Raw genomic sequence first — 57,671 nt, 5'->3', positions numbered from 1 at the left:
GGCCCTTGAAGCGGTTGTCAGTAACGGGCTGTGCTTTGGTTCGTGAATAATGCGGTTATATTCTGCGCAGTGTATTGATATAATTAAGCAAACTGGCGGAGAGGGTGGGATTCGAACCCACGGTGGAGTTACCCCCACGCCGCATTTCGAGTGCGGTACTTTCAACCACTCAGCCACCTCTCCGCATTTGTTGCATCATAAACGATTCAAAAAAGAACCGATAGCTACGAGCATCAAAAGCAAGTGCCAAGCGTGCAGCGGTTCAATAGCGGGCAAAACACAATTAGACAAGAGGTAATTGATTTTGAGTAGGAAAAATCTTGACTTTTCTCCCCACTCATCTCTATAAACACCGGACTTTAAGCGCGGGTTCGTCCGCGCCTATTGTTTTGATTGGAGATTCTGGCAAACGGAGATCTTCGGTTAAGGGGCGTTAAGCCTCAAAATTCATCCGACTGATAAAAAGACGGCCCAATGATCTGACATCTATGTCGCAAAGTTGAGAGCCGGACCGAACACCGAAAGGAAAATAAATGTTCGCAGTCATTAAAACTGGTGGCAAGCAGTATCGCGTTGCCGCAAATGACGTAATCAAAGTTGAAAAAGTTGCTGGCGAAGCTGGTGACATTGTTGAGTTCAAAGAAGTTTTGATGGTCGATACGACCATTGGCGCTCCGCTGGTTGAAGGCGCTGTTGTGACTGCTGAAGTCGTAGAGCAGGGTCGTGCACGCAAGGTAATTGCGTTCAAAAAGCGTCGCCGCCAGAACTCCAAGCGCACCCGCGGGCATCGTCAGGAACTGACGACGATTCGCATTTCGGAAATCCTTACCGGCGGTGCAAAGCCAGCCAAGAAGGCAGCCGCAAAGAAGGCTCCGGCAGCAGCCGCTGAAGCTGAAGCCGCAAAGCCGAAGAAGGCAGCGCCCAAGAAGGCCGCAGCCAAGACTGAAACGGCTGAGTAAGTAGTAGAGATTTAAGGAGAACTCCAATGGCACACAAAAAAGCTGGTGGTTCCTCGCGTAACGGTCGCGATTCAGAATCCAAACGCCTTGGCGTGAAAAAGTTTGGTGGCGAAGCTGTGCTCGCTGGCAACATCATCGTGCGTCAACGCGGTACAAAATGGCACCCAGGTGCCAATGTAGGCATGGGCAAGGATCACACCTTGTTTGCGCTCACTCATGGTTCGGTGTCTTTCCGCGCGAAAGCCAACGGCCGCACTTACGTGTCGGTCGACCCGATTGCGGAAGCAGCAGAGTAAGCCGGGCACTCTCATAGTACCGGCGTCCCATTGGAATCGGTACATATGGCAGCCAAGCCAAAAGATCGAAGGGAAGGTGGGACTACCATCTTCCCTTTTTGCATCTGGAGGAATAAAAATGGTTGTCGAAGTTTTAGAAGAAGATTGTTACGAAAGTAGCAGGCTTGATGAAGCTACAGCTCCTGAACGGGTTCATGAGCTGGATTGTCCGATCCTTGTCACTGAAAGGCTGGTGTTACGCCCGCCGCATTCGGAAGACGTGGATGCCATTGCCTATCTTGCCAATAATCCACGTGTGGCCAACATGCTCGCTCGCATGCCGCATCCCTACACGCGGGAAAATGCTGTCGACTTTGTGGAGCGCAGCCGAAAAGGCAAGATGGGCAATTGCATCTATGCGATTACCCAAGCGGATAGTGGCCTATTTATGGGGTGTTGCGGGATCCATCCTTGGGGAGAGGATTTGGAAATCGGCTATTGGCTCGGTGAGCCATATTGGGGTAACGGCTATGCGACCGAAGCTTCTGATGCTTTGATCGATCTGGCATTTCGTGCCACCGCGATCGATCGGCTGCAAATTTCCTGCAGGGTGATCAATGCGAGCTCGCGTCGAGTGATAGATAAGTCTGGCTTCCAGTTCAGCTCTGAGGGAGTGGGAGACATACTCTCGGTAGGCAAAGTTCCGGTTGAGCGCTATGTGCTTGATCGGAGCACATGGATTGGCCTGCGAAGCTGACAGTCACAAACTTGTGGCGTTGATCATTGCAGGGCCGAGAAAGATCGTTCCCTGCAATGGTTTGCAGGAAGCTGGTTTTGCTGTAATTGCAATCGGGACTGCGTTCGGCTGAACGCAGTTTCATATATGTTTTCGGAATGCAGTTGTGCTGCAAGAGGTAGAATTCGATGAAATTTCTCGATCAGGCCAAAATCTATATCCGCTCGGGCAGTGGCGGAGCAGGAGCGGTGTCGTTCCGCCGCGAGAAGTTTCTTGAATTCGGTGGACCCGATGGTGGCGATGGCGGGCGCGGGGGTGATGTCTGGGTGGAAGGGGTCGAAGGACTCAATACGCTGATTGATTACCGCTATCAGCAGCATTTTCGGGCCAAAACCGGCATGCACGGCATGGGCCGTAATATGACAGGGGGCAAAGGAGATGACGTTATCCTTAAAGTTCCCGTCGGTACCCAGGTTTTTGAAGAAGATAACGAAACCCTGATTTGTGACATTACCGAAGTCGGTCAGCGTTATCGTTTGGCTAAAGGTGGCAATGGTGGTTTTGGCAATCTGCACTTTACCACATCCACCAATCGCGCACCGCGGCGTGCCAATCCTGGACAGGAAGGGATTGAGCGCACTATTTGGTTGCGCCTCAAATTGATTGCTGATGCGGGATTGGTGGGATTGCCGAATGCGGGCAAGTCAACTTTCCTTGCGAGCGTGACAGCAGCCAAGCCTAAAATCGCCGATTATCCATTCACGACGCTGCATCCCAATCTGGGAGTGGCGCGGATTGATGGAAGAGAATTTGTGATCGCGGATATTCCCGGCTTGATCGAAGGCGCGCATCAGGGGGTGGGCATTGGCGACCGTTTTCTTGGCCATGTTGAGCGCACGCGGGTTTTGCTTCATCTGGTTTCGGCGCAGGAAGAAGATGTGGCGAAGGCCTATAATGTCATTCGTGGCGAACTAGAAGCCTATGGGCATGGTCTGGCGGAGAAGCGCGAGATTGTTGCCTTATCGCAAGTCGATACGCTCGACGCTGATACGCGCAAGGAAAAGCTGAAAGCGCTGAAAAAGGCGTGCGGACGCGATCCTTTGCTCCTATCTGCTGTCAGTCATGAAGGCCTGAAGGATGCGCAGCGCCAGCTTGCCGCCATTATTGATCTTAGCCGTGCTGAGGAAGCTGGCACAGCGGAAGCAGAAGACGTTTCGGGCAATTTCGAAGACTGATCGCGTAGCGGCGAGGACAAAAATCATGCTGAAGCAATTGAAAGAATATCGCCGCATTGTTGTTAAGATCGGATCTGCTTTATTGGTGGATCGGGCAAGCGGTCTGAAACGTCAATGGCTTGAAGGATTGGGGCAGGATATTGCCGCTCTGCATCATGCAGGCGCTGAGGTGCTTGTTGTCTCATCAGGTGCCATTGCGCTTGGGCGTACTGTGTTGGGCTTGCCGAAAAAGGCATTGAAGCTGGAAGAAAGTCAGGCAGCGGCTGCGGCGGGGCAAATTGCGCTCGCCAAAGCCTATGCAGATGTTCTGGGTGGGCATGGTATCAAGTCAGGTCAGATTCTTGTTACCTTGTCGGATACGGAAGAGCGCCGACGTTATCTTAATGCGCGAGCGACAATCGACACGCTTTTGAAGCTCAAGGCGGTTCCGATTATCAATGAAAATGACACGGTGGCCACAACAGAAATTCGTTATGGTGATAATGATCGTTTGGCTGCGCGTGTGGCAACGATGATGGGAGCCGATCTGTTGATCCTGCTTTCGGATATTGACGGGCTTTATACTGCGCCCCCGCACAATAATCCTGATGCGCAATTCTTACCACTTGTCACATCGATTACGCCGCAGATCGAGGCTATGGCTGGAGCGGCTGCATCGGAATTATCGCGCGGTGGCATGAAAACTAAGCTTGACGCCGGCAAGATTGCCAACGCGGCGGGTACAGCGATGATTATCACTTCCGGCACCCGTATGGCGCCGCTTTCTGCAATTGACAGGGGTGAGCGGGCCACTTTGTTTGAGCCATCACGGGCTCCGGTGAATGCATGGAAAACATGGATTTCCGGTAATCTTGAGCCAGCGGGTCGTTTGAGTGTTGATGCGGGTGCGCTAAAAGCACTCAAATCGGGAAAGTCACTTTTGCCTGCCGGAGTGTGCCGTGTTGAGGGGCGATTTGAACGCGGCGATACAGTTGCTGTGGTCGATGAAGACGGGCGGGAAGTTGCCCGAGGTCTGGTGGCCTATGATGCGGATGATGCACGCAAAATCGCTGGGCATAAAAGCGATGAGATCAGTGCCATTCTCGGCTATGATGCGCGTGCGGCAATGATACATCGTAATGATCTTGTGTTGCGTGGGTCCGCAGGACCAGTCACTCTTGAAAAGGCTTGAGGATCTATGCTGACGAAAGTAGATACCGCAAATAATATAGCAGCTATAATGGCAGAGGTCGGCCGCAAGGCTAAGGCTGCAAGTACGCCCTTAGCGATTGCGAGTAGCGAGCAAAAAAATCAAGCGCTATTGGCGGCTGCTGATGCGCTGATTGCGAGTACTGATTTAATTCTGGCAGCGAATAAGCTTGATCTTAGCCATGCTCGTGAGCAGAACATGGCGGCATCCTTTATTGATCGTCTGATGCTGGATGAAACCCGTATCAAAGCTATTGCAGACGGTATCCGTTCCATTGCGGCCTTGCCTGATCCGGTGGGTGAAGTGATTGCGCAGTGGGATCGGCCCAATGGGTTGCATATTGAACGCGTACGCACCCCGCTTGGTGTTGTTGGGGTAATCTATGAAAGCCGTCCCAATGTTACAGCAGATGCCGGGGCGCTTTGTCTTAAAGCTGGTAATGCTGTCATTTTGCGCGGCGGATCAGATTCTGTTCATTCATCCACTGCAATCCATGAAGCGCTGGTCAAAGGGCTGAAAGCGGCGGATTTACCGGTTGATGCAATACAGATTGTTCCGGTTACAGATCGCGCTGCGGTGGGCGAGATGCTCAAAGGCCTGAATGGTGCAATTGATGTGATTGTGCCGCGCGGTGGCAAAAGCCTTGTCGCGCGGGTTCAGGCGGAAGCGCGCGTGCCTGTATTTGCCCATCTTGAAGGTATTTGCCATCTCTATATAGATCGTTCTGCCGATCTGGATATGGCCCGGAAAATTGCAATCAATGCCAAGTTGCGCCGAACGGGAATTTGCGGAGCAACCGAAACGCTATTGGTTGATCGTGGTGTGGATTTTGTCCCAATTCTTGATGATCTGGTAGCAAAGGGTTGCGAAATCCGAGGCTCCGAAGAAGTCTGCGCGATCTTTCCTGCCGCTCTTCCAGCAAAGGAAGAGGATTGGGCGACCGAATATCTCGACGCAATCATTTCTGTGAAATTGGTTGATGGTGTTGGCGGGGCGATTGAACATATTAATCGCTATTCCTCGCACCACACCGAGGCGATTGTTGCTGAAGACAGCCAGGCCGTGGACCGGTTTTTCAACGAGATTGATTCTGCTATCCTGCTGCATAATGCATCGACGCAATTTGCTGATGGTGGCGAGTTCGGTATGGGGGCGGAAATCGGTATTGCAACGGGTAAAATGCATGCGCGCGGACCGGTAGGTGTGGAACAGCTCACCTCGTTTAAATATCGCGTACGTGGCAATGGTCAGATCCGTAGCTAATGCGCTTCGGTTTACGATTAACTGAGCAAAAAAAACGCTATCCCGATGTGAAAGCGCAATATTTGCGTATGCCACATCTGGAAAAAGGCATGGCTGTTGGGCTTTTCGGGGGGTCGTTCAATCCGGCCCATGAGGGGCATTTACTGGTAGCCGAAATAGCGCTGCGGCGTCTGAAACTCGACCAATTATGGTGGATGGTGACGCCAGGCAACCCGCTTAAAGATAAGCGCGAGCTTGCGCCCTTGGCAGAACGTATCCAATCAAGCGAAATGATTGCGCGGGATCCACGCATCAAAGTCACTGCGCTGGAAGCGGCGTTTGATGTACGTTTTACAGCGGATACGCTTGCGCTTATTCGCAAGGCAAATCCGGGCGTGGATTTTGTTTGGGTCATGGGTGCCGATAATCTGGCTACGTTCCATCATTGGCAGCGCTGGCGCGAAATTTCCCAAACCTTTCCGATTGCGGTTATTGATAGGCCGGGGTCCACGCTTACAAGCATTTCTTCGAAAATGGCGCAAAGATTTGCGAAAAATCGAATCGATGAGCGTTACGCTCCAATGCTTGCAAGGCTGCAGCCACCGGTATGGACCTTCATTTATGGGCCGCGCTCGACCCTGTCATCCAGTGCAATTCGCATGCAAAACTTAAAAAGTGATGGATTGTAACGCAAGTCAGATCTTGAAAGAGATAGGCTAGCAGGCATATTTTAAGACATATGGTTTTAGAACCATATCGGCTTGTTCTGGTTAGAAAGGATATATCACTGAGAACAGCAATTCAAAAGAAGGCCCAGCAAACGCCTTCAACGGGCGGGATGAACGAAACAGCTTTCGTGTCCCAGACCCTAGACACGGCCTTGGCCAGTCTCGAAAACTCCAAGGCAGAATCAATTCTCTCTATCGACATTCGCGGAAGAAGCTCGATCGGTGATTATATGATCATCGCGTCCGGGCGCTCGCATCGTCATGTAAACTCTGTCGCAGATTACCTTTTGCAGGCATTGAAGGAACTCGGTTGCAAGAACCTTCGTGTCGAAGGGCTTGAAAGTAGCGACTGGGTGCTGATCGATACCGGCGATGTCATCGTGCATATTTTCCATCCGGAAACGCGCGAATTTTATAATATCGAGAAAATCTGGATGGATGAACGAACTGAGGCAGGTCGGCCAGCGGGCACAGTCCATTGATTTTTCCGCTAGCCGATTGAGGCCGCCATGCGTGTGAGTGTTTTTGCCGTGGGCCGGATGAAAGCCGGCCCCGAACGGGAGCTGGTTGAACGATATTTCGACCGTTTTTCAAAAGCTGGTCCCTCGCTTGGCTTGGACTTTGCCGGTGTAAGCGAAGTAGCAGAAAGCAGGGCTCAAACGGCCGAGCTGCGAAAAGTTGAAGAAGCCCAACGCCTCCATGAAGCGCTGGATAATGGCGCGGCGCTGATCCTTTTAGATGAACGTGGGAAGGGCTTGATCTCGGAAGCATTTGCCGAGCGGATCGGGCGAATGCGCGACGATGGCAGGCGCCACATGGTTATCGCCATTGGCGGTCCGGATGGTCACGATGCGTCACTTCGTGCACGGGCAGATCTGGTTCTCTCGCTGGGACCCATGACATGGCCCCATCAGATTGCCCGGATTTTAATTGCTGAGCAGCTTTATCGGGCGGCAACGATCCTTGCTGGACATCCATATCATCGTGTCTGATTGATGTAGATGCTTAATTGAGACCCATTGAGACGCATGAGCGCAAATCTCTCAGAGTGGCGGAGTTTGTGCCTATAGCTAACAAATCCTTAATAATGAAATGGTAGTGTTGGTGCTCATTCATCTGATATAGCGCGAACATGAATTTCAAACGCTCTAGGAATAACACGACCTTGCCTGCTCTTTTGCGGGCTGGCCTTGTTGTGGGAGCTTTTCTTTATGGCGTGTCGGGCGGTATTGCTGAAGAAACTTTGCAGCAGCAGCGCGAGCAGGCTTCACGAGAGTTTGAACAGCTTAGCAGCGAAATTTCGGTCACGGACGAGAAGCTGACGCAGCTTGAGACCGAAGTAGCAAATCTAAAAAAAGATCAGGCAACAATCACTGCAGCTTTAATTCAGTCGGCCAAGACTGACAGAAAATTGCAGCAGGATATTGCCGATATTGGCGAAAGATTAATTTCACTGCGCGAACAAGAGGACGGCATACGTCTGTCGCTTCGCGCGCGTCGCGGGGTGCTTGCGGAAGTGCTGGCCGCTTTGCAGCGTATGGGGCTTAATCCTCCTCCGGCCATTTTGGTGCGCCCGGATGATGCGCTCGCATCGGTACGAAGTGCTGTTCTTCTGGGTGCAGTTGTGCCTGAAATGCGCCAGCAAGTAGAAGAATTGGCGGACGATTTAAAGGATATGCAGCGTATTACCGCGTCCATAAGTCAGGAACAGGCAACGCTTACGGCAACGCGTCAGTCTCAGGCAGAAGAGCAGAAGCGTCAGTCACTTTTGCTGGAAGAAAAGAAAAAACTGCAGGCTCAATCTGAGCAGGAAATTGAAGCTCAGCGTAAACGCTCTGAAGAGCTGGCTGCCAAGGCAGGAAGTCTGAAAGAGTTGATTGAGACGCTCGATCAGCAAATGGCGAGTGTTCGCGAAACGGCAGAAGCTGCGCGAAAAGCTGAAGAAGATCGGCTGGCCAAGGCCAAGGATAGGGTTGAGCAGACCACACCGGATGAGGCCCGGCTTAATCTCTTGGTGGATTTTGCTTCGCTTCGCGGCAAACTTATATTGCCAGCTGCGGGCAAAATCTTGCGAAATTTCGGCGATACTGACGGTATAGGCGGACATATGATGGGGCAGGTGGTTGAAACCGTTCCAGTTGCCACGATTATGTCACCTTCCGATGGCGTGGTATTATATGCGGGTGCTTTCAGATCCTATGGACAACTCTTGATCCTGGACGCCGGCGGTGGATATCATATCGTCATGGCAGGAATGGGCCGAATCGATGTGGCTCAAGGTCAGTTCGTCTTGGCAGGAGAACCTGTTGGCACTATGGGAGAAACATTGCTGGCAAGTGTGGCTCCAATAGAAATAGGCAACGGGGCTCCGTTGCTTTACATTGAGTTTCGAAAGGATGGAAAACCCGTTGATCCCGCTCCTTGGTGGATAAAACGGCTTTCCGGAAGGGCACAAAATGATACGTAAACTGTCGCTGCTTTTTGCCGGTGCTCTTCTCGGGGCGTCGGCCATGGTGATGGTCCAGGGCTCGCCAGCAACCTCCGCATTTGCTGCGGGCAAGGACGCTGACGTCTACAGGGAACTAGCACTGTTTGGTGATATTTTTGAAAGGGTGCGCGCGCAATATGTGTCGCCGCCTGATGATAAAAAACTCATCGAAAATGCGATCAACGGAATGCTCACTTCGCTGGACCCGCATTCATCCTATCTCAACCCGGAAGCTGCGCAGGATATGCGCGTGCAAACCAAGGGTGAGTTTGGGGGGCTAGGTATAGAAGTGACGATGGAAAATGACCTGGTTAAGGTTATTGCTCCTATTGACGATACACCAGCTTCGAAGGCAGGAGTTTTAGCGGGTGACCTAATCATCAAAATTGATGGGCAGGAAGTTCGCGGACTGACCCTTACCGACGCAGTTGACAAGATGCGCGGTGAAGTCGGTAAGCCTATTGAGCTAACTATTCTGCGTGAAGGCGCTGATAAGCCGATAACGATTTCCATCACCCGTGCGATCATTAAAGTGCGGGCGGTCCGTCACCGTATCGATAATGATGTTGGCTATCTCCGTGTCATTTCGTTCACCGAGCAAACTTCGGAAGATCTCAAAAAAGCGATTGAGGACGTTAAAAAGAACGTACCCGCCGACAAGCTGAAGGGTTATGTTCTCGATCTACGTCTCAATCCAGGCGGATTGCTGGATCAGGCCGTGGCTGTGTCGGATACATTCTTGGATAAGGGTGAGATCGTCTCGACCAGAGGCCGTGACCCGCAGGATGTTACGCGTTTTGATGCGCGCAAAGGGGATCTTACGGACGGTAAGCCGATTATTGTGCTTGTTAATGGCGGCTCAGCCAGTGCATCGGAAATCGTAGCGGGTGCTCTGCAGGATCATCGCCGCGCAACGGTGCTTGGCACCCAGTCTTTCGGCAAAGGGTCGGTGCAGACTATCATTCCGATGGGCGAAAACGGATCGCTGCGTCTGACAACGGCTCTTTACTATACGCCATCGGGTACATCTATTCAGGGCAAGGGTATCACTCCGGATATAACGGTGGATCAGCCATTGCCGCCTGAACTGCGCGGCGAAGATGTGGTGCGTGGTGAGTCCGAGTTAAAAGGCCATATTAAAGGCAGTGAAGAAAACGATAAGGGATCGGGATCTGCTGCTTATGTGCCTGCTGAGCCAAAGGATGATGTGCAGCTCAATGAAGCATTGAAGCTTCTGCGCGGTGAAGTGGCCAATGCCGCTTTCCCGCCGGATCCCAAAAAGGGCATTCTGAACTGAGGCACTTTAAAGTGAATAAATAACAACGCGGGAGTATAAGCTCCCGCGTTTTTTATCTTAATATGACAACAGGCATATTGATGGTCGGAAAAAACTTGCAGAATAATCAATTCGTCGATTCAGAAACCTTACCCTATCGCCGCTGTGTCGGGTTAATGGTTCTCAACAAGGAAGGCTTGGTCTGGGCGGGTCGGCGCATCTCAATTAGCGGTGGTGAGCTTGATGGCTCAAGCCAGCTTTGGCAGATGCCGCAAGGTGGGATTGATAAGGGGGAAGATCCGGCTCAGGCTGCATTGCGGGAACTCTATGAAGAGACCGGGATGAAAAGCGTAACTCTGCTTGAGGAAGCGCCAAATTGGATCAATTATGATCTGCCACCACATCTGGTTGGCCGGGCATTGAAAGGCAAATATCGCGGTCAAACCCAAAAATGGTTTGCCTATCGCTTTGAAGGCGATGAAAGCGAAATTGCCATCAACCCTCCACCCGTTGGCCATATTGCAGAATTTGATTGCTGGGAATGGAAACGCATGGAGGAATTGCCTGAGTTGATCGTTCCGTTCAAGCGCAAGGTTTATGAGGAAGTGGTCGCAGTTTTCAGACATCTTGCTCCATAAATCATACGAAATTGAATAGTCGGCTCGATCGCTCTTGTGAAAGGTGGCGGGTTGTTGTCAACTTATGCTCCGCGTTGGATAATGACGCGGCAGAGGGGAAATAAATATGGAACCCGGAAGTCTTCCGATTTTTTTATTTGTTGGACTTATTGCTGGCTGGTTGGCCGGAAAACTGGTGCAAGGAGGGGGCTTTGGGCTGATTGGCAATATTATCGTCGGGGTGATCGGCGCATTTTTTGCTGGCTGGCTGTTGCCTCAGTTGGGCCTTTCTGTTGGGGGCGGCATGATTGCCTCCATCGTTAATGCGTTTATTGGAGCGGCAATATTGTTATTTATTATCAAGATCATCAAACGTGTTTAGCGGTTAATTTTCATAAAGACGGCTGAGGTAATTTTAAGAGCAATATGACTCCGAATTCGAAGCTTGCGCTGGGTTTGGTACTGACTGCATCGGCAGGATTTGTCGATGCTGTCGCTTTTTTACAATTGGGTGGTTTTTTCGCATCATTTATGAGCGGGAATACGACCCAGTTGGGTATTGGCCTTGCTGGCCAGCCTGGAATTTTGGGAAAAGTATTAATCTGGTTTCCGGCTGCTTTAATCGGATTGTTTTTCACCGGTGCCTTTATTGGTACATGGCTGGTGCTAACCTATGGTCGGCGCGGTAGTCTGATGGTTCTGACTTCGGTCGTCATAATGTTGTTTCTTATTGCGGTTTTGCGGCGGGATGGTGCGTTGATCGCGCAACCGGTGCTGCTTCTGGCGGCGGCCATGGGCGCTCAAAATGCTGCTGTTTTACCCACAGGATCTGCCCGTCTTGGCGTCACTTATGTAACAGGCACCTTGTTTAACGCCGCTGCTGATTTGGCTGCATCATTTCGTAAGAAGGCACCAAAATGGCGCTGGATACAGTTTTTAGCCGTATGGGCCGCGCTGATGTTGGGTGCGTTAATTGGTGGTCTGTGTCATGCCTGGCTCGGGCTTGATGCCTTGTTTGTGCCGTGCATAATAAAGACGGCGGTTATCCTCATATATGCTTTCGAGGAATATCGTTTCAGTTAAAGAGAGTTTTCTCGTTCTCGACAAGATTAGAAATCATAGACGAAACTGCTGTAACACGGCGAAGTGTACGGGCAGACTCATGATAAGATAACCAATATGCGCGGCGTATAACCCGATCAGGAATGACGGCAATGAGATCAGGGTCAGCGCGGGCAATAAAGGAATGAAGAATACCAATTCCAGCTCCGGCGCGCACCGCCTCTACCTGACCAAGAGCACTGGAAACCTCAAAATCAGGCTTCCATTCGCGGCTGATCTCAGATGCGTAGGCCAAAGATGAATTGATGACCAGATCTTCCACATAGCCGATGAGCCGGTGCTTGCTCAGCTGCTCGACTGTTTCAGGCATTCCGTATTCTTCGAGATAGGATCGATGCCCAAATAGGCCGAGCGTATAATCAACAAGCCTGCGTGCAATAAGCCGACCCTGTCCCGGGCGTTCCACAGTGATCGCAATATCAGCTTCGCGGCGTGAGAGCGAAAATGAGCGCGGTACAGGAACAAGCTGGATCGTCAGATCAGGATATTCTCTTGTTAATTTTGCCAGTCTTGGTGCCAGAAAATTAACGCCAAACCCATCAGGCGCACCAATTCGGACGGTTCCGGAAACAGCAATATCGGCATTGCCGATCTGTGAACGCGCTGCAAGCATTTCTGCTTCCATGCGTTCCGCTGCGTTTAGAAACTCTTCTCCTGCCTGTGTCAGCGTCGATCCATTGGTGCGACGTATGAGCAGGGTTGTTGAGAGAGCAGTTTCAAGCGCCGTCAAGCGTCTGGCAACGGTGGTGTGGTTAATACCGAGCCTTTTTGCAGCTCCAAGTATTTGGCCGGAGCGAGCGACGGCCAGAAAAATGCGAACATCATCCCAATTCATAATTCTTTCTTACTATGAAAAATGCACAACGGATACGCTTTTCAGTGGATTGCATTCAAAAAATTGCAGAGTGATGATGGGGAAAACAAAGGGCATTTTCTCTAACAGGTAATTGCGGAGGTTATCGATGCGTAATATCGGGCATTTTATCGGCGGACAGAACGTTGCCGGCAAAAGCGGTCGCACAGCCGATGTTTTTCAGCCGCTCGACGGGACAGTTCAAGCCAAAGTGGCGCTGGCGACTAAGGACGAAGTTCGCGCAGCCGTGGAAAATGCAAAGGCTGCCCAGCCTGCATGGGCTGCGACGAATCCACAGCGCCGTGTTCGGGTGCTTCGCAGATTCCTTGAATTGGTCGAAGCTGAATATGACAGCCTTGCCGAACTTCTTGCCCGTGAGCACGGCAAAACCATTGCGGATGCTAAGGGTGATATTCAGCGTGGTTTGGAAGTGGTTGAGGTCTGCCTTGGTTCGCCCCATATGCTCAAAGGCGAATTCACCGACAATGCGGGCACAGGTATCGACACTTATTCAATGCGTCAGCCATTGGGCGTTGTTGCTGGCATTACGCCGTTTAACTTCCCTGCAATGATCCCGCTCTGGAAGGCTGGGCCCGCGATCGCCTGCGGTAATGCGTTTGTTCTAAAGCCATCGGAACGCGATCCGGGTGTACCGATGCGGTTGGCGGAACTTTTCATGGAAGCTGGTCTTCCCGCAGGTATTTTCAACGTCGTCAATGGCGACAAAGATGCGGTGGACGCATTGCTAGATGATCCTGATGTTCAGGCAATCGGCTTTGTTGGTTCTACCCCGATTGCGCAATATATTTATAGTCGCGGCTGTGCCAACGGTAAGCGCGTGCAATGTTTTGGTGGCGCCAAGAACCATATGTTGATCATGCCAGATGCGGATATGGATCAAACCGTGGATGCGCTGATTGGCGCTGGTTACGGTTCGGCTGGCGAGCGTTGCATGGCGATATCAGTGGCTGTGCCGGTGGGTGAAGACACGGCAAATCGGCTTATGGAAAAGCTGATCCCGCGGGTTGAAGCATTGAAGATCGGCCCTTCAACCGACAATTCGGCGGATTTTGGCCCGGTGGTAACGCGCGAAGCGCTGGAGCGTATTCGCGGTTATGTTGATCTTGGTGTTGAAGAAGGCGCAAAGCTCGTCGTCGATGGGCGCGGCTTCAAGATGCAGGGATATGAAAACGGTTTCTATATGGGTGGCTGTTTGTTTGACCATGTGACGCCGGATATGCGCATCTACAAAGAAGAAATTTTTGGCCCGGTTCTTTCGGTGGTTCGTGCCAAAAATTACGAAGAAGCATTGGCGCTGCCAAACGAGCATGAATATGGCAATGGAGTTGCGATTTTCACCCGGGACGGTGATGCAGCGCGCGATTTCGCCAGCCGGGTGCAGGCAGGAATGGTTGGTATCAATGTGCCAATCCCAGTACCAATTGCTTATTACACCTTCGGTGGATGGAAGGCTTCAGCATTTGGTGATCTCAATCAGCACGGGCCTGATGCATTCCGTTTTTACACCAAAACCAAGACTGTGACCTCACGCTGGCCGTCGGGCGTCAAAGAAGGGGCAGAATTTGTTATTCCGACGATGAAATAATCGGACTATCGGGTTGTGTTCTGTAAACCGCGCTTTCTTTGAATGCGCGGTTTTATTTTTGATTTAAGTAGGATTATGCCGCTGAAACCTTTGTGACACTTGTCGATTCTACTTGCGAAACCTCAACTTGCGCGTGATGCTAAGAATCAGCAGAGTGAACCCACCATATCTGGCCACTAATAATTAGGGCCATGACAGGCAGGTATGAGATGGCCGATAAGCGGCATTCGCACAGGGCTGGTAAGCAAGAGCATATATCGAGTGAGCAGGCTGAGGCTCATCGTATATTGGAACGGGTGCAGCGTGAAGCGACTGCATCCATTGTGCAACGAAGCTTGGCGCGAACTGCGAGACATCTTTCTGCTGAAGATATCGACGGAACGGATGCGATTGAAGTGTGGTCCACTCGGATCGGCCGTTGGCTCGGAACTATCATAACGCTGGCGATTATTGTCTGGCTCATCTTTTATCTTCTCCAGGGCTAGCTTAGTCATGCCATTTTTTGCTCCTCCTGATGCAGCAAGCGTCATAGTTTTATCGAGTCACGTGGTGCGAGGAAGCGTTGGCAACCGCGCTGCGGTGTTTGCGCTTGAATCGCTGGGCTTTCCTGTCTGGGCCGTGCCGACCGTGGTTTTGCCGTGGCATCCGGGGCATGGTCCGGCTGGGCGCATTGTGCCACCTCCACAGGAGTTTGCGCTCTTGATCAAGGATATTGAGCGGGCGCCTTGGTTGGGGGAAGTTGGAGCGATTTTAACCGGATTTCTGGGGCATCCGGAGCAGGCAGAGGCCATTGCTGTGCTTATCCGTGCGCTGAAAGAAAAAAATCCGGAAATTATCTATTTATGTGATCCGGTTATTGGAGATGAGGGCGGGCTCTATGTTCCGGAAGCAACGGCTTGTGCGATTCGGGATAAGTTATTGCCGCTTGCAGATATTGCTACCCCCAATCGGTTCGAGCTGGAGTGGCTGGCAGATGTCTCGCTGAGCGATAACAACACATTGATGGAAGCGGCGCTTGATATTGGTCCTGCGACGGTGGTGGTGACTTCGGCATTCCCAATGTTGAAGGGAAGTATCGGAAATATTCTTGTAACGCCAAATTCTGCATTTATGGCTGAACATCGCTGTGTGAAAGGACCAACCAATGGGCTGGGGGATTTGACAGCGGCGCTGATTCTTGCGCGCAAAATGACAGGATTATCTGAAGAGAAAACTTTGCAAAGTTCTACCGCTGCGGTGTTTGAAGTTATGGCGCGGGCAGCCAAGCGTGGTGCCGATGAATTGATGTTGGAAGCGGATGCGGCCAGCCTTGCCACCCCGATGGCAATGGTGCAAACGCGCAGATTAGTTCATCCAACCACAGGATTACGCATTTAAACCTGAAATTGCTTGTGTGATTTTTATTGCTCTGCTATTTCGATCAGGATAATGGAAAAACATGATAGACCTTCCAGATTCCTTGCTCGCCGGTTATCGGACGTTCATGAAAGAGCACTTTTGCCACGAGACCACGCGTTATCGGGAATTGGCCGATAAGGGGCAGGCGCCGCAAACGCTGGTGATTGCCTGTTGCGACTCTCGTGCAGCACCGGAAACCATTTTCAACACAGCGCCGGGCGAAATTTTCGTTTTGCGCAATGTGGCCAATCTCATTCCGCCCTATGAGCCTGATGGCGAATTTCATGCGGCGTCTGCCGCGCTGGAATTTGCTGTGCAAAGCCTCAAGGTCAAAAATATTGTGGTGATGGGGCATGGCCGGTGTGGTGGGATCAAGGCAGCACTTGCGCCAGAAAGCGCGCCGCTTTCCCCAGGCGATTTTATCGGGAAATGGATGAGCCTGATTGCACCGGCGGCAGAAGCAGTAAGCAATAATGATTTGATGACCCAAACGGAGCGGCAGACAGCGTTGGAGCGCATATCGATCCGCTACTCCATTAAAAACCTTCGTACCTTTCCCTGTGTGGATATATTGGAGAAGAAGGGTAAGCTTACCCTTTATGGCGCCTGGTTTGACATATTAACTGGCGAATTATGGGTCATGGATTCGCAGACGGGTGATTTCAAACGCCCAGATATTGAGCAAGTATAATAAAGATGAAAAAGCCCGGAAATTCCGGGCTTTTGCTTAGTTCGATAGGGCAGGCATTGATACAGCCTGCCTCAATATAGAAGTATTATTTAGCGTCGATGGCTTTGCCCATTTCAGCAATAGCGCGCTGGTAAACAGAGGCCGCATTCCAGCCTTGAATGGCTTTAAAGTTAGGCTCTCCGGGCTGATAGCCTGCACCACGCTGCCAGCCATGTCCAACAAGGAAATTGGCGGTTGAGTATAGTGCATCAGCCTTTGAACGGGTCATATCAATATGGCCGCTCCCGTCGCCATCAACGCCATATTTCAAAACATTGAGGGGAAGAAACTGCGTCTGGCCGATTTCGCCATGCATTGCGCCGATCGCATTTGGATCAAGATCTTGGCGATCAATCAAATTGAGCGCCGCATAGAGCTGCTCGGTAAAGAAGGCGCTGCGGCGGCAATCATAAGCGAGAGTGGCGACGGCTGAAAGCGTGTGCTGTTTGCCAAGATAGGCGCCAAAGGCAGTTTCCATGCCCCAGATTGCAACGAGCGGGCCGGGTGGAACGCCATAACGCTTTTCAATTGCAGCAAAAAGAGCTGCATTTTGCTGTTTGAAATTGCGACCACGTTTAATGATCGTTGGCGCTCCACGAACCCGGAGAAACTCTTCATAGGAAAGCTTAAAGCTTTTCTGATTGCGATCTGCTTTGATTGTAGCGGATGCATATTTTGTGTTTGCCAATGCTTTAAGCGCTGCAGGGCCAACACCGCGTGCTTTTGCTTCATTCAGAGTAGCTTGAAGCCAAGCGTTGTAGCCCGCTGCATCGTTGCCACACTTGGCCGCATAGGCGGATCCCGCGGTCGTGAAAAGGCCTATAGCGATGATTGCTGCTGCCGACAGTAAACGCCCTTTGGCAAAAAATGCCATTCCTATCTCCTTTGGAGCTGATTCGATCTTGCGGCGAATTTGCCACTAATTGGGGTAAATGTCATGTTAGACTAGTCATAAAGTAGTTGGCCATGTCGCGGTTTTGCTTGACTCAAGAGGCTAAAGCCCATAAATGCACATCAATCTATCCGCGATCCACAGAACGCGAGCCGCCGACCGGGACCCTTTATGGTATAAAACGATCCCGGAGGTCCACATCCGACAGCGCGATGCGCCCTCGGGTGCGTTACCTCTTTGGCAAGCTGCTTGAACTGGCATGTGGCGGGGCGATATCCTGATGAAGCTATATGCTCCTCACGGATTAAAAGGAAATTAGATGTTTGAATCACTTCAGGAGCGTCTTGGCTCCATCCTGAACGGTCTTACTGGACGCGGCGCTCTTTCCGAAAGCGACGTGGCAGCTGCATTGCGCGAAGTGCGTCGCGCATTGATCGAAGCTGACGTTTCATTGGAAGTGGTTCGCTCCTTTACCGACCGTGTTCGCGAAAAAGCGGTGGGTGCGGAAGTTCTCAAAAGCATTAAACCCGGTCAGATGGTCGTTAAGATCGTCCATGATGAGTTGGTTGAAATGCTTGGCACCGAAGGTGTCACGATTGATCTGAACGCGCCAGCACCAGTCGTCATCATGATGGTTGGTTTGCAGGGGTCTGGTAAAACCACCACAACCGGTAAAATTGCCAAACGTCTGAGCGATCGCAATCGCTCAAAAGTGCTGATGGCGTCGCTCGATACTCGCCGCCCGGCGGCTCAGGAGCAGCTGCGTCAGCTCGGCATCCAGACATCGGTTGATACTCTGCCGATTGTTGCAGGTCAGTCACCGGTGGAGATTGCGGCGCGGGCGGTGCAGGCGGCAAAGCTGGGCGGACATGACGTTGTCATTCTCGATACGGCTGGTCGAACCCATATTGATGAGCCGCTTATGGTCGAAATGGCCGATATTCGCAAAGCGGCCAATCCTCATGAAATTCTACTGGTCGTCGATAGTTTGACCGGTCAGGACGCTGTTAATCTTGCACGCAATTTTGATGAGCGTGTCGGGATTACCGGGATTGTTCTTACCCGTATGGATGGTGATGGTCGCGGTGGGGCGGCATTATCTATGCGTGCCGTTACCGGCAAACCGATCAAGCTGATTGGTACGGGTGAAAAGATGGATGCGCTTGAGGAGTTTTATCCCAAGCGGATCGCTGATCGCATTCTTGGCATGGGCGATATTGTCAGCCTTGTTGAAAAGGCTGCGGAAAATATCGATGCGGAAAAAGCCGCAGCGATGGCCAAGAAAATGCAGTCGGGCAAGTTCGATCTTAATGATCTTGCTGATCAACTCCAGCAAATGAAAAAGCTCGGCGGTATGGGCGGTATCATGGGGATGATGCCGGGCATGGGCAGAATGAAAGATCAGATTGCAGCAGCGGGCTTAGACGATAAGATTTTTGATCGCCAGCTCGCAATCATCGGCTCTATGACTAAAGCTGAGCGTGCCAATCCCGAGCTTCTCAAACATAGCCGCAAACAGCGCATTGCAAAAGGGTCTGGGACCAGCGCCGCTGATATTAATAAGCTTCTCAAGATGCATCGCCAGATGGCCGATATGATGAAGGCCATGGGTAAGGGCAAAGGCGGAATGATGAAGCAGATGATGGGCGGCCTTGCCGGCAAAATGGGGCTTGGTGGCCTTGGCGGTGGTATGGGCAGTATGGGTGGTATGCCGGACCTGTCTAAAATGGATCCCAAGCAACTTGAAGCTTTGGCTAAGCAGGCACAAGCTGCGGGCCTGGGCAAGAGTGGTGGTCTGCCCGGATTGCCCGGTAGTGGCTTGCCCGGCTTGGGCGGTCCAAAGCTGCCGGGTCTTGGCGGCGGTCTGCCCGGATTGCCGAAGAAAAAGTGAGTGTCATGAGCGACGATCAAAACACGATACCCGCCGAACTTATTGCGCTGCGCGCTTCGATCGACAATATCGATGCCGCGCTGATCCATATGCTGGCCGAACGCTTTCGCTGCACTAAGGCGGTGGGTGTTCTTAAGGCTGAACGGGGACTGGCAGCAGCCGATCCCAACCGCGAGAAATTGCAGGTCGAGCGCCTTCGTTCGCTGGCGCAAGCTGCCAATCTCGACCCAGATTTTGCCGAAAAATTCCTTAACTTCATCGTCAGAGAAGTTATCCGGCATCACGAGCATGCCGCTGCTGAACGCGGCGGAAATTAAAATATTAACAACCTTCATGTTCCGGCGAGTTCGGAGCAGAACGACCTACCAGGAGACTTAATAATGGCCCTTAAAATCCGCCTCGCCCGCGCTGGCTCGAAGAAACGTCCTTACTACCACATCGTGGTCGCTGACGTCCGCGCTCCGCGTGATGGCCGCTTCATCGAAGCTGTTGGTGCATGGAATCCAATGCTCGCAAAAGATGCAGAGCGTGTCAAAATCGATGCCGATCGCATACAGCATTGGATCGAAAAGGGCGCAAAGCCAACCGATCGCGTTCTGCGTTTCCTGGATCAGGCTGGTCTTGCCAAGCGTCCAAGCCGCAACAACCCGACCAAGGCACTGCCCGGCAAGAAGGCGCAGGAACGTATTGCTATGGCAAAACAAGCTGAAGAAGAAGCTGCTGCAAAGGCTGCTGAAGCAGCCGCCGCTGCTGCGGAAGCAACCGAAGAAGCAGCAACCGAATAATTATTCGGTTGAGTTGCACTTTCAGAAAGCGGCAGAATTTATCTGCCGCTTTTTTTGTTTTCTGTTATTGCTACATTATTCGGATCAGTTCTATTGCGCTGAAATGAAAAGACTATCTTCTGAAAGGAAAATGAGCTTATCTTATTGTTTTATGGCTCGTATCCTCGCGAGGGATTAAGGCGAGGGTAAATATCTAGGGGCGCTTTGCGCGCCTTGTGAAGGAGAATTTCATGTCGGCTGCGATCACTATGATGCCACATTCCCTCCGCCGCATTCTGATTGCTTTATGCCTTTTCATTGTGGTTCCCGCTTTGTCAGCCTGTGGATTCAATACGATTCCAACAAATGAGGAAAAGGCTAAAGCCGCTTGGAGCGAAGTGCAAAACCAGTATCAGCGGCGCGCGGATCTGGTGCCTAACCTTGTTGAAACCGTAAAGGGATATGCCGCGCATGAGCGCGAGACTTTGGAAGCGGTGATTGATGCGCGAGCTAAGGCAACGCAGGTTCAGATTACGCCGGAAACGCTGAATAATCCGGAGCTTTTCAAGCAATTTCAGGATAATCAGGCTAATCTTACAAGTGCTCTATCGCGGCTGATGGCGGTGGTTGAACGTTATCCAGATCTTAAGGCCAATCAGAACTTCCTTGCGCTGCAATCACAACTTGAAGGCACGGAAAACCGGATTGCTGTGGCGCGGCGCGATTATATTGAGGCAGTACGGGTTTATAATACTGGTTTGAAAACTTTGCCTACGATGTTGTGGAAAATTATCTGGTTCCGGGATGCCGAGCCGATGGCAAGTTTCACTGCAGATGCGGCAAGTCAGAGCGCGCCACAGGTCAATTTCAATAATTGACAATGGCTGAGAAGGTGCCATGACAGCATCAATATACGCTCGGAGATACGGTCTTTTGCAGCGAAAAGCCTTGTTGCTTTTTGCTGCGCTGGCGGCTTCGTTGTTTATGCTCGTCGGCGCTCTTGCGCAGCAATCCCCCAGCCTGCAATCTTCAAACTCGCCATTTTTGGGCTCGACATCCTTGGGCTCGACATTCTTGGGCTCGACATTCTCGGGCTCGCCATCTGGGGGCTCTTTACCAGCGCTGACGGGGCGCGTCGTTGATGATGCGGGCATCATAGAGCCAATGAAGCGCCAGCAATTGGCGCAGAAACTGGCTGCATTTGAAGCGAAATCCTCAGATCAGGTGGTGGTGGTTACAGTGCCGTCACTTCAAGGTGAGGATATCGAAACCTACTCCAATCGACTTTTCCGAAGCTGGGCTCTGGGTCAAAAGCAAGAGAATAATGGTATTCTTCTGGTCGTCGCCCCCAATGATCGGCAGGTGCGGATCGAAGTGGGTTACGGATTAGAAGGCACAATGACCGATGCTTTGTCGAGCTTGATCATTCACACAACGATTATTCCGGCCTTCCGGAACGGCGATTATAGCAAAGGGATTACAGAGGGGGTCGATGGTATTTTAACTGTTCTTTCCGGCGATGCCGCCGAGCTACAGGCGCGTGCTGAACGTTATGCGCAAGCAAAAGAAGATGACATAGACTGGGTTGCGGTCGTTTTTACGATATTCTGGTTTCTGATCTTTTTTGGCGGGCTGGGTATGGCAATACTGGCACCGGTTTTTGGCCGAAAGATCGGGCCTGGTCGGTATGAATGGCTAGGCATGACGATTAATACCAATTCCAGAGGGTCCTCACGGAGCATAGGTGGGGGCGGCTGGTCATCAGGCGGTGGCGGGTTTTCTGGTGGATTTTCTGGCGGTGGCGGTTCGTCAGGAGGCGGTGGCGCATCGGGAAGCTGGTAGGTAGTAGTGATGAAGAAACATAAACTTATCAGCGCCGAAGATCATACGCGTATAGGGGAGGCTATTCGTAAGGCCGAAGCTGATACAAGCGGTGAGGTCTACGCTGTTCTTGCCCGTAGCAGCGATGATTATTTCTTTGCCGCCGGATTTGTCGCCACATGCGGTATTCTTGCGGCTTCGGTGATCGCGGCGTTTTTGGCGCATTGGTACTGGTTTAATATTTCTCTTCCTATCTTTGGCCTCGCTATTCTGGCAGCCTTTATCACCACGATGGTTTTGCTGCGCTTTTTGCCATCACTGCGCATATATCTGGTCCCACGTAGAATTCGTTATAAACGTGCGCATCTTAATGCCGTGCAACAGTTTTTGGCGCGCAATGTCCATAACACCAAGAATAGGACCGGAATTTTACTATTTGTTTCGCTTGCCGAGCAATATGCGGAAGTGGTCGCGGATGCAGGCATTAATGCGAAAGTTAGCCAAGATGAATGGAATGCAATTGTGGGCACATTAATCCATCACGCCTCTCGTGCAGAGGTCGTGGAAGGATTTTTGACCGCTATCGAACAGGCAGGGCAGCTGCTTGCCCAGCATTTTCCGCCTGGCACTGTTCCAGCCAATGAGCTTGATGATCATTTGATCGAACTCTAGTTCGATGGTGCTGGAAGCATGAGATCGTCTGGAAATCGTCGGGATCTGCGAGCAAAACAGATAGATGAGCACAGATAGGCTAGCATATAAGCCAATATAGATATACCAGCAGATAAGCGGCGGCGCTCGATCATTATCGAATTGTTTCAATGTTGTGCGCAAGTTGAGAAAGCTGTTGCTATTAAACAGACTAGACTTTCTCCTCTTATCTTTCTAAGGCTTTCGGGCTTTGTCAGCGTTTATTATCGAAACGTGAGCGCAATCTGCTAGGGTGGCGCTATTGCTAATTTGACAGGAGTAACCGATGTGGCTGTAGGTGAGGATTGCGCAATCAAACCGATAGATTCCACAGCAGCCACGCGGGAAGAAACTAAAGGGAAGACCGGCGCCTTGACTGCTTTTTCACAGCTTCTTTTTGAGTGGGCCCCGCCCGAAGATCTTACGGCCTATGATGCCAAAGCTCTCGAACAATCTGCATCAATTGCTTATGCCGCGCTGGAAGGGTGGCATAAGGGAAAAACCATTATAAGTATCAATAATGAGGTGCAGCGTCAGGGTCGCGCGGTCAGCGTTGTTACGATCATTAACAGCAATAAGCCGTTTCTGGTCGATTCTATTATGAGCGAATTGTCCAATCATGCTGGACGTATTTACATGCTCGTACATCCGGTTTTGGACGTCACACTGGATCATGGAAAGCTGGATATTCTAGGTGAGGCCACGCAGCTTCCGCCAGCCGATGGTGCTGAACGCGTGAGCCTGATGCAGATCCATTTATCTTTATTAGATGAACAGGCACAGGAAGATTTGCGCGGCGCGCTGGAGGCAGTCATAGGGCAGGTTGATCTGGCCGTTGGTGATTGGAAGCCCATGCTTACCCGGCTGGATCAGGCGATAGAAGATTATAAGCGCAGCTATGAGCTAACCAAGAATGAAGCGATGCCGGAAGCGATCGCATTTCTAAAATGGTTGCGGGCTGGTCGCTTTATTTTCCTGGGTATGCGAGAGCTGACTTTTGCCGGAAATGGGCAAAGCCGCGAATTGGTGAGCAAACCAAATGCGCTCGGTATATTGGGAGATCATTGCATTCGTGTTTTGCGCAAGGATGATGGCGATAGTGTCACCCCTCGCGAAATCACGAATTTTCTCGATAGTGCCGAGCCGCTCATCGTCACCAAGGCGAATACGCTTTCACGCGTTCATCGCAGAACCTATCTTGATTATATTGGCATCAAGATTTTTGGCGACAATGGCGAAGCCATCGGAGAGCTCAGATTGGTCGGCTTGTTTACTTCCGCCGCCTATACGAGTCCTGTCACGGGAATTCCTTTTATCCGTTCAAAAGCCGATGCAGTTATCAAACGTCTGGGCTTTAATCGCGAAGACCATTCAGGCAAGGCGCTTATCGGCGTTTTGGAAGAATATCCGCGCGATGAATTGTTTCAGATCGATACGGACAGCCTTACGGCCAATGCGGAACTAATCCTTGCGCTTGGTGAACGCCCGCGTGTACGCGTTATTCCTCGCCATGACCGTTTTGGTCGGTTTGCTTCGGTATTGGTTTATATATCGCGTGACCGTTATGATTCAGTCGCTCGTGAGAAGATCGGGCGGTATCTTGTGGACGTTTATGATGGCGATAGCTTTGAATTTCACCCGGTTTTTCTCGCCAATGGCCTGACCCGGGTTCAATATGTCATTCGCCGCACAAAACATTCCATGCCTTTGATTGGGCGGGAAGAGCTGGAAATGGAAGTGCGAAAAATTATCCGAACTTGGGAAGATGCGGTGCAGGAAATAGCCGAAGGTGAAACTGCGGAAACTGTGGCTCTGGCGTCAGCACTTCCGCCATCTTATCGCGAGATATTCACCCCAGAAGATGCTCTGGAGGATGCACGGCGCATAGGTGGATTGAGCAGCCAAGAGCCGCTTTTTGTCGACTTTTATCGATATAGGACCGATGGGCCAAACGGCGTATCACTCAAGCTTTATCATTATGGTGAGCCATTGGTGCTTTCGCAGCGCGTGCCCCTGCTTGAGCATATGGGTTTTCGCGTCATTAGCGAACAGACCATCGAGCTGCCGGAAGCGGGCGGGAAAGGTGTCCCGGTCTTTTTCCACGACATGCAGTTGGTTAATGCTTTTGACACTCCGGTAGATCTTCATGATGAAGGTGAGATGCTGGAGGAAGTGTTCCGGACGGTCTGGAGCGGCCAAGCGGATAATGATGGCTATAATGCGCTGGTTCAGACCGCACGGCTTAATGCGCGTCAAATCACCATTCTTCGTGCCTATGGCCGCTATCTTCAGCAGGCGGGTATTGCTTATCCCCAAAGCTTTGTTGCAGCGGCGCTCAATCGTTATCCTGAGATCGCAACCGATCTTTATGCCTTGTTTGATCTTCGTTTCAATCCCGATGCTAAAAATCGTGATAAGACAGAAAAGAAGCTGCTTGATGCAATTGAAACGGCGCTTTTGGCCGTCCCCAGTATTGATGACGATCAGATTTTGCGTCGTTTCCGCAATTTAATTGAGGCGACCTTGCGCACCAATGCCTGGCAGCGCGATGATGCTGGCAAATTGCAATCCACTATCGCATTCAAACTCGATCCCCATCGGGTTGATGGTTTGGCTGAACCTCGGCCTTATCGTGAAATCTTCGTTTACGGTCCAGAAGTTGAAGGCGTTCATTTACGCTTTGGTGCTGTTGCGCGGGGCGGGTTGCGCTGGTCGGATCGGGCGCAGGATTATCGTACGGAAGTGCTTGGGCTGGTTAAAGCGCAGCAGGTTAAAAATGCTGTCATCGTACCGGTCGGAGCCAAGGGTGGTTTTTATCCGAAGAAGCTTCCCACCGGTGGCGATCGTAATGCTGTGTTCGAAGCGGGCCGGGATGCCTATAAGGTGTTCATCTCCACTATGTTGTCAATAACTGATAATCTGCACGATGGTAAGGTTCGCCGACCGGATAATGTGGTCTGTCACGATGGGGATGATCCATATTTTGTTGTGGCGGCTGATAAGGGCACTGCCACTTTTTCGGACACAGCCAATGCGATCAGTCAGGCGCATGATTTCTGGCTGGATGATGCTTTCGCGTCAGGCGGTTCGGCCGGATACGACCATAAAGGAATGGCTATTACCGCACGCGGTGGTTGGGAAGCTGTAAAGCGGCACTTCCGTGAGCTGGATATTGATATCCAGTCGCAAAGCTTCACCGTGGTGGGCGTCGGCGATATGTCGGGCGATGTGTTTGGCAACGCGATGTTGCTCTCACGAAAAATCCGACTGGTAGCAGCTTTTGACCATCGGGATATTTTTATTGATCCTGATCCGCAGCCGGAAAGCTCATTTGAGGAGCGCAAGCGGCTTTTTGAACTGCCACGTTCAAGCTGGCAGGATTATGATCGGTCCAAATTGTCTGCAGGCGGGGGCATATTCAGCCGCAGTCAGAAAACAATTACGCTATCGTCCGAAGCAGCTGCTGCTATTGGCTTGAATAAAACCACTGCGTCTCCGCAAGAAGTAATGAGTGCAATTCTGAAAGCACCCGTTGACTTGCTATGGTTTGGCGGAATTGGCACCTATATCCGCTCATCTGCTGAAAGCGATGCGCAGGTTGGTGATCGTGCCAATGATGCTATTCGTATCACGGGCGCTGAAGTCCGTGCCCGGGTGATCGGTGAGGGCGCCAATTTGGGCGTAACTCAGCGCGGCCGTATTGAATATGCATTGCAAGGTGGTGCCGGTGGCGGCCGTGGCAATACGGATGCTATCGATAATTCCGGCGGCGTTAATTGTTCTGACGTTGAGGTCAATATTAAGATCGCGCTTGCGGCAGCTATGCGTGCTGGCAAACTTGAACGCGACGCAAGAGACAAGCTGCTTTCCAGCATGACGGATGATGTTGCAAGGCTCGTGCTGCGCAATAATTATCAGCAAACGCTGGCCCTATCATTGATGGAGCGTCAGGGGCTTTCCGGGCTTCCTTATCAGGCACGTTTTATGGATGAGCTTGAAGGCCGCAAGTTGCTTGATCGAAAGGTAGAACATCTTCCATCGGATGCAGCGCTCAACGAACGGCAAAAGGCGGGCCAACCGCTCACGCGGCCGGAGCTTGCGGTTTTGATGGCCTATTCAAAACTTGCTCTTTGCGACGAGCTTTTGGAAAGTGATCTGCCGGATGAGCCGTATTTTCAAACGCTTCTGTTTGATTATTTCCCCACGGAAATGGCCAAATCATTCCCAGAGGAAATTTCAGGGCATCGGTTGCGCCGCGAAATCATTGCCACTCAGCTGGCAAACGATCTGGTCAATCGGGGCGGGATTACTTTCGTCAGCAATCTTGAGGATACGACGGGCCGATCTGTTGCAGATATTGTCAGAGCCTATATCGCTGTGCGTGATGGGTTTGAAATTAATGCAATATTTGATGCAATCGATGCCCTGGACAATCAAATTTCCGGCAGCGTGCAAAATCAGTTTTATGAACTGGTGTCGGAGATGCTGTTGGCGACGACATCCTGGGCGCTCATTAATGATACTAGCGGGGCTTCGCTGGAAGTTCTGGTGGAAAGAATCCTGGCGGTGCGGCGAGAATTGGAGCAGTATCTGCCTGATTTCATGCCGGATTTCCTCAGTGAGAATATAGAGCGCGATCGTGCCAATTTTATTGGCAAAGGTGCGCATGAGATGTTGGCACAATGGTTGGCACATCTTCAATTAGCCAGCATATTGCCGGATATAGCGTTGATTGCCGAGCTGGCAAAAGCGGGGATCGTTGACACAGCGAAAACCTATTTCACGGTCAATGAATTCTTCCGTATCGGTCAAATAGCGGAAGCGGCGCGAGCCATTCCCGTAACTGACTATTATGACGGTCTGGCACTATCCCGGTCTAGCGAAACAATCATGCAGGCCGCGCGCGATATTTCCATTCGTGCGCTTGCGCAATTTTCTGCTGAAAGCAATCCAGCGGAAGCTTGGCTGGCTGCGGATCGAGAACGTATTGATCTGGTGCGGGGGCGTATGGTTGCTCTCACAGAGGGTGGCGATCTGACTGTTTCACGTCTTGCGGTCGCGGCCGGTTTCCTGTCTGATCTAGCGAAACAGGCATAATAGGGCGGGGAGCCGCAATGGCTGGCTCCTCGTTTTCCGGCATTAAGCCAAAGCCGACCTGTTCGAAAGAACGAGCGAGTGACAGATGAGATTTTGAATGTGCGCCGGCCCGCTTCGCGGCGGGGAATATGGGGCTGGATATTTTTTGATTGGGCTGCGCAACCGTTTTTTACGGTGGTGACGACCTTTATATTCGGCCCCTATTTCATATCACGCATGGCGGTGACCCCGGAAGAAGGGCAAATTGCCTGGGGCTACGGAATTGCCATTGCTGGCTTTCTCGTAGCTATCATGTCGCCTTTCCTTGGGGCGGTTGCGGACAAAACCGGGGCGCGCAAGCCATGGATAGGCTTTTTTGCGATTCTCAAAATTATCAGCCTCGCTCTTTTATGGTTTGCCGCGCCGGGTTCAAGCCTGTTTTGGGTATTGCTTTGCTATATTATTGCAATGGTGGCGGCTGAATTTTCAGTGGTCTTCAACGATTCCATGATGCCGCGGCTGGTTTCTCAGCAAGATATTGGGCGCATATCGAATATCGCGTGGGGGTTGGGCTATCTCGGGGGGATGATAGTCTTAATTTTCATCGTATTTTTCCTCGCCGGATCACCGGAAACGGGGAAAACAATTTTGGGAATTGACCCATTATTTGGGCTTGATCCAGTTCAAGGCGAAGATGCACGTATTTCCGGTCCCCTAACGGCAATTTGGTATCTTATTTTTATCTTACCCATGTTTCTTTTCACCCCCGATAGTGCCAGAGGTGAGACTTTAGCAAAAGCTATGCGTTCTGGGCTGGGGGAGCTTAAAACCACGTTGAATGAGGTCAGAAAGCGTCCTGGAATTGTACGTTTTCTGCTGGCGCGGATGGTTTGCCAGGATGGCGTTAACGCACTTCTGGCGCTGGGTGCAGGTTATGCTGCTATTCTGTTTGGCTGGACAATAACCGAGATTGGTCTTTTCGGCATGATTTTAAATGTCATGGCGATTTTTAGCTGTCTTATTGCAAGCCGGCTGGATACGCGGTTTGGGTCCAAAACTGTGGTGATGTGGGCGGTATTGCTGTTGTTTTTCGCGTCCCTTGGCATTGTATCAACAGGGCATTCCCACACAGGATTTGGCATGATCTCGTTTGAGGCCAGCGATGGCGCTGGGCTTTTTGCAACGCCTGCGGAACGCGCTTTTCTTCTTTATGGCTTATTGATTGGTGCCGCATTTGGCCCGGTTCAGGCATCGTCACGTTCATGGTTTGCACGAAGCATAAGAGCCGAAGAAGCCGGGCGCTATTTTGGTATTTATGCTTTGGCGGGCAGAGCAACGAGCTTTGCCGGACCGTTTCTTGTCGCGAGTTTCACCGCGTTGAGCGGTTCAGCGGCAATTGGGATGTCGGTGCTCATTGCGTTTTTCGCAGTGGGTTTCTTGCTCATAAAAATCACGCCCTATCCGGCGGATCGCCTCTAATGTGCCTTAGGCGTCGGTCCAGCGCAGGGAACGCCGAATGGCTTTTCCCCACGAGTTGAACAGCCGCTCCCGTTCAATTTCTTCCATTTTTGGCTCCCACCGCTTTGACATTTGCCAATTTTCTGAAATGTCGTCGGTGCTTTTCCAAAATTGAACTGCAAGTCCTGCGGCATAGGCTGCCCCCAGCGCAGTGGTCTCAATAATTTTTGGGCGTACTACTGGAACATCAATAATATCGGACTGAAATTGCATCATGAGATCATTAACGGTCATGCCGCCGTCGGTGCGTAACTCTGTGATTTCTATGCCTGAATCCTGAACCATTGCCTCAAGGACCTCTCGGACTTGATAGCAACTTGCTTCCAAAGCAGCGCGGGCGATGTGACCCTTATTGGAAAAACCTGTTAGGCCGGCAATGATACCTCGGGCCGATTGTTCCCAGTGGGGCGCATAGAGACCTGAAAATGCTGGCACGAAATAGACATCTCCATTGTCTTCTACGGTTCGGGCGAGTTTTTCTATGTCTGAGCTTTTTTCGATGATGCCGAGATTGTCTCTTAGCCATTGAACCAATGCGCCGGTAATCGCAATGGAGCCTTCAAGGGCGTATATTGGTCTGGCATCTCCGAGCTGATAAGCGATGGTCGTTATCAGGCCACAAGTGGAGGGAACCAGTTTTTCGCCGGTATTCATCAGCATGAAACAGCCGGTTCCGTAAGTATTCTTTGCTTCGCCGGTTTGCAAACAGGCTTGGCCAAATAGAGCGGCCTGCTGATCTCCTAAAATGCCCGCCAGCTTAACGCCTTTAAGCATTGGAATGCTGATCTCGGTATAGACTTCGCTGGAACTTCGAATTTCGGGCAGGCAGGCAGCTGGTATCCCAAAAAGTTTGAGAATGTTCTCGTCCCATTGCAGGGTTTTAAGGTCCATCAATTGGGTACGGGACGCATTCGTCACATCCGTTATATGTATTCCGCCGTTTGGGCCGCCCGTCAGATTCCAGATCAACCATGAGTCGATCGTGCCGAATAATGCGTCACCTGCTTTGGCTTTTTCTCTGGCGCGCGGCACATTGTCCAAAAGCCAGCGTAATTTTAGTCCAGAAAAATAGGTGGAAATTGGAAGGCCGGTTGTGTTGCGCAAACGGTCAGGCCCTTCGTCCTTACTGAACTGCTCGACAAGCCTGTCGGTCCGCGTGTCCATCCAGACAAGCGCATTATGCAATGGCTCGCCAGTTTTTCTGTCCCATAAAAGCGTCGTTTCGCGCTGGTTTGTGATCCCGACCGCGGCAATATCGGAAGCATCAATATTGGCTTTTTCTAATGCTCGTGCGACGGTTTTTTGCGTATTTTGCCATATTTCCTGCGCATCATGTTCTACCCAACCAGCTTTTGGATAAATTTGCCGGTGTTCGCGCTGATCCATCGCGATAATATTGCCTTGGTGATCAAAAATGATGAAACGCGAACTTGTGGTTCCCTGATCGATAGAGCCGATGAAACGCGACATTAAGCATGCTCCTCCAATGAATCATTTTGAAACAATACGAAATGAAACATAAATGAATAAGCCCCAGACTACATGAATCTGGGGCTTATTGGTTGGGAGCAGTTTAGCTTAAGCTTAGTGGCGGAAATGACGCATTCCGGTCATGACCATAGCAATGCCATGCTCATCTGCTGCGGCGATCACTTCATCGTCACGCATGGAACCGCCCGGCTGAATAACTGCTGTCGCGCCAGCTTCGACTGCCGAGAGCAGACCATCTGCAAAGGGGAAAAAAGCGTCAGAGGCAACAACACAGCCTTTGGTCAAAGGTTCTGGCAGTCCGGCTGCTTCCGCTGCATCTTCAGCTTTGCGTGCGGCAATGCGGGCGGAATCGACACGACTCATTTGGCCAGCGCCGATACCAACCGTCGCGCCGTCTTTTACATAGACAATGGCATTGGATTTTACGTGTTTTGCCACGCGGAAAGCGAATTTCATGTCATTGAGCTCAGATTCACTCGGAGCACGCTTGGTGACTACCTTGAGATCAAGATCATCGACTACGCCATTGTCGCGCGACTGAACCAAGATTCCGCCAGCAACTGTCTTGGCCGCAATACCTTTGGCACGGGGGTCGGGCAGTCCGCCAGTTACCAATAGGCGCAGGTTTTTCTTTGCGGCAATGATGGCTTTAGCGCCCTCGGTCACATCTGGCGCAATGATGACTTCGGTGAAGATTTTGACGATTTCTTCCGCCGCATCTTCATCAAGCGTTTTGTTGAGTGCGACAATGCCGCCAAAGGCCGATACCGGATCGCAGGCGAGCGCCTTGAGATAGGCTTCTTTCAAATTTGTGCCTTCGGCCACGCCACAGGGATTGGCGTGTTTGATAATTGCGACCGCTGCCGTCCGGGCTGGGTCGAATTCGGCGACAAGTTCAAAGGCTGCATCAGTATCGTTGATATTGTTATAGGAAAGCTGTTTGCCTTGTAGCTGGGTTGCAGTTGCCACGCCGGGGCGTTGTTCGCCGGTTAGATAAAAACCTGCTGTCTGATGTGGATTCTCGCCATAGCGCATGACGGAATGCAGCTTGCCAGCGGTGGAACGCCAGACAGGGGTTTCTTCTTCAATGGCTTCTGCAAACCAGTTGGAGATGGCTGCATCATAGGCGGCAGTGCGCGAAAAAGCTTTAGCTGCGAGTTTCTTGCGGAAAGAAAGCGGCAAGGAGCCAGCATTTTGTTCCAGTTCAGCAATAACATTCGCATAGTCTGAAGGGTCAACAACGGTTGCCACATAGGCATGATTTTTTGCTGAAGCCCGGATCATTGCAGGCCCACCAATATCGATGTTTTCGACGGTGGTGTCATAATCTCCACCTTGAAAACGGACTTGCTCGAAGGGGTATAGATTAATAACCGCAAGGTCGATGCCGCCAATACCGTGCTCTTGCATCGCGGCTACGTGTTCAGGGTCGTTCCGAACAGCGAGAAGGCCACCATGCACGGATGGATGAAGCGTCTTCACGCGGCCGTCCATAATTTCGGGAAAGCCAGTAATTTCGGATACATCGCGAACCGGAATATTTTCAGCAGCGATAGACTTGGCCGTGCCGCCTGTTGAAAGAATTTCAACACCATGCGCATGAAGCGCTTTGGCGAATTCGATCAGGCCGGTCTTATCGGATACTGAAATGAGGGCGCGGCGCACCCGATATAGATCGGGAGCGGGGATATGTTTTGAGCTGACAGCCATGGAATTGGTCTCTTCGTTACCGAAACGTCGGTTGCGTTCAGGAAGGGGGACGAAGGCGAGTTAACACACGCAGAACAAGAATCCTACCTTAAAAACCGCTAAAGCCTTGTGAAGGATCAAGTATAGCTGCCAATCGCTATGCGGCTGAACTGCCAATTCACCTCTGGTAGCTCGGAAGCGGGGAAGGAAAGCACAATCTGTTTTGAAGTAACAGGACCGCGAAAGCCCGCAAAGAAAATACTATCTTCAAGCTGGGGAGCGATTTCAAAACAGGAAAATGCCCATGTATCATCCTGATCTGCGCTGAGGATTATCAGGCCGTTTTCATCCAAAGAAATATCGACTGATGGATGAATATGGAAACGCACCGCTATATTGTCACGGCCATTGGCTTTGAGAGGTTTGGAATCACCACGATAAAAATGATCCATTCCTTGTATCACGCTGCCATTGTGCGAAAGCACAATCCGGCGCTCGTGATAAATACCAAAAAGACGCACATATCCGTCATGGCTGGCGACAAAACCTTGACGACCTGTATCCTCGACACGATTGCGCTGGACGTTTGTCGGCCCGGCGATAATCGGGGTGCCGATCATGCTAGAAAGGCCTTTACTGTGGCTGAAGCGGCAGGAAGAAGTGTCGTTAATTGTCGCGGTGGAATGCGCGGCGGTGGAACGTCCGAGCGGACGGAACTCGGTCGGACCAAAACGGTCTATTCCCGAATTGACAATATAGCGTTGTCGTCCAGAGGACATTTCAAAAGACAGGCAGCCTGAATGCGCATCACGTGACGCCGTGACCGGGGGCGGTAATCCGGTATCGGCAATGATGGTGGTTGCGCCCATTGATAGGCGCTCATAACCGGAATAGGGCGCATAAGTGAGTGGCTTTCCGCCAGTTTCATCATGGCGGAGCACAGAGATAATCCGCTCCGGCATTGTCGGGCCTACGCCATTGAAAAGCGCCAGGTTACCATCTTGATGCCGGAAAAAACGCAAGGCTGGCAGCATACGCTCGACGGCTTCGATCAGCGCCTTGGGGGGCGATTCCGTACCGCTGGCATAGGTTTGACGCAGGGGCAAAAGATCAGCCAGAAGCTCAAGAATAGTTGCTGGATTGCGCGATATGTGACCACCGTCGGGCAGGATTTGCCGCTTGAGTTCATATTCGAGATTGCGGCGTGCCGCACGGGCTGTGGGTGGAGAAACTGGAAGTGCAAGGGCAGCAAAAGCAAGGGCGATGCGGGCGCGAAGCCGCTCTTCACCATCATCCATGGCGGAGGCTATGGTACGCAAATAACGCACTTGCATGGCAAGTGAGCGCATGAATTTGCGATAGGCGGACAATTCGGTGTCGGTGAGAATCAAATCTGAATGTTGCAGCCAGGCGATGATGCGCTGCGCTGTGACCTCGGGGGTCCAGGCAATGCCCCCTATACGCTTGCCATAAAGCCGCATCCAGTCATCCACCAAAACGCGGGCATTGGCGGTGGCAAGTTCGGTATTGGCGCTTTTAAGGTGGCGCAGCCAGCCAAAACCATGCAGGGCCTTTTCCCATTCCGGCGTTGGCGGTTCAACCGCAAAAGGCGAACGTCCGCCGGTTTCGACCAAACGCCCGGCAAGGGCAAAACGGCCGTGGTAAAACTCTTGTGCAAGCTGCGGATCGGCTACTCGAAGATCTGGCGGAGTAATGAGAATACGTTCCGGAGTGAAACCCGTAAAACGCCATCGATAAAGCGGGCCCATGCGCAGGCGACGGCTTAGCCTGCGCCAAGCCTGTGCAACGGCCAATCCCCAAAGATGCGGGGTTTCGCTCAGCGCAACTGCCACCCGTTTATTCTCCGTTTCGTCTGCCATTTGTTGAGGGGCCGCGGCCACCTTTCCTAAAAATACGTAATTATCCGTCCAGCGTTTCGCTCAGCGGAATCACGCTCTTATACAATTGTCTATAATGGTGAATCGATTGTTAACCATAACGGGTGCGTTACATCCGTTATGAGTGGTTTGCATTTTAATCGGCTTTACGTGGTTCGTTTGAACCTTGCAGCAAAGAAACCATCCATCCCAGCCAAACGCCGATTACCGTCAAAATGGTCGGGGGGTAAATCTGCCGGGGTGGAACGTAAATAACCTTCGGGGGTGATTAGACCATCAAGGCCGGGGCAATCTTCTAGCGTGATTGGGTAAGGTTCCAAAAGCGGATTTTCGGCAGCGGTCCGCGCTACATATTCGCCTTCTTCCATATGTAATGAGCAATTGGAAAAGACGATTGTGCCGCCCGGTTTTACTAAAGTTGCGGTATGGGTGAGCAATTTTGCCTGAAGGCTTGCGAGTTTTTCAATATCCGCCCGGGTTTTGGTCCATGGAATATCCGGGTGGCGGCGCACAGTGCCGGTAGAAGAGCAGGGAGCATCGAGCAGGACTGCATCGAAAAGCTCATCCGGCTTATAGTCGAGAAGATTAGTCGCAATGGTTTCGGCTTCAAAACCAAGGCGCTCCAGATTACCACGCAGGCGCTTCAGCCGATTTTCTGAAAGATCAAGTGCGGTGACTTTTGCCCCCTGCTGCACGAGCTGAGCGGTCTTGCCGCCGGGAGCGGCGCAAAGATCGGCGACACGCTTGTCCTTGATATTACCCATCAACCGCGCAGGCAGGCTGGCTGCTACATCTTGTACCCACCACTCGCCTTCGGCGAAACCTGGAAGATCAGTAAGAGCGCCTTCAATTGCCCCAAGGCGCACCGAACCATTGGGCAGCATTATGCCGCCAAGTTTCTCAGCCCATGCTTCTGGATCGCTTTTTACCGTTAGATCCAAAGGCGGTTCATAGGCATGCATGGCGAAAATGCTCGCGGCTTTTTCGGCGCCATAGGTTTCAATAATGCTTTTTGAAAACCATTCCGGCACGTTGTTTTCCGGCGGAAGATCGTTAGCCAGTGCGCGTTCTTTGTTGCGAGAGAGGCGACGCAAAAGCGCGTTGACAAGTCCGGCATATTTGCGATTTCGCGGGTCGGAATTGGCCGCCTCAACAGCCAGATCAACGGCGGAATGATCCGGCAGATCAAGATAGAAAATCTGCGCAACCGCTACATGCAATAGATGTTTAAGCGCGACTGCATTGTCCGGCAATGGCCGGTCAAGACGCTTTGATATGGCACGTTCAATTGCACCTCGATTACGTAGTGCCGAGCCTAAAATTGCCCGCACCAACGCTCGATCTCGTGGCTCAAGCGCAAGATATTGCGGATGACCGTGGGTATTATCGGTTAGCCCGTCCAGCGAGGTCTTTTTATCAATAACCGCGCCCAGCAGGCGCGCTGCGCATAGGCGTGCAGCCAGACCAGGACGGTCAGGAGTATTATGGCTCGTTTGCGGCTTGTTATTTCTACGCCGCGGCGCAGGTTTTTTCTGATTCACGCTGGTTCTACTTTATTGTGCGCATCTAACCCGACATTGGGGGTAATGATCGGGATGCGCCTTATGACCATGGCCCTCGGAACCCGGAATTGGACCCGGAGCGATTCGTGTTGCGGCCAGCATTACCCCAAGGACCACTGTTTTGGGAAGGGGCTGCTTGAGTTGCCATATGGGATTGCCGGATGCCCATCTGCATTGCCATCTGCTCAAGAGCGGCAATTCGATTATCGGTGTCAGGGTGGGTCGAAAACAGGTTATCCGCGCCTTGCCCACTCAACGGATTGATGATGAACATATGTGCGGTTGCCGGATTGTGTTCGGCTTCCTCATTGGGGATGACCTTTGCGCTACGCGCTATCTTATTGAGTGCAGATGAAAGCCAGAGCGGATTGCCACAAATTTCAGCGCCACGTCGATCGGCAGCATATTCGCGGGTACGGCTTACGGCCATTTGCACAATCATAGCAGCAAAGGGAGCGACAATCATAGCAATGATTGTCCCTATCACGCCAATAATCCCATTGCCATTTTCACGGTTTCCACCGAGGAAAAACGCGAAATTACCAAGCATGGAAATTGCACCTGCCAGAGTTGCGGTAATCGTCATGGTGAGTGTGTCACGATTTTGCACGTGAGCAAGCTCATGCGCCATGACGCCCGCCACTTCTTCGGGTGTTAAGCGTTGGAGAAGGCCGGTGGTTGCGGCAACGGCTGCATTTTCAGGGTTGCGTCCGGTGGCGAAAGCATTGGGCTGATCTTCATGGATAATATAAACTTTCGGCATGGGCAGTCCGGCATTGGCAGCCAGTCCGCTAACCATCCGATAGTAGTCCGGCGCGCTGCGCTCGTCGACTTCCTGCGCATTATACATGCGCAAAACCATCTTATCGGAATTCCAGTAGCTGAACAGGTTCATCGCAATAGCGACGACGAGCGCAATCATCATGCCGCTGCCGCCGCCCAACAAATAGCCGACGCTCATGAACATGGCCGTCATAAGCGCGATCAGCATTGCTGTTTTCGTCATATTCATATGTGGCGGGTCTCCAAATGGATGCTGCACGATCTAAGAGATTTTGCAGCTTTCGTTTTCTTGCCTATATGATGGGTATGAATTGGTTCAGCTTCAATAATGGAACGTAAGCGGATGAACAACAAAACCGAAGAAATTGAGATGGAAGAAGGCACCAAAAAACGCGCCTTTGAAAGTCTCCCACCTGCTGCACAGCGGGCTCTGAAAGAAGCGGAAGAACGCCGCGCCGCCCAAAAGGAGTTTGAAGGCCCGCGCGAGATTGGTGGCCGGGGTGGCAAAGATCCAGCGCGCTTTGGTGATTGGGAAATCAAAGGTCGCACCATTGACTTCTAATTTTAGAGTACAAATCATTTGATTTTGATAAAGAAAAGGCCGGGAATTCCCGGCCTTTCTTGTTATTTTTTATTTTGACGATTCTCAATCAGATCGTCCACCACCGCCGGATCGGCCAGTGTGGATGTGTCGCCCAATGAGCCGAAATCATCCTCAGCGATCTTACGCAGAATACGGCGCATGATCTTGCCCGAACGGGTTTTTGGAAGACCCGGTGCATATTGGATTTTGTCAGGCGTCGCGATTGGTCCGATTTCTTTGCGCACATGCAGTGTCAATTCTTTGCGCAACTCATCCGGATCGAGTGTTTCGGCACCGGTCATGAGCGTGACATAGCAATAAATGCCTTGGCCTTTGACTGGATGCGGATAACCGACAACGGCAGCTTCCGAAACAGAATGATGCGATACGAGAGCTGATTCGATTTCGGCTGTGCCGAGCCGGTGGCCTGAAATATTCAGTACATCATCGACGCGGCCCGTGATCCAATAATAGCCGTCTTCATCGCGGCGACAGCCATCGCCCGAGAAATACAGGCCTTTATAGGTTGCGAAGTAAGTTTCGATGAAGCGCTCGTGATCGCCGTAAACGCTGCGCATCTGCCCGGGCCAACTATCCGAAATGCAAAGATTGCCATCGGCCACGCCATCTAGAAGATTGCCTTCATTATCGACGAGAACAGGCTTCACGCCGAAAAAAGGACGGGTGGCTGAACCGGGCTTGAGATCGGTTGCACCGGGCAGCGGTGTGATAAGGATCCCGCCATTTTCCGTCTGCCACCAAGTGTCGACGATTGGGCATTTTCCATCGCCGACGACATTGTAATACCATTCCCATGCTTCCGGATTGATCGGCTCACCAACGGAACCAAGCAAACGTAGGGTTGAGCGGGATGAGCGTTTTACGAATTCATCTCCCGCACCCATCAGCGAGCGCAAAGCGGTCGGAGCAGTATAGAAAATATTCACATGGTGCTTGTCGACCACTTCCCAGAACCGACCCTGATCAGGGAAGTTTGGAACCCCTTCAAACATCAAAGTTGTGGCACCATTGGCCAGCGGGCCGTAGACAATGTAGGAATGGCCTGTGACCCAGCCCACATCAGCGGTACACCAATAAATATCGCCATCATGATAATCGAACACATATTGATGGGTCATAGAGGCATAGACGAGATAGCCGCCGGTCGTATGCAGCACGCCTTTCGGCTTACCGGTTGAGCCGGAAGTATAAAGAATGAACAGCGGGTCTTCCGCATTCATCGGTTCTGGCTCGCAATGCTCCTCAACCGTTGTCATTTCTTTGTGATACCAGATATCGCGACCAGGGCCCCAGCTAACCTTGCCACCGGTGCGGCGGACCACCAGCACCTTATTGACCATGACATATTGCTTGGCGGCGATGTCGATAGCTGTGTCGGTGTTTTCTTTGAGCGGGACAGGTCTGCCGCCGCGAATGCCTTCATCAGCGGTGATCACAAATGTTGATTCACAATCCACAATGCGGCCAGCCAGTGCTTCCGGCGAGAACCCAGCAAAGACAACCGAGTGCACCGCACCAATGCGGGCGCAAGCGAGCATTGCGTAAGCGGCCTCTGGAATCATCGGCAGATAGATGGTTACGCGATCACCTTTTTTGACGCCGTGCTTTTTCAGCACATTCGCCATGCGGCAAACATTTTCATAAAGCTCGCGATAGGTGATTTTCTTATCAATATAGGGATTGTCGCCTTCCCATATGATCGCGACCTTATCACCACGGCTTTTAAGATGACGGTCGATACAGTTGTAGGAAACGTTGGTAACGCCGTCCTCATACCACTTGATCGAAACATCGCCCTCAAAACTGGTATTTTTGACTTTGGTGAAAGGCTTGAACCAGTCAATCCGCCGTCCATGCTTGGCCCAGAAGCCATCCGGATCAGTCACGCTCTCATTGTACCATTCCAGATAGGTTGCCTTATCAATGAGCGTGTTTTTCTTCGCCTCCGGTAGCACGGGGTAAAGCTTGTCCGACATGAAATCCTCCTAACAATACGGCGTTCCTCCGCCGCTATCGACAGCTTGCATAAAAGCAAATCCGCCGCCAGTCGTTTTATAAGCTAAAACTCGGAAGGTAAATTAAACAAAGCAGGTCCATTTGGTCTACAGAAATGCAATTGAAAAAAGAATAATTTGGCAGCACTTAGGGGAATCTAGTGCTAAACTGTTGTTTTTACAGTTTAAAAAATAAATTTTACGGAATATATTTAGGTGTGATCTTGAGAGCGCGTCATTATAAAGGGGAAGCGCATGACGAACTCGACCTTAAAATCGAAGTCAGCATTTGAATTGCAGCTTGCCGGTTACGGGCTTACGACGGCAAAAATTTTCTACCATATGCCGGATCATCCACATCTTTTGCAGCTTTTTGTCTGGCAGGACTACGATATTGCGCCAGATTTCCCGGCGCTCTATCGATTTATCAAATTTTGGCAGCGAAAGATTGAAGGCCCGCTTCATTCAGTAAGCTATGCGCATCATCGTTTGCTCGGACCTTCGGACTGGAAGAATGTGACCGGCGAAATTGTGCTTCACTGATTGCATTTGCGTTGATCAGTTAGGGCTAATCAGGCGGGCGCTGAATAATCGCGTCCGCCAAAGATGCTAGACCCAACGCGCACAGAGGTAGCGCCAAAGCCGATGGCTGTTTCAAAATCACCTGACATGCCCATGGAGAGCTTTTCAACGCCTGCCTCGCGGGCAAGTTTTTCCAAAAGGGCGAAATGTGGACCGGGATTTTCATCGGCAGGGGGAATGCACATCAGCCCTTCGATTTGAAGTCCGTGATGGTTACGACAGTGTTCAATGAAAGTAGCAGCTTCCTGCGGGGTTATGCCTGCTTTTTGCGGCTCCAGCCCGGTATTGACCTGAACATAGAGTTTTGGCGCGCGATTTTGTTTTTTGATCTCCTTTGCAATCGCGGCTGCGATTCTTTCGCGATCGATCGTCTCAATCACGTCAAACAGGGCCACGGCATCAGCAGCTTTGTTGGATTGAAGAGGGCCGATGAGGTGAAGTTCGATGCCCGCATAGGTTTCACGGAGTTGCGGCCATTTGCTTTGCGCCTCTTGAACACGGTTTTCGCCAAAGATCCGATGGCCCGCATCAAGCACTGGGCGGATTGCATCGGCGTCAAAGGTTTTCGAAACGGCTACGAGCGTCACGGTTCCTTGTGCTCGACCGGCTTCTTTTTCAGCTTCGGCAATTTTAGCTTTGACCGAGTTCAGGTTTGCTACAATATCTGTCATGGAACTCCTGCTTTCAGGCTTTTCGTGCGCAAAAACTTGACGCTTTCACCAATACGTGTTGAAGGTCGGCGTGAATATCGACTCTATCTATGTATCATCTTCATATGAGTAAACACGCACATGGCAGCTGAACGTTATAATCCGCGCGTGGCGGAAGCTTACTGGCAAAAAGTCTGGGAAGAGGACCGCACTTTCGAGACGGACAACAGCGATCCCCGCGAGAAGTATTATGTGCTCGAAATGTTTCCCTATCCATCGGGGCGCATTCACATGGGCCATGTGCGAAACTATGCGATGGGCGATGTCGTAGCGCGATATAAGCGCGCTAAAGGCTTTAACGTTCTGCACCCGATGGGCTGGGATGCATTCGGGATGCCAGCCGAAAATGCTGCCATGCAGAACAAGGTTCACCCAAAGGAATGGACCTACGAGAATATCGCTACGATGAAACGGCAGCTCAAATCCATGGGGCTGTCTCTCGACTGGACCCGTGAATTTGCCACTTGTGATGTGGATTATTATCACCGCCAGCAGATGCTGTTTATTGATCTGTTCGAAAAAGGTCTGGTGACCCGCAAGACGTCCAAGGTCAATTGGGATCCGGTGGATAACACGGTGCTTGCCAATGAGCAGGTTGTGGATGGTCGCGGCTGGCGTTCGGGCGCGCTGGTTGAGCAGCGTGAGCTGACGCAGTGGTTTTTTAAGATCACGGATTTCAGCGAAGAATTGCTCGCTGGCCTCGACACGCTTGATCAGTGGCCGGACAAGGTCCGCCTGATGCAGAAAAATTGGATCGGTAAATCGGAAGGTTTGCAAGTTCGGTTTGCACTTGATGATAAAACCGCGCCGGAAGGTTTCTCGGAAGTAGAGGTCTATACGACCCGGCCTGATACGCTGTTTGGCGCTTCTTTTATTGCGATTGCGGCCGATCATCCTTTGGCAAAGAAGCTTGCGCAGAGCAATGAAGAGCTCTCTGGTTTCATTGCTGAGTGTCACCATGCAGGCACGTCTTTGGCAGCGCTTGAAACAGCTGAGAAGAAGGGTGTTGATACGGGCGTTAAGGTCAAGCATCCATTTGATGACAATTGGGAGCTGCCGATCTATGTCGCAAATTTCGTGTTGATGGATTATGGCACCGGTGCGGTGTTTGGCTGCCCGTCGGGCGATCAGCGTGATCTGGATTTTGCTAATAAATACGATCTACCGGTTGTCCCGGTTGTGATGCCTAAGGGTGAGAACGCGGAAAATTTCAAGATCACTGACACCGCCTATACGGATGATGGTGTGATGATCAATTCGCGGTTTCTTGACGGAATGTCGCCCAAGGACGCTTTTGAGGAAGTTGCAAAACGTCTTGAAAATACGCAACTTGATGGCCGTCCTCAGGCTAGCCGCAAGGTGCAGTATCGTCTGCGCGACTGGGGGATTTCACGTCAGCGCTATTGGGGTTGCCCGATCCCGATGATCCATTGCGAAAGCTGTGGTGTTAATCCGGTACCGCGTGCTGATCTGCCAGTTAAACTGCCGGATGATGTTGAATTCGACCGTCCCGGCAATCCGCTTGATCGTCATGCGACTTGGCGGCATGTGAAATGTCCAAAATGCGGTGGGGACGCACGTCGCGAAACCGACACAATGGATACTTTCGTCGATTCATCTTGGTATTATACTCGCTTCACAGCGCCTTGGGAAAATGAGCCTACTGATCGTGCGGTTGCAGATCACTGGTTGCCTGTGGATCAATATATTGGTGGTGTCGAACACGCTATTTTGCATCTGCTTTATTCGCGTTTCTTCACCCGTGCGATGAAAGTTGCGGGCCATGTTGGCATTGACGAGCCTTTCAAAGGCTTGTTCACGCAAGGAATGGTGGTGCATGAAACCTATAAGGCCAATGGCCAATGGGTCGCGCCCGCCGATATTCGTATTGAAGAACAGGATGGCAAACGACGCGCCACGCTGATTGAGACCGGAGAGCCGGTTGAAATTGGCTCTATCGAAAAAATGTCGAAGTCGAAAAAGAACGTGGTCGATCCGGACGACATTATCGCATCCTATGGTGCAGATACGGCGCGCTGGTTCATGCTGTCCGACTCCCCGCCAGAACGCGACGTGATCTGGACCGAAGCGGGAGCTGAAGGCGCGCATCGTTTTGTCCAGCGCATCTGGCGTTTGATTGCTGAATCCGCCGAGGCACTGCGCGGTGTTGCACCCAAAACGGGCCAAGAAGGCGAGGCTCTCGTCATTTCTAAAGCTGCGCATAAGGCAGTTAAGGGAGTGGGAGAGGACATTGAGAAGCTTGCATTTAACCGTGCTGTTGCAAAGCTTTATGAGCTTGTGAATGCAATTGGCGGCGCATTGCAACGAGCAGCGGGCGGCAAGGCCGATGATTCGTTGAAGGGTGCATTGCGTGAAGCCACCGAAATGCTTATTGTCATGTTGGCGCCTATGATGCCACATTTGGCGGAACAGTGCCTCAAAGAACTGGGTGGCACGGTGGCTGGAGAGGAAATGCTCGTGGCGCGTGCGCCGTGGCCGACCTATGATCCAGCATTGATCGTGGAAAACGAGATCGTTTTGCCCGTTCAGGTCAACGGAAAGAAGCGAGGGGATTTGACAATCGCCCGCGACGCTGATCAAGCTAGTATTCAGCAGGCGGTGCTCGAACTTGACTTTGTCAAGGCCGCGCTTAACGGGGGCTCGCCAAAAAAGATCATCGTGGTGCCGCAAAGGATCATCAATGTCGTTGCCTGATCGCCTCGCACATGCCCCAAAGCGCTTTTGCGCCGTTCTCATAGCCCTGTTCGCGGTGGTGTTTATTGCCGGCTGTACTGTGCAGCCGCTTTATTCATCGGGCGGATCAGGAAGCACGATAGGTGGGAGCGTTACGCCAGATATGCGTAGCAAACTTGCCTCGGTTGCTGTTGAACCGGTCGGAGATATTTTTGGGCAGCAAGTACGCAATAGATTGATCTTCCTGCTCGGCGGAGGTGCGGGTGAGCCCGCAAACCCGGTCTATCGGCTGCGCCTTGGTTTGAGCAAATCGGTAATTTCGGCTGTTAATGTCGATATTGGTGATCTAACTGACCGGACGGGTCGTCCTTCGGCGGGTACGGTAAAAGCGAATTCAAATTTCGTGTTGCTTGACGCTGATGGTAAGCCAGTAGCTACAGGCCGACGTACTGTTGGCGCCTCTTTTGATCGTCCACGCCAGGAGTTTGCTAATCTGCGCGCCGAGCGCGATGCAACAAAGCGTGCGGCAGAAGAATTGGCAGAACAAGTCTATCTTGCAATTGCGATGAAGCTTTCCAAGCTCTGATTGTCGAAAAACTAATCAATAAAGGCAGCGTGAACCACGCTGCCTTTTTGTTTGGCATCTTTTATTTGGCTTATTCAACGCTTGGATGTTCAAAAAAACGGCGGGTTGTAACCCGCCGTTTATCGTTTTTAGCTAAGATTAAGCAATTTTCTGGCCGGTCTTTGCCCAGTCAGCCAAGAATGCTTCAAGTCCCTTATCGGTCAGCGGGTGCTTGACTAGGGCTTTTAGCGTTGCTGGCGGCGCGGTTACAACGTCAGCGCCGATCAGAGCTGCTTCCTTGACGTGATTGACGGTCCGGATCGACGCAGCAAGAATTTCCGTGCGGAAATCGTAATTGTCATAGATGGTGCGGATTTCAGCAATCAATTCCATGCCGTTAATGCCCGTATCATCAACGCGACCGATGAAAGGCGAAATATATGTTGCACCTGCTTTGGCAGCGAGCAGCGCTTGATTAGCCGAGAAGCAAAGAGTGACATTGGTCTTGTGGCCGTCTGAAACCAGATGTTTGCAAGCCTTCAAGCCATCAAGAGTCAATGGAAGCTTAATGCAGATATTGTCTGCGATTTTCGAAAGAACCGCAGCTTCCTTCATCATATCGTCATATTCGGTAGCGGTAACTTCGGCTGAAACCGGGCCTTTAACGATGTCACAAATTTCTTTGGTGACTTCGAGAATGTTGCGGCCTGATTTTGCGATCAGCGAAGGGTTGGTGGTCACACCATCAACCAATCCGAGGTCGTTGAGTTCGCGGATAGCTTCAACGTCCGCTGTGTCGACGAAAAATTTCATAGTAGCGTTCCTCCATGATGAGCGTGAGTGTATAGGACACTAAATCTAGTCGCCCAGGATCTGTGATTGGTGATTCGGTAGGGACACATCATTGAATGTCTATCCACCAAATAACCGAGTTCTGGGCCAAAGTCCCGGAAGGTGGCTTTTCTTTAGCGCAAAGTCGCGCCAAGGTCACGCAATCATGTCAAAAGATTCGCAGGATAATTCAACGCTATTCCCGGAACTCTCACACAGGGTGGTGCCGGTCCTTGTACCCATGCCTGCTGAGCGGCCTTATTCTTATATGGTGCCGGAGGGGATGAAGGTCCAGCCGGGTTCTATTGTTCGTGTTCCATTGGGTCCACGGCAGGTAGCGGGAATCGTTTGCGAAGGGGTGACTGACATTGTAGACACAAAAAAACTGCGTCCGATTTCAGAAGTTTTCGATTGCCCTGCGGTGAATTTAGAAATGATGCGCTTCATGCGTTGGGCAGCAGATTATACGCTTTCGCCCCCTGGAATGGTGGCGCGAATGGTTCTGCGTGCGCCAGCAGCCTTCGACCCAGAGCCGCTGGTGCCGGGAATACGCTATAATGGCAAGGAACCAGAACGCGTTACTTCTGCGCGGGCTAAGGTGTTGGAGCTTGCCGGTAATGGGCTGACATGGACGCGCTCAGGCCTTGCGCATGCAGCCGGTGTCTCGCAAACCGTTGTTGATGGTCTTAAGTCTCAAGGGGTTTTTGACGAAATCATGTTGCCGCCGCCAGCCGTGGTGGCTCAGCCTGACACGAATTATGCCCGGGCGGTTTTGTCGGAAGATCAGCAGGCGGCAGCAGATATGCTGGCGGAAGCGGTGGAGGCCGATTGTTTTTCTGTGTCATTGCTTGATGGTGTGACGGGATCTGGCAAGACTGAGGTTTATTTTGAAGCGGTTGCCAAAGCCTTGGATCAAGGCAAGCAAGTGCTGATTCTATTGCCTGAAATTGCTCTAACTCAACAATTTCTAGATCGCTTTCACGACCGATTCGGCACGAAACCTGCGGAGTGGCATTCCGATCTTGCGCCACGGATGCGGGAGCGGGTTTGGCGTCAAATCGCAGAAGGCAGGGTTCGTGTGGTGGCGGGAGCGCGATCAGCGCTTTTTCTGCCCTTTCGCGAGTTGGGGCTAATTGTGGTCGATGAAGAACACGATCCGGCCTATAAGCAGGAAGATCGGGTTTTTTATAATGCGCGCGATATGGCCGTGGTACGTGGTCACATTGGCGGCTTTCCAGTGATTCTGGCTTCGGCAACGCCTTCGATAGAAAGCCAGGTCAATGCTGATCAGGGGCGTTATAGAAGAATCAAGCTCTATGGTCGCTATGCAGATGCGGCCCTGCCGACGCTCAAGACCATCGATATGCGTCGTTCGCCGCCGCCGCCGGGAAGGTTTCTTTCGCCCGCGCTGACTGAAGAAATTGGCAATACCGTGAAAAGAGGTGAGCAGGCTTTGCTGTTCCTCAATCGGCGCGGATATGCACCGCTGACATTGTGCCGGGTGTGCGGTCATCGTTTTCAATGCCCACAATGTTCAAGCTGGCTGGTCGAGCATCGGTTTCGCAGTCAACTTATGTGCCATCAATGTGGTTACCATGAGCCAGTGCCCGAAGCATGTCCCGAATGCGGCACGCTGGATCATCTGGTAGCTTGTGGGCCGGGTGTCGAGCGCATTGCTGAAGAGGTCGCGGCCGGATTTGAAGATGCCCGAATCATCGTGCTTTCGTCTGATATTGCCGGCGGGGTCAAAAGGCTGAGATTGGAACTGGATGCTATCGCCAAGGGTGAGGCCGATATTGTAATTGGCACACAGCTTGTTGCGAAAGGGCACAACTTTCCAAATATGACGCTTGTGGGAATAGTGGATGCGGATCTTGGTCTTGCCAATGGCGATCCGCGTGCAGCTGAACGCACTTTTCAACTGCTTAATCAGGTAACAGGACGGGCAGGGCGCACGGGGCGCAAAAGCCTTGGCTTGATTCAGACTTATCAGCCGGATCACCCTGTCATGCGAGCCATTGTCAGCGGTGATTCGGAAGCATTCTATGAACGCGAAATTGAGGAGCGTCAGCGCAGCAATCTTCCTCCATTTGGGCGACTGGCTGCGCTAATTATTTCTGCTGACAATCGTAATGATGCAGAAGCACATGCGCGGGCTTTACGCCGCGCTGCACCACATTCTAGTGAGATTTCTGTATTGGGTCCGGCTGAGGCTCCCCTTGCGCTGGTCCGGGGACGCTATCGGTTTCGAATTTTGGTGCAGGGAACCAAACGTTCAGATATTCAAAGCTTTATCAGAGCTATGCTGGCAAATGCGCCCAAGGAACGCGGGTCTCTTCGGGTGCAGGTTGATATCGATCCCCAGAGTTTCCTCTGATAAAATTATAAAGGGCGAAAGCGAATGGAATTCTATCTTCCGGCAAGTACTGGCGAATGGTTAGCCTGGAGTTCGGCTGCGGTCACGTCTCTCTTCGGAGTGATCATGTTTTTTGCTCCCGGTATTACGATGAAGGTCCTGCGGTTGCAGCCAGCTCATGGCAGCCTGGAGGCCTATGCATCCATCCGGGCGACGCTAGCTGGCTTTTATCTGGGAGTGGGACTTGGCTGCCTGATTTTTGCGCAACCATTTTTATGGTTGGTGCTCGGGGCTTGTTGGGGTTTTGTGCTATTTGGACGCATTATTTCGGTATTGTCTGTAAAACGAGCCAGTTTTTACAGCATCATCGCAGCTTTATTGGAATTCGTATTGGCGGCAGGCCCTTTGCTTTATGCATTCGGATTTATCGCTTAAATAAGGGCTGCAAGCCAGATAACTTAATCAGTTGAAAGGTACTGCAACATTTTGCTGCAGGCTGCTTTGTTTTGGATGGTGAAACCATCCTTTTGCAGGCATAAAGGAAAGGGATTCAGGGGGTTACCTATTTGGTTCAGTTCAAGTTAAGCATAAATTGCTGCGTAGCTTACACAAAAGTCCGGGATTCGCGTGTTGCGAGTCCCGTTCGTCTATGCTAGACGGCATTCACATTTCGGTGTTGTCGCGTTCGCGCGTCACAGAGTTTTCCGAAAACATTCAATAAAATCATCGGTTTGAGCCCAGATGACTCCAGTGGGTTTCAAAAAGATGGTTTCAACGTAGAGAGCAGGTTGTTCGTGGCAGAATCGTCTTCGCTCATTTCAGGTGTTGCACAGCGCTACGCGGGATCGTTATTCGAGCTGGCACTCGAAGCCGATTCTGTTGCTGTTGTGGAAAAAGATCTTGGCAGTTTCGAGGCGCTTCTGAGCGGAAGCGAAGACCTGAAGCGCCTGATTTCCAGCCCGGTATTCTCGGCAGAGGATCAGCTTCGCGCTATTAGCGAGATTGCTGATAAGGCCGGGATTAAAGGATTAGTAGGAAATTTCCTGCGCGTTGTGGCGCAAAATCGTCGTTTATTTGCATTGCCCGGCATTATTGCCGCATTCCGCAAAATTGCAGCCGAACATCGCGGTGAGATTTCTGCAGATGTGATCTCTGCGCATGAGCTTAGTTCTGCGCAGCAGAATGAATTGAAGGCGACGCTCAAGAGCGTAGCCGGCAAGGACGTGACAGTTAACGTCACCGTCGATCCGTCGATCCTCGGCGGTCTTATCGTCAAGATGGGTTCGCGTCAGATCGACACGTCCCTTCGCACCAAACTTTCTTCTCTTAAGCTTGCACTGAAAGAGGTCGGCTGATGGACATCCGCGCTGCGGAAATTTCCGCTATCCTGAAAGAGCAAATCAAGAATTTCGGCAAAGAGGCTGAAGTCTCCGAAGTCGGTCAGGTTCTGTCCGTCGGTGACGGTATTGCTCGTGTTTATGGTCTGGACAATGTGCAGGCCGGTGAAATGGTCGAATTCCCCGGTGGAATTCGCGGCATGGCGCTTAACTTGGAAAGCGACAATGTTGGTGTCGTTATTTTCGGTGCCGACCGCGACATCAAGGAAGGCGACGTTGTAAAGCGTACCGGCGCAATTGTTGACGTCCCAGTTGGTCCTGGTCTTCTTGGTCGCGTTGTTGATGCTCTCGGAAACCCGATCGATGGTAAGGGTCCGATTGTTGCAACGGAACGTCGCCGCGTTGACGTTAAGGCCCCTGGTATTATTCCGCGCAAATCAGTTCATGAGCCGATGTCGACTGGTCTGAAAGCCATTGACGCTTTGATCCCGGTTGGTCGTGGTCAGCGTGAATTGGTTATTGGTGACCGTCAGACCGGTAAAACCGCCATCATTCTCGATACTTTCCTGAACCAGAAGCCGATCCATGATAATGGCCCGGACAAAGACAAGCTTTACTGCGTCTATGTCGCTGTTGGCCAGAAGCGTTCGACTGTTGCTCAGTTTGTGAAAGTGCTCGAAGAGCGCGGTGCGCTTGAATATTCGGTTGTGATCGCTGCTACCGCTTCTGATCCTGCGCCGATGCAGTATCTCGCACCTTTTGCCGGTTGTGCTATTGGTGAATATTTCCGTGACAATGGCCAGCATGCGCTGATCGGTTATGACGATCTGTCCAAACAGGCTGTGGCTTATCGCCAGATGTCGCTTCTGCTTCGTCGTCCTCCGGGCCGTGAAGCTTATCCAGGTGACGTTTTCTACCTTCACTCGCGTCTTCTCGAGCGTGCTGCAAAGCTCAACGATGAAAACGGTGCTGGTTCCTTGACGGCTTTGCCGGTCATTGAAACGCAAGGTAACGACGTTTCTGCGTTTATTCCGACCAATGTGATCTCGATCACTGACGGTCAGATCTTCCTTGAAACGAACCTTTTCTATCAAGGTATTCGTCCAGCTGTTAACGTTGGTCTGTCGGTTTCTCGCGTTGGTTCATCGGCCCAGATCAAGGCCATGAAGCAGGTTGCAGGCTCGATTAAGGGTGAACTTGCCCAATATCGTGAGATGGCAGCATTTGCTCAGTTCGGTTCCGATCTTGATGCATCCACACAGCGTTTGCTAAACCGGGGTGCACGTCTGACTGAATTGCTCAAGCAGCCACAATTCTCGCCGCTGAAGACGGAAGAGCAAGTCGCGGTTATTTATGCCGGTGTTAACGGCTATCTCGACAAGCTTGAGGTCAATCAGGTAGGCAAATTCGAAGCTGGCCTTCTCTCCGCATTGCGTACTGAGCACAAGGATGTACTCGACAGCATTCGCGATGAGAAAGCGCTTACTGACGATATTGAAGCAAGGCTCAAGGCAGTAATCGACGCTTACGCCAAGTCTTTTGCTTGAACTTTGTGACGGGATGAACGGATGCCTTCACTAAAGGATCTGAGAAACCGTATCGCCTCGGTCAAGGCGACGCAGAAAATCACCAAGGCGATGCAAATGGTCGCCGCGGCGAAGCTGCGCCGAGCTCAGGAAGCTGCGGAGGCCGCACGGCCTTATTCGCAGCGTATGAGCGCTGTTCTCGCGAATATCGCAGAGAATGTCAGTGCCGAGGATGCGCCAGCACTCATGGCCGGTACAGGTAAGGACGATGTGCATCTGCTCATCGTCTGCACCGCCGAACGTGGTCTGTGTGGCGGTTTCAACTCGCAGATTGCGCGTCTGGCGCGCGATCATGCGCGTTCACTGCTTGCCGAAGGCAAGACGGTCAAGATAATCACAGTGGGCAAAAAAGGCGCGGACATTTTGCGTCGTGAATTTGCCAGCCTGTTAATCGATCATGTTGATCTGCGTGAGGTTAAACAACTGGCTTTCATTCATGCCGATGAAATCGGTCAGAAAGTCATCAAGCTGTTTGAAGAGGGTGCTTTTGATGTGTGCACTCTGTTCTATTCCGAGTTCAAATCGGTAATCAGCCAGGTTCCAACAGCACAACAGATCATTCCGGCTACTGCTGGTGACGCAACCGAGGCTGCGGCTTCGGGTGAAGCGATTTATGAGTATGAGCCGGATCCGGCTGCTATTCTGAGCACACTCATTCCACGCAATATTACTGTGCAAATTTTCCGGGCACTTCTGGAAAATGTTGCAGGTGAAATGGGTGCAAAGATGAGCGCGATGGACAATGCAACGCGCAATGCTGGTGAGATGATTGATAAGCTCTCAATCACCTATAACCGTCAGCGTCAGGCTCAGATCACTAAGGAACTGATCGAAATTATTTCGGGCGCGGAAGCGCTCTAATCGGAAGGTAAGGATCGATGGCAAAAGCAGCGACCCCGAAAACTACCGCCGCGGCCGAAGCAAAGCCAGCGGCTAAGGCTCCGGCCAAAAAGGCGGCTACAAAAAGCTCTGCAGACAATTCCGCTGCTACAAGCGCAGCAACCGGCACGATTGGTCATATTACACAGGTCATCGGCGCAGTTGTCGACGTCAAGTTCCCTGAAGGTCAGCTGCCGCTGATTCTCAATGCGCTTGAAGCCGACAACCAAGGCCAGCGTCTGGTGCTCGAAGTTGCGCAGCATCTTGGTGAAGATACTGTACGCACGATCGCGATGGACTCGACCGAAGGTCTCGTTCGCGGTCAGGAAGTGCGCGACACTGGAGGCCCGATCACGGTTCCAGTCGGTGTTGAAACACTTGGCCGCATTATGAACGTGATTGGTGAGCCAGTGGATGAAGCGGGCCCGATCCAGTCAAAGCAGACGCGTCCTATCCACCAGCCAGCTCCTGAATATATTGAGCAGTCGACTGAATCCGAAATTCTTGTAACGGGTATTAAGGTCGTTGACCTTTTGGCTCCTTACGCAAAGGGCGGTAAGATCGGACTGTTTGGCGGTGCGGGCGTTGGTAAGACAGTTCTTATCATGGAATTGATCAACAACGTTGCAAAAGCCCATGGTGGCTACTCCGTATTTGCTGGCGTTGGTGAGCGTACCCGTGAAGGTAACGACCTTTACCATGAAATGATCGAATCCGGCGTTAACAAGCTGGGCGGTGGTGAGGGATCGAAAGCAGCCCTTGTTTACGGTCAGATGAACGAACCACCAGGTGCACGTGCTCGTGTTGCTCTGTCTGGTCTGACGATTGCGGAAAGCTTCCGTGATGAAGGTCAGGACGTGTTGTTCTTCGTGGACAATATCTTCCGCTTTACGCAGGCTGGTTCTGAAGTGTCGGCGCTTCTTGGACGTATTCCGTCCGCTGTTGGTTATCAGCCAACGCTGGCGACCGATATGGGTGCCATGCAGGAACGTATTACGACCACGACCAAGGGTTCGATTACCTCGGTTCAGGCGATTTATGTTCCGGCTGACGACTTGACCGACCCGGCGCCAGCAACATCGTTTGCTCACTTGGATGCGACGACCGTGCTTTCGCGTTCGATTGCTGAAAAGGGTATTTACCCTGCTGTTGATCCACTGGATTCAACATCGCGTATGCTTGATCCAAAAGTTGTTGGAGAAGAGCACTACGAAGTGGCCCGTCAGGTTCAGTCGGTCCTTCAGCGCTATAAGTCGCTTCAGGATATTATCGCGATCTTGGGTATGGACGAGTTGTCTGAAGAAGATAAGCTCACCGTTGCTCGCGCTCGTAAGATTGAACGCTTCCTGTCGCAGCCATTCTTTGTTGCTGAAGTCTTTACCGGCGCGCCTGGTAAACTGGTTGATTTGGCCGACACGATCAAAGGCTTTAAAGGTCTTTGCGCAGGCGAATATGACCATCTTCCAGAAGCAGCTTTCTACATGGTTGGTTCTATTGAGGAAGCAATCGAAAAAGCCAAAAAGCTGGCTGCAGAAGCTGCCTAATGAATCGAGTTTTCGGCGAGCATTGCGCTCGCCGGAAATGCCTGTTCATATTCTATGAGCATTATCGGTCCTAAAACGGTGACGATTTTTGGATTATGCTCTGAAAAATTAAGTGAGAACCATGGCTCAAGCTTTCCAATTCGAACTCGTATCGCCTGAGCGGCTCCTGCTTTCAGCGCAGGTGACTGAAGTCGTTATTCCGGGTAGCGAGGGCTATCTGACGGCTTTGTCCGGTCATTCTCCGTTGATGACCACGATCATGCCAGGTGTCGTTACGGTTAAGCTTGCCGACGGCAAGTCGGACTCTTATGTGGTATTTGGTGGATTTGCTGATATCACGCCGCAAGGTTGCACGGTTCTTGCGGAATCGGCAACGCATGTTGATGATATAGACGCGGCGGATATTGATCGTCGTATTGCTCATGCGCGTGAATTGCTCGATGACGCATCGTCAGTTGAACATCGTACCAATGCAGAAATTTTCTTGCATCAGTTGATGACGCTGAAAGGCTCAATAATTCCAGCGTAACATAGATCTGATGGTTATTTTGGTTTAGCGGGCTCAGGCCCGCTTTTCTTATTCAGCGACTTCAGCGAAGGGGAGTTGCATGGGGGCCGTTAAAAAACGCAGCTTCTATCTGATCAGTGTTCTTAGGTGATCAATGAGCGATGATGCCATGTCAGCGGCTTTATGCGGATCACGCGATATAATGGCTTCGATCAAGCTAGCATGAGCGTTAGCAGAGCTCATCACAGAATCCGCCGTATGAAGTTCATACCAAAAGCGTCTGCTATGGGTTTGAAGTGGCGCTGCAAGCCGACTGGCATAAGGATTGCAGGATGCTTCTGCCAAGACCGAATCAAAGAGTTTATCGGCATCGAGTAACCGGATCGCGTCTTGTTCTTCGGCGGCCTGCCGCATAAGGGCAAGCGATCTATTCAACCGCTCAATTTCGCTAATGCTTGCAAAGCGTGCTGCGTCCCGCGCCAAGACTTGTTCTACACCCAGCCGCGCATCCAGCACTTTCTTAAAATCTGGCGGATAGATAGAGGCAACGGTGATACCTGCGCGAGGCCGCACTTCCAACAAACCTTCCCAGGCCAGCCGTTGAATGGCCTCACGCACAGGTGTACGGCCCATTTGCGTAATGTCTACCAAATCTCGTTCATTTGCGATGCTGCCGGGTTTAAGCTCCATGGTGACGATCAATCGTTCCAACGTCCGATAAGCGCGTTCCGATTGGCTCAAAACTGCGCCTTTATCATTCTCTTTAAGCAGTCGCTCAGCTTCAGCTTTTGTCATTTTCGTGCTTTGGTTCCTTAAAAGAACGTTGTCAGAAATGAGAATTCAAAATATAGATATATTAGTGATATATCAATGCGGGATGTTTTATCGTGTTCGTTGAGTTCAGTTTCAGGGACATGAAAGACGAGTTGGGACGCTCAAAATTAAGCTTTTGATTTACGGGGCTAAGAATAGGGGAGCCAAAATTAATGAATTTGAACGGGAGGGGGCGTCAGGATGTCGTTATTGTCGGTGCTGGTATTGTTGGGATAGCTACTGCCGCTTTGCTGAAGGAAGCGGGAAGAAAAGTGCTCTTGGTAGACCGCACCGGGATTTGCGAAGAAACAAGCTCGGGAAATGCTGCAGCTTTGGCTTTCTCGGATATTCTCCCATTGGCGTCGAAGGGTATTATCAAAAAGGTTCCGGGCTGGTTGTTTGATCCTTTGGGACCATTGTCCATCCGGCCCAGTTATTTTCCCAAAATGGTGCCCTGGCTCTACCATTTTTGGCGAGCTAGTCGTGAGCAGGTTTTGGCTAAAACCGCTGAAACGCAAGCAAAGATTATGCGGCTCGCTGAGAGCGAAATGCTCGCATTGATTGATCGTGCAAATCTTCGGGAGTTTTTGCGCGAAGATGGCAGTCTCGAGCTTTATGAAAGTGAAGCCGAACTGGCAGCATCGCAACCGGGATGGGATATTCGAGATCAAGCGGGTATTGCCTATGAGCATGTGCGCGGCTCAAGATTGATGGAGTTGCAACCCGGTTTAAGCCCCCGTTTCGTCGCTGGAACTTTTGTTCCGGGATGGAAAAATGTTAGTGATCCTAAATTATTCGGTCAGGCAATCTGGGCCTATGCCGAAAGATTGGGAGCCCGTTTTCATAAAGCGCAGGTGGTGTCGGTAGGCCGATATGAGCAGGGCGGCGAGATCCGGCTTGCTGACGGAAACAATATTGTGGCTGACCAGCTTGTGATTACTGCGGGCGCTTGGTCACACCAGCTTACCAAGGTTTTGGGTGATCCTCTGCCGCTTGATACCGAGCGTGGTTATAATACGACATTGCCGGTTGGCAGTTTTGACGTCAGACGTCAGCTTATTTTTCCAGGGCATGGATTTGTTATTACGCCGATGGCAACGGGTTTGCGCGTCGGTGGTGCGGTGGAGTTTGGCGGGTTGGAGCTACCGCCCAATTACACTCGCTCCGAGGCTATGCTTAAGAAAGCAGCGAAGTTTCTTCCGGGACTTAAAACTGAGAATGGCCGTCAGTGGATGGGGTACCGTCCGTCGCTGCCGGATTCTCTTCCCGTTATCGGTAAAGCTTCAAGCGGAGGAAATATTTATTATGGTTTTGGTCATGGGCATCTTGGGCTAACGCAATCTGCGGCTACGGCTCGCTTGATTTGCGATCTGATTACCCAGAAACAGCCGGTCATCGACATTGAACCCTTCAACCCTCGACGTTTTGGGAGCTGAATATTATGGCAAGACACTCGTTTTTCTGCGTGGACGGGCATACTTGTGGCAATCCGGTCAGGCTCGTGGCCGGAGGGGGGCCGAACCTGCAAGGCTCCACCATGATGGAAAAGCGAGCACATTTTCTCGCAGAATATGACTGGATCCGCACCGGTTTAATGTTTGAGCCGCGCGGGCATGACATGATGTCAGGTTCGATCCTTTATCCGCCGACAAGACCTGATTGCGACGTTGCTGTTTTATTCATTGAGACTTCAGGTTGTCTGCCAATGTGTGGTCACGGAACGATCGGGACCGTGACGATGGCGATTGAGCAGGGGCTGGTTACACCCAAAATACCGGGAAAGCTTAATTTAGATACGCCAGCCGGGCTTGTAGCAATTGAGTATGAACAAAATGGCCAATTTGTAGAGCGGGTGAGGCTAACGAATGTCCCCGCATTTCTATATGCGGAAGGACTTGAGGTCGAATGTCCTGATCTGGGTTTGCTCAAAGTCGACGTGGCTTATGGTGGGAATTTCTATGCGATCGTCGAGCCGCAAGAAAACTACACCGATATGAAAGATTATACGGCACTGCAATTGATCGCGTGGAGTCCGGTTCTCCGAGAACGGTTGAACGATGCGTATAAATTCCAACATCCGGAACTCAAAGATATTAATCGTTTGACGCATATTCTTTGGACCGGAGAGCCGAATCACCCGCAAGCCCATGCGCGCAACGCGGTGTTTTACGGCGATAAGGCGATTGATCGTTCGCCATGTGGGACGGGGACTTCGGCCCGAATGGCTCAACTTGCTGCTAAAGGCAAACTCAAACCGGGCGATGAATTCGTCCACGAATCAATCATCGGTTCGCTTTTTCATGGCCGTGTAGAAGAGGCCGTTGATGTGGCTGGAAAGCCGGGAATCGTGCCCTCAATCGCCGGCTGGGCCAGAATGACAGGGTATAATACGATCTTCATAGATGATCGAGATCCATTCGCACATGGCTTCATTGTCGGGTGAATCCAGTACGGTTGAGACGAGAAAAATATTTAAACGAAGAATTAGGGGTTTGCAGGGTGTGAAAAAACCTGTCAGATACGAAATTGGTAGGGGAAAAGAATATATACATGCCGCATTTTGGGGGACATAACTAATTTAGAAAAAGAATAGAGCGTTGCTCTTTGAAATTAAATAAAGGGGTTGCAATCCTCAATACAGCCGTTAGGTGTAATTGCACCGGGAAAATAACAACTGCACGAAAGAATGATGCGGCAAAAAGATTCCGGAAGAATTAAATGGGTGGCTTTTCTATGGAATATTTTCTCCAGCAAGTGATCAACGGGTTAGCGCTCGGATCGATCTATGGATTGATCGCCATCGGTTACACGATGGTTTACGGCATTATCGGCATGATCAACTTCGCGCATGGCGATGTGTTTATGCTCGGTGCGTTTATGGCGCTGATCGTTTTTCTGATAATTACGACTTTCATAGGTGCGCTGCCACTGGCATTAGTGCTGCTTTTGATGATGGTTGTCGCCATGCTCTTGACCGGGCTTTGGAGTTGGGTGATCGAGCGTATGGCCTATAGGCCTTTGCGCGGTTCTTTTCGGCTCGCGCCTTTGATCACCGCCATTGGTATGTCGATAGCACTATCGAATTTCGTTCAGGTGACACAGGGCCCGCGCAACAAGCCGGTGCCTAATCTGCTCAGCGGGACATATAATCTCCTTGGCACCAATGTTACGATCTCTTTAAAACAGATTGTCGTTATCGTGGTGACGGCGGTGCTGCTGACGGTGTTTTGGTATGTGGTCAACCGCACTTCGCTTGGCCGTGCTCAGCGCGCTTGCGAGCAAGATCGCAAGATGGCAGCTTTGCTTGGCATCAATGTTGATCGGGTCATTTCCCTCACCTTTGTTATGGGCGCGATGCTAGCTGCAGTGGCGGGTACTCTTTACCTGTCTTTCTATGGCGTAATCTCATTTGCCGATGGTTTTATTCCCGGCGTCAAGGCGTTCACCGCCGCAGTTTTGGGTGGCATCGGATCGCTCCCGGGTGCTGTGGTTGGCGGATTGTTGATCGGTCTGATCGAGGCTTTATGGTCGGCTTATTTTTCGATTGATTACAAAGACGTTGCAGCCTTCTCGATCCTCGCCATCGTTCTGATCTTCATGCCGTCCGGCATTCTTGGTCGTCCTGAAGTCGAAAAGGTGTAATCATGGCCGTTCAAACAAGTTCACGTCCGGATTCCCTGATCGTCCGGGCGATACGCGAAGGTATTATTTCCGGTCTGCTGGCTCTCGGGCTGTTCGTTTTGATTGTCGGATTCAAAACGGATCAGAATATCAACAATGAATTAGTATTGGTTCAGCGTTGGGATGCTTTAGCAATTCTCGTTGCATTGGCCGCAGTGGGGCGCTTCGTATTCGTGGCTTTCGTGAATCCATGGTTGGAGGCACGTAAGCTCAAAAAAAATAGCCGTCCCGTTGGAGTGGTTGAAGAGCGATCATTTTTTGTGAAGCATTTTTCACAAATTGGTGTGATTTTTCTCTTCATCTATCCGATTTTGATTGTCGGAATGCTCGGCTGGCAGGGTTCACTAAAATGGGTCGATAATTTCGGCGTTCAGATCCTCATCTATGTGATGCTGGCCTGGGGCCTCAATATCGTGGTCGGGCTGGCTGGACTGCTTGATCTTGGCTATGTCGCGTTT

At 51.4% G+C, this 57,671-nt stretch carries 51 protein-coding genes, 1 tRNA gene and 1 pseudogene (1 of these 53 only partly in view); 41 read left to right on the top strand and 12 right to left on the bottom strand.

Annotated elements, in window-relative coordinates; translation table 11 throughout:
* Positions 1-93: 93 nt before the first annotated feature.
* Positions 94-183, bottom strand: a tRNA-Ser gene (locus C7374_RS08105).
* A gap of 350 nt (positions 184-533) precedes the next feature.
* Here C7374_RS08105 and rplU point away from each other — a divergent pair.
* From rplU to C7374_RS08035, 14 genes are all read left to right on the top strand, one after another.
* The gene (rplU, locus tag C7374_RS08100) at positions 534-959 is read left to right on the top strand and encodes a 50S ribosomal protein L21 (protein WP_111575116.1); all 426 of its coding nucleotides are present in this window, start codon (positions 534-536) and stop codon (positions 957-959) included.
* 26 nt (positions 960-985) lie between these two features.
* Positions 986-1,255: a 50S ribosomal protein L27 gene (gene rpmA, locus C7374_RS08095; protein ID WP_111575115.1), complete on the top strand. Its 270-nt coding sequence runs from the start codon at positions 986-988 to the stop codon at positions 1,253-1,255.
* A 118-nt stretch (positions 1,256-1,373) separates the two neighbouring features.
* Positions 1,374-1,991 (top strand): GNAT family N-acetyltransferase, encoded by a 618-nt coding sequence (locus C7374_RS08090; RefSeq protein WP_111575114.1) that lies wholly within the window; start codon positions 1,374-1,376, stop codon positions 1,989-1,991.
* A gap of 167 nt (positions 1,992-2,158) precedes the next feature.
* Positions 2,159-3,205, top strand: coding sequence for a GTPase ObgE (gene obgE, locus C7374_RS08085; protein ID WP_111575113.1), 1,047 nt, complete (start codon positions 2,159-2,161; stop codon positions 3,203-3,205).
* A gap of 25 nt (positions 3,206-3,230) precedes the next feature.
* Positions 3,231-4,376, top strand: a complete 1,146-nt coding sequence (gene proB, locus C7374_RS08080) for a glutamate 5-kinase (protein WP_111575112.1) — start codon at positions 3,231-3,233, stop codon at positions 4,374-4,376.
* Positions 4,377-4,382: 6 nt separating this feature from the next.
* Positions 4,383-5,657, top strand: a complete 1,275-nt coding sequence (locus C7374_RS08075; RefSeq protein WP_111575111.1) for a glutamate-5-semialdehyde dehydrogenase — start codon at positions 4,383-4,385, stop codon at positions 5,655-5,657.
* Complete coding sequence (locus tag C7374_RS08070) at positions 5,657-6,325, top strand: nicotinate-nucleotide adenylyltransferase (protein ID WP_111575110.1); 669 nt, start codon at positions 5,657-5,659, stop codon at positions 6,323-6,325. Before C7374_RS08075 ends, C7374_RS08070 begins: the two co-directional genes overlap by 1 nt.
* Positions 6,326-6,474: 149 nt before the next feature.
* Positions 6,475-6,846 (top strand): ribosome silencing factor, encoded by a 372-nt coding sequence (gene rsfS, locus C7374_RS08065; protein WP_111575141.1) that lies wholly within the window; start codon positions 6,475-6,477, stop codon positions 6,844-6,846.
* 27 nt (positions 6,847-6,873) lie between these two features.
* A complete protein-coding gene (gene rlmH, locus C7374_RS08060) occupies positions 6,874-7,356 on the top strand; it encodes a 23S rRNA (pseudouridine(1915)-N(3))-methyltransferase RlmH (RefSeq protein WP_111575109.1) in 483 nt (160 codons plus the stop codon).
* Between the two features lie 140 nt (positions 7,357-7,496).
* Positions 7,497-8,831 carry a murein hydrolase activator EnvC family protein gene (locus C7374_RS08055; RefSeq protein ID WP_111575108.1) on the top strand — a complete coding sequence of 445 codons (1,335 nt, stop codon included), beginning with the start codon at positions 7,497-7,499 and terminating at the stop codon, positions 8,829-8,831.
* Positions 8,821-10,149 (top strand): S41 family peptidase, encoded by a 1,329-nt coding sequence (locus C7374_RS08050; RefSeq protein WP_111575107.1) that lies wholly within the window; start codon positions 8,821-8,823, stop codon positions 10,147-10,149. Before C7374_RS08055 ends, C7374_RS08050 begins: the two co-directional genes overlap by 11 nt.
* A gap of 95 nt (positions 10,150-10,244) precedes the next feature.
* A complete protein-coding gene (locus C7374_RS08045) occupies positions 10,245-10,766 on the top strand; it encodes an RNA pyrophosphohydrolase (RefSeq protein ID WP_245412603.1) in 522 nt (173 codons plus the stop codon).
* A gap of 106 nt (positions 10,767-10,872) precedes the next feature.
* A complete protein-coding gene (locus C7374_RS08040; protein ID WP_111575106.1) occupies positions 10,873-11,127 on the top strand; it encodes a GlsB/YeaQ/YmgE family stress response membrane protein in 255 nt (84 codons plus the stop codon).
* Positions 11,128-11,171: 44 nt separating this feature from the next.
* On the top strand, positions 11,172-11,828 hold the full coding sequence (locus C7374_RS08035) for a YoaK family protein (RefSeq protein ID WP_111575105.1): 657 nt from the start codon (positions 11,172-11,174) through the stop codon (positions 11,826-11,828).
* Here C7374_RS08035 and C7374_RS08030 read toward each other — a convergent pair.
* Positions 11,821-12,702 carry a LysR family transcriptional regulator gene (locus C7374_RS08030; RefSeq protein WP_111575104.1) on the bottom strand — a complete coding sequence of 294 codons (882 nt, stop codon included), beginning with the start codon at positions 12,700-12,702 and terminating at the stop codon, positions 11,821-11,823. The two genes, C7374_RS08035 and C7374_RS08030, sit on opposite strands and share 8 nt — an antisense overlap.
* Positions 12,703-12,829: 127 nt before the next feature.
* On the opposite strand from C7374_RS08030, the gene C7374_RS08025 reads away from it, so the two are divergent.
* The 4 genes from C7374_RS08025 to C7374_RS08010 all read left to right on the top strand — a co-directional run bounded on the left by C7374_RS08025 (position 12,830) and on the right by C7374_RS08010 (position 16,415).
* Complete coding sequence (locus C7374_RS08025) at positions 12,830-14,326, top strand: CoA-acylating methylmalonate-semialdehyde dehydrogenase (protein WP_111575103.1); 1,497 nt, start codon at positions 12,830-12,832, stop codon at positions 14,324-14,326.
* Between the two features lie 209 nt (positions 14,327-14,535).
* On the top strand, positions 14,536-14,811 hold the full coding sequence (locus tag C7374_RS08020) for a hypothetical protein (protein ID WP_111575102.1): 276 nt from the start codon (positions 14,536-14,538) through the stop codon (positions 14,809-14,811).
* A 7-nt stretch (positions 14,812-14,818) separates the two neighbouring features.
* A complete protein-coding gene (pdxY, locus tag C7374_RS08015; protein WP_111575101.1) occupies positions 14,819-15,703 on the top strand; it encodes a pyridoxal kinase PdxY in 885 nt (294 codons plus the stop codon).
* 61 nt (positions 15,704-15,764) lie between these two features.
* Positions 15,765-16,415 (top strand): carbonic anhydrase, encoded by a 651-nt coding sequence (locus C7374_RS08010; protein WP_111575100.1) that lies wholly within the window; start codon positions 15,765-15,767, stop codon positions 16,413-16,415.
* Positions 16,416-16,500: 85 nt separating this feature from the next.
* On the opposite strand, the gene C7374_RS08005 is transcribed toward C7374_RS08010, so the two are convergent.
* A complete protein-coding gene (locus tag C7374_RS08005) occupies positions 16,501-17,328 on the bottom strand; it encodes a lytic murein transglycosylase (RefSeq protein WP_111575099.1) in 828 nt (275 codons plus the stop codon).
* A gap of 337 nt (positions 17,329-17,665) precedes the next feature.
* On the opposite strand from C7374_RS08005, the gene ffh reads away from it, so the two are divergent.
* From ffh to C7374_RS07965, 8 genes and pseudogenes are all read left to right on the top strand, one after another.
* A complete protein-coding gene (gene ffh, locus C7374_RS08000) occupies positions 17,666-19,237 on the top strand; it encodes a signal recognition particle protein (protein WP_111575098.1) in 1,572 nt (523 codons plus the stop codon).
* A gap of 5 nt (positions 19,238-19,242) precedes the next feature.
* Positions 19,243-19,554: a chorismate mutase gene (locus tag C7374_RS07995; RefSeq protein ID WP_111575097.1), complete on the top strand. Its 312-nt coding sequence runs from the start codon at positions 19,243-19,245 to the stop codon at positions 19,552-19,554.
* Positions 19,555-19,617: 63 nt separating this feature from the next.
* Complete coding sequence (rpsP, locus tag C7374_RS07990; RefSeq protein WP_111575096.1) at positions 19,618-20,022, top strand: 30S ribosomal protein S16; 405 nt, start codon at positions 19,618-19,620, stop codon at positions 20,020-20,022.
* Positions 20,023-20,273: 251 nt separating this feature from the next.
* Complete coding sequence (locus C7374_RS07985; RefSeq protein ID WP_374850362.1) at positions 20,274-20,879, top strand: LemA family protein; 606 nt, start codon at positions 20,274-20,276, stop codon at positions 20,877-20,879.
* A 241-nt stretch (positions 20,880-21,120) separates the two neighbouring features.
* Positions 21,121-21,843, top strand: a pseudogene (locus C7374_RS07980) (TPM domain-containing protein); the annotation flags it as partial.
* Between the two features lie 9 nt (positions 21,844-21,852).
* Entirely contained in the window at positions 21,853-22,494 is a 642-nt protein-coding gene (locus C7374_RS07975) for a TPM domain-containing protein (RefSeq protein WP_111575094.1), read from the top strand.
* A gap of 330 nt (positions 22,495-22,824) precedes the next feature.
* Positions 22,825-27,609, top strand: a complete 4,785-nt coding sequence (locus C7374_RS07970) for an NAD-glutamate dehydrogenase (protein ID WP_245412606.1) — start codon at positions 22,825-22,827, stop codon at positions 27,607-27,609.
* A 78-nt stretch (positions 27,610-27,687) separates the two neighbouring features.
* Positions 27,688-29,067, top strand: coding sequence for an MFS transporter (locus C7374_RS07965; protein WP_111575092.1), 1,380 nt, complete (start codon positions 27,688-27,690; stop codon positions 29,065-29,067).
* A gap of 6 nt (positions 29,068-29,073) precedes the next feature.
* Here the strand turns inward: C7374_RS07965 and glpK are convergent, their stop codons facing one another.
* From glpK to htpX, 5 genes are all read right to left on the bottom strand, one after another.
* Complete coding sequence (glpK, locus tag C7374_RS07960) at positions 29,074-30,576, bottom strand: glycerol kinase GlpK (RefSeq protein WP_111575091.1); 1,503 nt, start codon at positions 30,574-30,576, stop codon at positions 29,074-29,076.
* Between the two features lie 114 nt (positions 30,577-30,690).
* Positions 30,691-32,307: a bifunctional phosphoribosylaminoimidazolecarboxamide formyltransferase/IMP cyclohydrolase gene (gene purH / locus C7374_RS07955; protein ID WP_111575090.1), complete on the bottom strand. Its 1,617-nt coding sequence runs from the start codon at positions 32,305-32,307 to the stop codon at positions 30,691-30,693.
* A 116-nt stretch (positions 32,308-32,423) separates the two neighbouring features.
* Positions 32,424-34,166, bottom strand: a complete 1,743-nt coding sequence (locus C7374_RS07950) for a heparinase II/III family protein (RefSeq protein WP_111575089.1) — start codon at positions 34,164-34,166, stop codon at positions 32,424-32,426.
* A 164-nt stretch (positions 34,167-34,330) separates the two neighbouring features.
* A complete protein-coding gene (locus C7374_RS07945; protein ID WP_111575088.1) occupies positions 34,331-35,725 on the bottom strand; it encodes an RsmB/NOP family class I SAM-dependent RNA methyltransferase in 1,395 nt (464 codons plus the stop codon).
* Between the two features lie 61 nt (positions 35,726-35,786).
* Positions 35,787-36,758 (bottom strand): zinc metalloprotease HtpX, encoded by a 972-nt coding sequence (gene htpX, locus C7374_RS07940; RefSeq protein ID WP_111575087.1) that lies wholly within the window; start codon positions 36,756-36,758, stop codon positions 35,787-35,789.
* A gap of 114 nt (positions 36,759-36,872) precedes the next feature.
* Here htpX and C7374_RS07935 point away from each other — a divergent pair, with 114 nt between their 5' ends.
* On the top strand, positions 36,873-37,091 hold the full coding sequence (locus C7374_RS07935; protein WP_210205099.1) for a DUF1674 domain-containing protein: 219 nt from the start codon (positions 36,873-36,875) through the stop codon (positions 37,089-37,091).
* A 62-nt stretch (positions 37,092-37,153) separates the two neighbouring features.
* Here the strand turns inward: C7374_RS07935 and acs are convergent, their stop codons facing one another.
* Positions 37,154-39,109 carry an acetate--CoA ligase gene (gene acs, locus C7374_RS07930; protein WP_111575085.1) on the bottom strand — a complete coding sequence of 652 codons (1,956 nt, stop codon included), beginning with the start codon at positions 39,107-39,109 and terminating at the stop codon, positions 37,154-37,156.
* A 273-nt stretch (positions 39,110-39,382) separates the two neighbouring features.
* On the opposite strand from acs, the gene C7374_RS07925 reads away from it, so the two are divergent.
* Positions 39,383-39,670: an usg protein gene (locus tag C7374_RS07925; RefSeq protein ID WP_111575084.1), complete on the top strand. Its 288-nt coding sequence runs from the start codon at positions 39,383-39,385 to the stop codon at positions 39,668-39,670.
* Positions 39,671-39,699: 29 nt separating this feature from the next.
* Here C7374_RS07925 and C7374_RS07920 read toward each other — a convergent pair whose 3' ends face one another.
* A complete protein-coding gene (locus C7374_RS07920) occupies positions 39,700-40,380 on the bottom strand; it encodes a YggS family pyridoxal phosphate-dependent enzyme (RefSeq protein ID WP_111575083.1) in 681 nt (226 codons plus the stop codon).
* 120 nt (positions 40,381-40,500) lie between these two features.
* On the opposite strand from C7374_RS07920, the gene leuS reads away from it, so the two are divergent.
* The gene (leuS, locus tag C7374_RS07915) at positions 40,501-43,134 is read left to right on the top strand and encodes a leucine--tRNA ligase (protein WP_111575082.1); all 2,634 of its coding nucleotides are present in this window, start codon (positions 40,501-40,503) and stop codon (positions 43,132-43,134) included.
* The gene (gene lptE / locus C7374_RS07910) at positions 43,121-43,699 is read left to right on the top strand and encodes an LPS assembly lipoprotein LptE (RefSeq protein ID WP_111575081.1); all 579 of its coding nucleotides are present in this window, start codon (positions 43,121-43,123) and stop codon (positions 43,697-43,699) included. The genes leuS and lptE overlap by 14 nt, the downstream gene beginning before the upstream one ends.
* A 138-nt stretch (positions 43,700-43,837) precedes the next feature.
* Here the strand turns inward: lptE and fsa are convergent, their stop codons facing one another.
* Positions 43,838-44,491, bottom strand: a complete 654-nt coding sequence (gene fsa / locus C7374_RS07905) for a fructose-6-phosphate aldolase (protein ID WP_111575080.1) — start codon at positions 44,489-44,491, stop codon at positions 43,838-43,840.
* A 184-nt stretch (positions 44,492-44,675) separates the two neighbouring features.
* Here fsa and C7374_RS07900 point away from each other — a divergent pair, with 184 nt between their 5' ends.
* The 7 genes from C7374_RS07900 (at position 44,676) to C7374_RS07870 (ending at position 52,740) form a co-directional block, all read left to right on the top strand.
* Positions 44,676-46,886 (top strand): primosomal protein N', encoded by a 2,211-nt coding sequence (locus tag C7374_RS07900; RefSeq protein WP_111575079.1) that lies wholly within the window; start codon positions 44,676-44,678, stop codon positions 46,884-46,886.
* 24 nt (positions 46,887-46,910) lie between these two features.
* The gene (locus C7374_RS07895) at positions 46,911-47,300 is read left to right on the top strand and encodes an AGROH133_08824 family phage infection protein (RefSeq protein WP_111575078.1); all 390 of its coding nucleotides are present in this window, start codon (positions 46,911-46,913) and stop codon (positions 47,298-47,300) included.
* Positions 47,301-47,659: 359 nt separating this feature from the next.
* A complete protein-coding gene (locus tag C7374_RS07890) occupies positions 47,660-48,220 on the top strand; it encodes a F0F1 ATP synthase subunit delta (RefSeq protein ID WP_111575077.1) in 561 nt (186 codons plus the stop codon).
* The gene (gene atpA, locus C7374_RS07885; RefSeq protein ID WP_111575076.1) at positions 48,220-49,749 is read left to right on the top strand and encodes a F0F1 ATP synthase subunit alpha; all 1,530 of its coding nucleotides are present in this window, start codon (positions 48,220-48,222) and stop codon (positions 49,747-49,749) included. Before C7374_RS07890 ends, atpA begins: the two co-directional genes overlap by 1 nt.
* Positions 49,750-49,770: 21 nt before the next feature.
* A complete protein-coding gene (locus tag C7374_RS07880) occupies positions 49,771-50,649 on the top strand; it encodes a F0F1 ATP synthase subunit gamma (RefSeq protein ID WP_111575075.1) in 879 nt (292 codons plus the stop codon).
* Positions 50,650-50,666: 17 nt separating this feature from the next.
* Positions 50,667-52,211: a F0F1 ATP synthase subunit beta gene (gene atpD, locus C7374_RS07875; RefSeq protein WP_111575074.1), complete on the top strand. Its 1,545-nt coding sequence runs from the start codon at positions 50,667-50,669 to the stop codon at positions 52,209-52,211.
* A 121-nt stretch (positions 52,212-52,332) separates the two neighbouring features.
* Positions 52,333-52,740 (top strand): F0F1 ATP synthase subunit epsilon, encoded by a 408-nt coding sequence (locus C7374_RS07870; RefSeq protein WP_111575073.1) that lies wholly within the window; start codon positions 52,333-52,335, stop codon positions 52,738-52,740.
* A gap of 105 nt (positions 52,741-52,845) precedes the next feature.
* On the opposite strand, the gene C7374_RS07865 is transcribed toward C7374_RS07870, so the two are convergent.
* Positions 52,846-53,514 (bottom strand): GntR family transcriptional regulator, encoded by a 669-nt coding sequence (locus C7374_RS07865; protein WP_111575072.1) that lies wholly within the window; start codon positions 53,512-53,514, stop codon positions 52,846-52,848.
* A gap of 191 nt (positions 53,515-53,705) precedes the next feature.
* On the opposite strand from C7374_RS07865, the gene C7374_RS07860 reads away from it, so the two are divergent.
* From C7374_RS07860 to livM, 4 genes are all read left to right on the top strand, one after another.
* Positions 53,706-54,968, top strand: coding sequence for an NAD(P)/FAD-dependent oxidoreductase (locus C7374_RS07860; RefSeq protein ID WP_111575071.1), 1,263 nt, complete (start codon positions 53,706-53,708; stop codon positions 54,966-54,968).
* 5 nt (positions 54,969-54,973) lie between these two features.
* Positions 54,974-55,975 (top strand): 4-hydroxyproline epimerase, encoded by a 1,002-nt coding sequence (locus C7374_RS07855; protein ID WP_111575070.1) that lies wholly within the window; start codon positions 54,974-54,976, stop codon positions 55,973-55,975.
* Between the two features lie 290 nt (positions 55,976-56,265).
* Positions 56,266-57,174, top strand: coding sequence for a branched-chain amino acid ABC transporter permease (locus C7374_RS07850; RefSeq protein WP_111575138.1), 909 nt, complete (start codon positions 56,266-56,268; stop codon positions 57,172-57,174).
* Positions 57,175-57,176: 2 nt separating this feature from the next.
* On the top strand, positions 57,177-57,671 hold the 5' portion of the coding sequence (gene livM / locus C7374_RS07845; RefSeq protein ID WP_111575069.1) for a high-affinity branched-chain amino acid ABC transporter permease LivM. Its footprint extends 885 nt past the window's final position; only the first 495 of its 1,380 coding nucleotides appear in the window; the start codon lies at positions 57,177-57,179; its stop codon lies beyond the right edge, outside the window.

Source organism: Falsochrobactrum ovis (assembly GCF_003259955.1).
Lineage (GTDB): Bacteria > Pseudomonadota > Alphaproteobacteria > Rhizobiales > Rhizobiaceae > Brucella > Brucella ovis_A.
This window is presented reverse-complemented; position numbering and strand designations above follow the sequence as displayed.

Bases quoted from the DNA above. Each gene is read 5' to 3' on its own strand.
- rplU (WP_111575116.1), top strand. From the start codon at position 534: ATGTTCGCAGTCATTAAAACTGGTGGCAAGCAGTATCGCGTTGCCGCA.
- rpmA (WP_111575115.1), top strand. From the start codon at position 986: ATGGCACACAAAAAAGCTGGTGGTTCCTCGCGTAACGGTCGCGATTCA.
- C7374_RS08090 (WP_111575114.1), top strand. From the start codon at position 1,374: ATGGTTGTCGAAGTTTTAGAAGAAGATTGTTACGAAAGTAGCAGGCTT.
- obgE (WP_111575113.1), top strand. From the start codon at position 2,159: ATGAAATTTCTCGATCAGGCCAAAATCTATATCCGCTCGGGCAGTGGC.
- proB (WP_111575112.1), top strand. From the start codon at position 3,231: ATGCTGAAGCAATTGAAAGAATATCGCCGCATTGTTGTTAAGATCGGA.
- C7374_RS08075 (WP_111575111.1), top strand. From the start codon at position 4,383: ATGCTGACGAAAGTAGATACCGCAAATAATATAGCAGCTATAATGGCA.
- C7374_RS08070 (WP_111575110.1), top strand. From the start codon at position 5,657: ATGCGCTTCGGTTTACGATTAACTGAGCAAAAAAAACGCTATCCCGAT.
- rsfS (WP_111575141.1), top strand. From the start codon at position 6,475: ATGAACGAAACAGCTTTCGTGTCCCAGACCCTAGACACGGCCTTGGCC.
- rlmH (WP_111575109.1), top strand. From the start codon at position 6,874: ATGCGTGTGAGTGTTTTTGCCGTGGGCCGGATGAAAGCCGGCCCCGAA.
- C7374_RS08055 (WP_111575108.1), top strand. From the start codon at position 7,497: ATGAATTTCAAACGCTCTAGGAATAACACGACCTTGCCTGCTCTTTTG.
- C7374_RS08050 (WP_111575107.1), top strand. From the start codon at position 8,821: ATGATACGTAAACTGTCGCTGCTTTTTGCCGGTGCTCTTCTCGGGGCG.
- C7374_RS08040 (WP_111575106.1), top strand. From the start codon at position 10,873: ATGGAACCCGGAAGTCTTCCGATTTTTTTATTTGTTGGACTTATTGCT.
- C7374_RS08035 (WP_111575105.1), top strand. From the start codon at position 11,172: ATGACTCCGAATTCGAAGCTTGCGCTGGGTTTGGTACTGACTGCATCG.
- C7374_RS08030 (WP_111575104.1), bottom strand. From the start codon at position 12,702: ATGAATTGGGATGATGTTCGCATTTTTCTGGCCGTCGCTCGCTCCGGC.
- C7374_RS08025 (WP_111575103.1), top strand. From the start codon at position 12,830: ATGCGTAATATCGGGCATTTTATCGGCGGACAGAACGTTGCCGGCAAA.
- C7374_RS08020 (WP_111575102.1), top strand. From the start codon at position 14,536: ATGGCCGATAAGCGGCATTCGCACAGGGCTGGTAAGCAAGAGCATATA.
- pdxY (WP_111575101.1), top strand. From the start codon at position 14,819: ATGCCATTTTTTGCTCCTCCTGATGCAGCAAGCGTCATAGTTTTATCG.
- C7374_RS08010 (WP_111575100.1), top strand. From the start codon at position 15,765: ATGATAGACCTTCCAGATTCCTTGCTCGCCGGTTATCGGACGTTCATG.
- C7374_RS08005 (WP_111575099.1), bottom strand. From the start codon at position 17,328: ATGGCATTTTTTGCCAAAGGGCGTTTACTGTCGGCAGCAGCAATCATC.
- ffh (WP_111575098.1), top strand. From the start codon at position 17,666: ATGTTTGAATCACTTCAGGAGCGTCTTGGCTCCATCCTGAACGGTCTT.
- C7374_RS07995 (WP_111575097.1), top strand. From the start codon at position 19,243: ATGAGCGACGATCAAAACACGATACCCGCCGAACTTATTGCGCTGCGC.
- rpsP (WP_111575096.1), top strand. From the start codon at position 19,618: ATGGCCCTTAAAATCCGCCTCGCCCGCGCTGGCTCGAAGAAACGTCCT.
- C7374_RS07985 (WP_374850362.1), top strand. From the start codon at position 20,274: ATGCCACATTCCCTCCGCCGCATTCTGATTGCTTTATGCCTTTTCATT.
- C7374_RS07975 (WP_111575094.1), top strand. From the start codon at position 21,853: ATGAAGAAACATAAACTTATCAGCGCCGAAGATCATACGCGTATAGGG.
- glpK (WP_111575091.1), bottom strand. From the start codon at position 30,576: ATGTCGCGTTTCATCGGCTCTATCGATCAGGGAACCACAAGTTCGCGT.
- purH (WP_111575090.1), bottom strand. From the start codon at position 32,307: ATGGCTGTCAGCTCAAAACATATCCCCGCTCCCGATCTATATCGGGTG.
- C7374_RS07950 (WP_111575089.1), bottom strand. From the start codon at position 34,166: ATGGCAGACGAAACGGAGAATAAACGGGTGGCAGTTGCGCTGAGCGAA.
- htpX (WP_111575087.1), bottom strand. From the start codon at position 36,758: ATGAATATGACGAAAACAGCAATGCTGATCGCGCTTATGACGGCCATG.
- C7374_RS07935 (WP_210205099.1), top strand. From the start codon at position 36,873: ATGAACAACAAAACCGAAGAAATTGAGATGGAAGAAGGCACCAAAAAA.
- acs (WP_111575085.1), bottom strand. From the start codon at position 39,109: ATGTCGGACAAGCTTTACCCCGTGCTACCGGAGGCGAAGAAAAACACG.
- C7374_RS07925 (WP_111575084.1), top strand. From the start codon at position 39,383: ATGACGAACTCGACCTTAAAATCGAAGTCAGCATTTGAATTGCAGCTT.
- C7374_RS07920 (WP_111575083.1), bottom strand. From the start codon at position 40,380: ATGACAGATATTGTAGCAAACCTGAACTCGGTCAAAGCTAAAATTGCC.
- leuS (WP_111575082.1), top strand. From the start codon at position 40,501: ATGGCAGCTGAACGTTATAATCCGCGCGTGGCGGAAGCTTACTGGCAA.
- lptE (WP_111575081.1), top strand. From the start codon at position 43,121: ATGTCGTTGCCTGATCGCCTCGCACATGCCCCAAAGCGCTTTTGCGCC.
- fsa (WP_111575080.1), bottom strand. From the start codon at position 44,491: ATGAAATTTTTCGTCGACACAGCGGACGTTGAAGCTATCCGCGAACTC.
- C7374_RS07900 (WP_111575079.1), top strand. From the start codon at position 44,676: ATGTCAAAAGATTCGCAGGATAATTCAACGCTATTCCCGGAACTCTCA.
- C7374_RS07895 (WP_111575078.1), top strand. From the start codon at position 46,911: ATGGAATTCTATCTTCCGGCAAGTACTGGCGAATGGTTAGCCTGGAGT.
- atpA (WP_111575076.1), top strand. From the start codon at position 48,220: ATGGACATCCGCGCTGCGGAAATTTCCGCTATCCTGAAAGAGCAAATC.
- C7374_RS07880 (WP_111575075.1), top strand. From the start codon at position 49,771: ATGCCTTCACTAAAGGATCTGAGAAACCGTATCGCCTCGGTCAAGGCG.
- atpD (WP_111575074.1), top strand. From the start codon at position 50,667: ATGGCAAAAGCAGCGACCCCGAAAACTACCGCCGCGGCCGAAGCAAAG.
- C7374_RS07870 (WP_111575073.1), top strand. From the start codon at position 52,333: ATGGCTCAAGCTTTCCAATTCGAACTCGTATCGCCTGAGCGGCTCCTG.
- C7374_RS07865 (WP_111575072.1), bottom strand. From the start codon at position 53,514: ATGACAAAAGCTGAAGCTGAGCGACTGCTTAAAGAGAATGATAAAGGC.
- C7374_RS07860 (WP_111575071.1), top strand. From the start codon at position 53,706: ATGAATTTGAACGGGAGGGGGCGTCAGGATGTCGTTATTGTCGGTGCT.
- C7374_RS07855 (WP_111575070.1), top strand. From the start codon at position 54,974: ATGGCAAGACACTCGTTTTTCTGCGTGGACGGGCATACTTGTGGCAAT.
- C7374_RS07850 (WP_111575138.1), top strand. From the start codon at position 56,266: ATGGAATATTTTCTCCAGCAAGTGATCAACGGGTTAGCGCTCGGATCG.